At 41.7% G+C, this 57,671-nt stretch carries 52 protein-coding genes and 1 tRNA gene (1 of these 53 only partly in view); 48 read left to right on the top strand and 5 right to left on the bottom strand.

Translation table 11 applies throughout. The features are described 5' to 3' along the window. The 3 genes from PE36_RS04715 to PE36_RS04705 all read left to right on the top strand — a co-directional run. Nucleotides 1–124, top strand: partial view of an HDOD domain-containing protein gene (locus PE36_RS04715; protein ID WP_006030826.1) — the final stretch only. The gene continues 1,100 nt to the left of window position 1, outside the view; only the last 124 of its 1,224 coding nucleotides appear in the window; the start codon falls outside the window, past its left edge; its stop codon occupies nucleotides 122–124. Nucleotides 125–367: 243 nt separating this feature from the next. Beyond that, nucleotides 368–1,738: a DUF3943 domain-containing protein gene (locus PE36_RS04710; RefSeq protein ID WP_006030825.1), complete on the top strand. Its 1,371-nt coding sequence runs from the start codon at nucleotides 368–370 to the stop codon at nucleotides 1,736–1,738. Between the two features lie 556 nt (nucleotides 1,739–2,294). Beyond that, nucleotides 2,295–5,120, top strand: coding sequence for a hypothetical protein (locus PE36_RS04705; protein WP_157517756.1), 2,826 nt, complete (start codon nucleotides 2,295–2,297; stop codon nucleotides 5,118–5,120). A gap of 80 nt (nucleotides 5,121–5,200) precedes the next feature. Here the strand turns inward: PE36_RS04705 and PE36_RS04700 are convergent, their stop codons facing one another. The 3 genes from PE36_RS04700 to PE36_RS04690 all read right to left on the bottom strand — a co-directional run bounded on the left by PE36_RS04700 (nucleotide 5,201) and on the right by PE36_RS04690 (nucleotide 10,922). Next, nucleotides 5,201–7,825, bottom strand: coding sequence for an Ig-like domain-containing protein (locus PE36_RS04700; RefSeq protein WP_232286527.1), 2,625 nt, complete (start codon nucleotides 7,823–7,825; stop codon nucleotides 5,201–5,203). 891 nt (nucleotides 7,826–8,716) lie between these two features. Next, nucleotides 8,717–9,496: a thioredoxin domain-containing protein gene (locus PE36_RS04695; RefSeq protein WP_043993933.1), complete on the bottom strand. Its 780-nt coding sequence runs from the start codon at nucleotides 9,494–9,496 to the stop codon at nucleotides 8,717–8,719. Nucleotides 9,497–9,560: 64 nt separating this feature from the next. Beyond that, nucleotides 9,561–10,922 (bottom strand): sigma-54 dependent transcriptional regulator, encoded by a 1,362-nt coding sequence (locus tag PE36_RS04690; RefSeq protein ID WP_006030820.1) that lies wholly within the window; start codon nucleotides 10,920–10,922, stop codon nucleotides 9,561–9,563. Between the two features lie 339 nt (nucleotides 10,923–11,261). Here PE36_RS04690 and PE36_RS04685 point away from each other — a divergent pair. The 45 genes from PE36_RS04685 to PE36_RS04465 all read left to right on the top strand — a co-directional run bounded on the left by PE36_RS04685 (nucleotide 11,262) and on the right by PE36_RS04465 (nucleotide 54,476). Beyond that, nucleotides 11,262–11,347: transfer RNA gene (locus PE36_RS04685), tRNA-Leu, on the top strand. 123 nt (nucleotides 11,348–11,470) lie between these two features. Further along, the gene (locus tag PE36_RS04680; RefSeq protein WP_232286526.1) at nucleotides 11,471–11,947 is read left to right on the top strand and encodes a hypothetical protein; all 477 of its coding nucleotides are present in this window, start codon (nucleotides 11,471–11,473) and stop codon (nucleotides 11,945–11,947) included. A 249-nt stretch (nucleotides 11,948–12,196) separates the two neighbouring features. Then, nucleotides 12,197–14,035, top strand: coding sequence for a protein translocase subunit SecD (secD, locus tag PE36_RS04675; protein ID WP_006030818.1), 1,839 nt, complete (start codon nucleotides 12,197–12,199; stop codon nucleotides 14,033–14,035). Further along, complete coding sequence (secF, locus tag PE36_RS04670) at nucleotides 14,035–14,976, top strand: protein translocase subunit SecF (RefSeq protein ID WP_006030817.1); 942 nt, start codon at nucleotides 14,035–14,037, stop codon at nucleotides 14,974–14,976. The genes secD and secF overlap by 1 nt, the downstream gene beginning before the upstream one ends. Nucleotides 14,977–15,249: 273 nt before the next feature. Then, a complete protein-coding gene (locus PE36_RS04665; RefSeq protein WP_006030816.1) occupies nucleotides 15,250–16,719 on the top strand; it encodes a sigma-54 dependent transcriptional regulator in 1,470 nt (489 codons plus the stop codon). 166 nt (nucleotides 16,720–16,885) lie between these two features. Next, complete coding sequence (locus PE36_RS04660) at nucleotides 16,886–17,941, top strand: PAS domain-containing sensor histidine kinase (protein WP_006030815.1); 1,056 nt, start codon at nucleotides 16,886–16,888, stop codon at nucleotides 17,939–17,941. A gap of 4 nt (nucleotides 17,942–17,945) precedes the next feature. Beyond that, nucleotides 17,946–19,337, top strand: a complete 1,392-nt coding sequence (locus PE36_RS04655; protein WP_006030814.1) for a sigma-54 dependent transcriptional regulator — start codon at nucleotides 17,946–17,948, stop codon at nucleotides 19,335–19,337. A gap of 111 nt (nucleotides 19,338–19,448) precedes the next feature. Beyond that, nucleotides 19,449–19,778 (top strand): flagellar hook-basal body complex protein FliE, encoded by a 330-nt coding sequence (gene fliE / locus PE36_RS04650; RefSeq protein WP_006030813.1) that lies wholly within the window; start codon nucleotides 19,449–19,451, stop codon nucleotides 19,776–19,778. 22 nt (nucleotides 19,779–19,800) lie between these two features. Then, nucleotides 19,801–21,510, top strand: coding sequence for a flagellar basal-body MS-ring/collar protein FliF (gene fliF / locus PE36_RS04645; RefSeq protein WP_006030812.1), 1,710 nt, complete (start codon nucleotides 19,801–19,803; stop codon nucleotides 21,508–21,510). After that, a complete protein-coding gene (gene fliG / locus PE36_RS04640; protein WP_006030811.1) occupies nucleotides 21,503–22,546 on the top strand; it encodes a flagellar motor switch protein FliG in 1,044 nt (347 codons plus the stop codon). Before fliF ends, fliG begins: the two co-directional genes overlap by 8 nt. A 26-nt stretch (nucleotides 22,547–22,572) precedes the next feature. Continuing rightward, complete coding sequence (locus PE36_RS04635; RefSeq protein ID WP_043993931.1) at nucleotides 22,573–23,373, top strand: flagellar assembly protein FliH; 801 nt, start codon at nucleotides 22,573–22,575, stop codon at nucleotides 23,371–23,373. Further along, nucleotides 23,373–24,710 (top strand): flagellar protein export ATPase FliI, encoded by a 1,338-nt coding sequence (gene fliI, locus PE36_RS04630; RefSeq protein ID WP_006030809.1) that lies wholly within the window; start codon nucleotides 23,373–23,375, stop codon nucleotides 24,708–24,710. The genes PE36_RS04635 and fliI overlap by 1 nt, the downstream gene beginning before the upstream one ends. An 18-nt stretch (nucleotides 24,711–24,728) precedes the next feature. Continuing rightward, nucleotides 24,729–25,175 (top strand): flagellar export protein FliJ, encoded by a 447-nt coding sequence (fliJ, locus tag PE36_RS04625; RefSeq protein WP_006030808.1) that lies wholly within the window; start codon nucleotides 24,729–24,731, stop codon nucleotides 25,173–25,175. Nucleotides 25,176–25,256: 81 nt separating this feature from the next. Continuing rightward, nucleotides 25,257–26,840, top strand: coding sequence for a flagellar hook-length control protein FliK (locus PE36_RS04620; RefSeq protein ID WP_043993929.1), 1,584 nt, complete (start codon nucleotides 25,257–25,259; stop codon nucleotides 26,838–26,840). Between the two features lie 54 nt (nucleotides 26,841–26,894). Continuing rightward, the gene (gene fliL / locus PE36_RS04615) at nucleotides 26,895–27,401 is read left to right on the top strand and encodes a flagellar basal body-associated protein FliL (RefSeq protein WP_006030806.1); all 507 of its coding nucleotides are present in this window, start codon (nucleotides 26,895–26,897) and stop codon (nucleotides 27,399–27,401) included. Nucleotides 27,402–27,408: 7 nt separating this feature from the next. Continuing rightward, the gene (gene fliM, locus PE36_RS04610; RefSeq protein WP_006030805.1) at nucleotides 27,409–28,461 is read left to right on the top strand and encodes a flagellar motor switch protein FliM; all 1,053 of its coding nucleotides are present in this window, start codon (nucleotides 27,409–27,411) and stop codon (nucleotides 28,459–28,461) included. A 2-nt stretch (nucleotides 28,462–28,463) separates the two neighbouring features. Then, entirely contained in the window at nucleotides 28,464–28,847 is a 384-nt protein-coding gene (gene fliN / locus PE36_RS04605; RefSeq protein WP_006030804.1) for a flagellar motor switch protein FliN, read from the top strand. 1 nt (nucleotide 28,848) lies between these two features. Then, entirely contained in the window at nucleotides 28,849–29,172 is a 324-nt protein-coding gene (fliO, locus tag PE36_RS04600; protein ID WP_006030803.1) for a flagellar biosynthetic protein FliO, read from the top strand. Continuing rightward, entirely contained in the window at nucleotides 29,162–29,908 is a 747-nt protein-coding gene (fliP, locus tag PE36_RS04595) for a flagellar type III secretion system pore protein FliP (protein WP_006030802.1), read from the top strand. The genes fliO and fliP overlap by 11 nt, the downstream gene beginning before the upstream one ends. A gap of 90 nt (nucleotides 29,909–29,998) precedes the next feature. Next, entirely contained in the window at nucleotides 29,999–30,268 is a 270-nt protein-coding gene (fliQ, locus tag PE36_RS04590; protein WP_006030801.1) for a flagellar biosynthesis protein FliQ, read from the top strand. Nucleotides 30,269–30,271: 3 nt separating this feature from the next. Beyond that, entirely contained in the window at nucleotides 30,272–31,057 is a 786-nt protein-coding gene (gene fliR / locus PE36_RS04585; protein ID WP_006030800.1) for a flagellar biosynthetic protein FliR, read from the top strand. Nucleotides 31,058–31,092: 35 nt separating this feature from the next. Beyond that, complete coding sequence (flhB, locus tag PE36_RS04580; RefSeq protein ID WP_006030799.1) at nucleotides 31,093–32,223, top strand: flagellar biosynthesis protein FlhB; 1,131 nt, start codon at nucleotides 31,093–31,095, stop codon at nucleotides 32,221–32,223. Between the two features lie 89 nt (nucleotides 32,224–32,312). After that, the gene (gene flhA / locus PE36_RS04575; protein ID WP_006030798.1) at nucleotides 32,313–34,412 is read left to right on the top strand and encodes a flagellar biosynthesis protein FlhA; all 2,100 of its coding nucleotides are present in this window, start codon (nucleotides 32,313–32,315) and stop codon (nucleotides 34,410–34,412) included. A 44-nt stretch (nucleotides 34,413–34,456) separates the two neighbouring features. Continuing rightward, nucleotides 34,457–35,953 carry a flagellar biosynthesis protein FlhF gene (gene flhF, locus PE36_RS04570; RefSeq protein WP_043993926.1) on the top strand — a complete coding sequence of 499 codons (1,497 nt, stop codon included), beginning with the start codon at nucleotides 34,457–34,459 and terminating at the stop codon, nucleotides 35,951–35,953. A 2-nt stretch (nucleotides 35,954–35,955) separates the two neighbouring features. After that, a complete protein-coding gene (locus PE36_RS04565; RefSeq protein ID WP_006030796.1) occupies nucleotides 35,956–36,831 on the top strand; it encodes a MinD/ParA family protein in 876 nt (291 codons plus the stop codon). Between the two features lies 1 nt (nucleotide 36,832). Next, nucleotides 36,833–37,558 carry an RNA polymerase sigma factor FliA gene (locus PE36_RS04560; protein WP_006030795.1) on the top strand — a complete coding sequence of 242 codons (726 nt, stop codon included), beginning with the start codon at nucleotides 36,833–36,835 and terminating at the stop codon, nucleotides 37,556–37,558. Nucleotides 37,559–37,659: 101 nt separating this feature from the next. Continuing rightward, nucleotides 37,660–38,043 carry a chemotaxis response regulator CheY gene (cheY, locus tag PE36_RS04555; protein ID WP_006030794.1) on the top strand — a complete coding sequence of 128 codons (384 nt, stop codon included), beginning with the start codon at nucleotides 37,660–37,662 and terminating at the stop codon, nucleotides 38,041–38,043. A 12-nt stretch (nucleotides 38,044–38,055) separates the two neighbouring features. Next, on the top strand, nucleotides 38,056–38,805 hold the full coding sequence (locus PE36_RS04550; RefSeq protein WP_043993923.1) for a protein phosphatase CheZ: 750 nt from the start codon (nucleotides 38,056–38,058) through the stop codon (nucleotides 38,803–38,805). A gap of 11 nt (nucleotides 38,806–38,816) precedes the next feature. Beyond that, nucleotides 38,817–40,946, top strand: coding sequence for a chemotaxis protein CheA (locus PE36_RS04545; protein WP_006030792.1), 2,130 nt, complete (start codon nucleotides 38,817–38,819; stop codon nucleotides 40,944–40,946). Between the two features lie 70 nt (nucleotides 40,947–41,016). Beyond that, the gene (locus tag PE36_RS04540) at nucleotides 41,017–42,219 is read left to right on the top strand and encodes a chemotaxis response regulator protein-glutamate methylesterase (RefSeq protein ID WP_006030791.1); all 1,203 of its coding nucleotides are present in this window, start codon (nucleotides 41,017–41,019) and stop codon (nucleotides 42,217–42,219) included. Between the two features lie 26 nt (nucleotides 42,220–42,245). Beyond that, nucleotides 42,246–43,037, top strand: coding sequence for a ParA family protein (locus PE36_RS04535; protein ID WP_006030790.1), 792 nt, complete (start codon nucleotides 42,246–42,248; stop codon nucleotides 43,035–43,037). Then, entirely contained in the window at nucleotides 43,030–43,989 is a 960-nt protein-coding gene (locus tag PE36_RS04530) for a chemotaxis protein CheW (protein WP_006030789.1), read from the top strand. Before PE36_RS04535 ends, PE36_RS04530 begins: the two co-directional genes overlap by 8 nt. 16 nt (nucleotides 43,990–44,005) lie before the next feature. Continuing rightward, on the top strand, nucleotides 44,006–44,494 hold the full coding sequence (locus PE36_RS04525; RefSeq protein ID WP_006030788.1) for a chemotaxis protein CheW: 489 nt from the start codon (nucleotides 44,006–44,008) through the stop codon (nucleotides 44,492–44,494). Between the two features lie 86 nt (nucleotides 44,495–44,580). Then, the gene (locus PE36_RS04520) at nucleotides 44,581–44,994 is read left to right on the top strand and encodes a DUF2802 domain-containing protein (protein WP_043993954.1); all 414 of its coding nucleotides are present in this window, start codon (nucleotides 44,581–44,583) and stop codon (nucleotides 44,992–44,994) included. Between the two features lie 61 nt (nucleotides 44,995–45,055). Then, a complete protein-coding gene (gene ccmA / locus PE36_RS04515; protein WP_006030786.1) occupies nucleotides 45,056–45,730 on the top strand; it encodes a cytochrome c biogenesis heme-transporting ATPase CcmA in 675 nt (224 codons plus the stop codon). A 1-nt stretch (nucleotide 45,731) separates the two neighbouring features. Continuing rightward, a complete protein-coding gene (gene ccmB / locus PE36_RS04510; RefSeq protein ID WP_006030785.1) occupies nucleotides 45,732–46,400 on the top strand; it encodes a heme exporter protein CcmB in 669 nt (222 codons plus the stop codon). Nucleotides 46,401–46,485: 85 nt separating this feature from the next. Next, nucleotides 46,486–47,226 carry a heme ABC transporter permease gene (locus PE36_RS04505; protein ID WP_006030784.1) on the top strand — a complete coding sequence of 247 codons (741 nt, stop codon included), beginning with the start codon at nucleotides 46,486–46,488 and terminating at the stop codon, nucleotides 47,224–47,226. A 1-nt stretch (nucleotide 47,227) separates the two neighbouring features. Then, a complete protein-coding gene (ccmD, locus tag PE36_RS04500) occupies nucleotides 47,228–47,434 on the top strand; it encodes a heme exporter protein CcmD (protein ID WP_006030783.1) in 207 nt (68 codons plus the stop codon). Beyond that, a complete protein-coding gene (ccmE, locus tag PE36_RS04495; protein WP_006030782.1) occupies nucleotides 47,431–47,910 on the top strand; it encodes a cytochrome c maturation protein CcmE in 480 nt (159 codons plus the stop codon). The genes ccmD and ccmE overlap by 4 nt, the downstream gene beginning before the upstream one ends. 11 nt (nucleotides 47,911–47,921) lie before the next feature. After that, complete coding sequence (locus PE36_RS04490; protein WP_006030781.1) at nucleotides 47,922–49,886, top strand: heme lyase CcmF/NrfE family subunit; 1,965 nt, start codon at nucleotides 47,922–47,924, stop codon at nucleotides 49,884–49,886. Between the two features lie 14 nt (nucleotides 49,887–49,900). Further along, nucleotides 49,901–50,449 (top strand): DsbE family thiol:disulfide interchange protein, encoded by a 549-nt coding sequence (locus tag PE36_RS04485; RefSeq protein WP_006030780.1) that lies wholly within the window; start codon nucleotides 49,901–49,903, stop codon nucleotides 50,447–50,449. 9 nt (nucleotides 50,450–50,458) lie between these two features. Then, the gene (locus tag PE36_RS04480; protein ID WP_006030779.1) at nucleotides 50,459–50,926 is read left to right on the top strand and encodes a cytochrome c-type biogenesis protein; all 468 of its coding nucleotides are present in this window, start codon (nucleotides 50,459–50,461) and stop codon (nucleotides 50,924–50,926) included. Between the two features lies 1 nt (nucleotide 50,927). Further along, nucleotides 50,928–52,208 (top strand): c-type cytochrome biogenesis protein CcmI, encoded by a 1,281-nt coding sequence (gene ccmI / locus PE36_RS04475; protein WP_006030778.1) that lies wholly within the window; start codon nucleotides 50,928–50,930, stop codon nucleotides 52,206–52,208. A gap of 212 nt (nucleotides 52,209–52,420) precedes the next feature. Continuing rightward, on the top strand, nucleotides 52,421–53,197 hold the full coding sequence (locus PE36_RS04470) for a hypothetical protein (protein ID WP_157517755.1): 777 nt from the start codon (nucleotides 52,421–52,423) through the stop codon (nucleotides 53,195–53,197). A 139-nt stretch (nucleotides 53,198–53,336) separates the two neighbouring features. Further along, entirely contained in the window at nucleotides 53,337–54,476 is a 1,140-nt protein-coding gene (locus PE36_RS04465; RefSeq protein ID WP_006030776.1) for a cupin domain-containing protein, read from the top strand. A gap of 237 nt (nucleotides 54,477–54,713) precedes the next feature. On the opposite strand, the gene fusA is transcribed toward PE36_RS04465, so the two are convergent. Both fusA and PE36_RS04455 read right to left on the bottom strand, forming a co-directional pair. Beyond that, nucleotides 54,714–56,801, bottom strand: coding sequence for an elongation factor G (gene fusA, locus PE36_RS04460; RefSeq protein WP_006030775.1), 2,088 nt, complete (start codon nucleotides 56,799–56,801; stop codon nucleotides 54,714–54,716). A 240-nt stretch (nucleotides 56,802–57,041) separates the two neighbouring features. Next, on the bottom strand, nucleotides 57,042–57,557 hold the full coding sequence (locus tag PE36_RS04455; RefSeq protein ID WP_006030774.1) for a DUF3087 family protein: 516 nt from the start codon (nucleotides 57,555–57,557) through the stop codon (nucleotides 57,042–57,044). Nucleotides 57,558–57,671: the final 114 nt, after the last annotated feature.

Here is a 57,671-nt window from a genome sequence, read left to right as displayed (position 1 = left end):
GGCCCGCAGTAATGCATTTTTAAATGATGATACGGGCTATTGGTTTGCGAATATGCGCATGGATAGCGATATGATAAAAATGGCAAAAATGTCTCAGCCAGGAAAATTTACACTGGCGACTTAAGTACGTCGATAAATCACAAACATCATTATTTAGTTATGTTTACCCAACCAAATCTCATCGTCTATTCACCTCATTTAAGCTCTGCTTATTAGCCCTTCATTATGTCCTCAGTTTGTACCGCCGAGTATTGATGATTAGGTTACCGCCGACTATGCTTAGTTATTACATTTTCATTTAGCTAATAGCTGCGGTTTAACCCCTGCTATGGTCTATCTGGGGTTAATATCTGGGAGATATTAAGACATGAAACCTTGTCATTACCTGCATTTGTTACTGTTATGTACCTTGCTTAGTCCTTTCTCTAGCGCAGAGCCGCATGAAGAAAATACCAGTAAAAACCCGCTTGTTATTGCCAATACATTTTCCAACACCTTTTCCAACACCAGTTGGGAAGATAAAGCCCTTTCCGATGATGTTTATGCTGATCCCTACCAAATATCTTTGTTTTCGACACCCCATGGTGAGGATGGTGAACGGCTGTGGTCGCAAACAAAATCGGTTGCTTGGTATGGTATTGGTGTTGCCGGTTTTCTGGCTTTGCTGCCAACTGATATCACTAACTGGGAGACGAGCGATGAGCGCCTAATTGAAAAATGGTGGGATAATGTGAGGCAAGGGCCTGTTTGGGATCGGGATGCATGGTACATCAATTACATTGGTCACCCTTATTTTGGTGGCGTATATTACCAGTCGGCACGTAAATCTGGCTACCGACAGTGGGATGCCTTTATTTACTCTGCTTTGATGTCGACCTTTTATTGGGAATATGGGATAGAGGCTTTCGCCGAAGTACCTGCACTGCAAGATTTGGTTGTTACACCTGTTCTCGGCTGGGTCTACGGTGAGTGGGCATTTAACCAGGAACGTGAAATTATCCTAGAGGGGGGAACAGTGTGGGGTTCCGCTGCACTCGGTGATACCGCGTTGTTTTTTCTCGATCCCGTGGACAGTATAGGCCGTGGCATTAACCAGTTGGTTGGTAAGCAGGTGGTTATCGCTGGTACTGGCTATGTGGGCATTAAGGAAGTGAGCTTACCGAATGGCAGTTCGGAAACCCAGGTTAAAATTAATCTGAGGTATGCGATGGGCAACGGTAAAGGTAATTCGACCAAGGCGCGTAGCGATATGTATAATTCTGCAGACATTGAAGACCCAGTTGATTTTGGTATTGTTGGTTTTTCTGTGGGTAGCGCTTATCTTAATTTGGATGAGTTTTGGGGTCTTGAAAATGGCTGGGCACCGACGTTCAGTCTCGGCTTATACTTTACTCCCCAGTTTTCGTCACGGCTTAGTTATAGTCGTGGTGAGATGAAAGAACAAACCAGCACCGAACGAGTTGTCTATGAGAGTTACAGTGTTGATATGCAGTATTATTTCAATGCGGATAATGATTTCCGTCCTTACATCAGCGCAGGATTGGGAGAAGCGTTGAAAGATCAGGATAGAGATATCAAAACCGCGCAGGTTAACGCCGGTTTTGGTCTGTACTACAAAGTGGATCGAAATTGGGCTCTCCAGCTCGCTTGGCACCATTATTACGGTACTAAGTTCTCTGCAAATGATGACATAGCCAGTGGGCAACTTATTTACCGTTTTGGTGCTGGTGAACGTTAATACCAACCTCTTTGTTATATAGCCTCAGCTGTAATTCGATTCATCTATAAACTGCCACAGACCTAATCTAGTAATGGCTGGTATTAGGCTGGTTATTGCTTGATTTATCCTTAGTTGGCTATGGTCCTTAATGGCAGTGAATTTATTTTTGTAGATGGCGACCTTAAGATACACGATATTATATTTCCATAAGTAACCTGATGATATTCTGTGGTTTCAAGCCCAAGGTGTTAAGGTTACTCCAACTTCCTGCCTGGCCAATAGTCCATCTAAACAACCCAGTAGTAGTGCTCATTGACAAGGTGTAACGGGTGTTACACTTTTAACTGTTACATTGCCCAACATTAAAAATTGCAATATTTACAATAGATTAATCACTATTTCAAAGAATACTGTTTCATTGACCTGTCCATCCAGCTACATACCACACTAAATAAAACTACCTTTACATTATATTTCAAAGAGTTAAATCTATGGCTTGTTACTTGCTTAGTCAGGCCTAGAGACGTATTTATTGTGCGTTATAAAACTCTCTCTATGACAAAAAACAAAATTAATGAATAAATCAGGTAGTAAAAATTTAATAATTAGCACTGATAGGAAGGAAATTGACATGAAGAATTCTTATTTCGGATTTAAACTCAATGGTTTATTAGCCATATTGCTTGGGACCATATTGATAATAACCATACCCAAGTCAGCAGTAGCCAGTAATGATCCCATCTGGGAGTTTCCAGCGATGCCGGACTTAGGTGGTGGTTTAGGCTATGAATGTATGGCTGATGCCTACCTGACGGACGGAGGGAAGGGGTTGAAGGACATTGTCGATGTCAGTGCCCTAAATTGTACGGCTAATGATATTGAAATTACTGACGTCGATGTAAAAGGTGTCATTGTAAACGGTATTTTGGATAACGATGGGAGTGATGGGTTTACCTGTAATAGGAACGAACCATTCACTCTAATTGCCGATGTTACAGTAAAAACCAATGCAGATACTCGCTACGATACAACCTTCTATTTACCTCTCAATGAAAAATCTCCTCAGACGGTACAAGGAGACACAAGCTCGTGTAGTTTGATAGTTCCTAACCCTGATGCATCGCGAGATGGAGAAGGGGATGGACCACTTGTAAGCGGCGACCCTGATAATAATAATGATGGAGATACATGTGGCGATATTGATAAGTCAGAACTGACGAATGATGACTATGTTTTGGAGAACGCAGAATTTACCATGCTATGTGCAACTGCATCTCCTGACACTAAGCAAGTTATATTCGACTACTGTGCTGCTTGGAGTGTTAAAGACGAAAATGATTGCTCTGTAAATTTTGATGATGCAATTTTAGGTCAACGGCCATCACAAACTTCAAAATGTAATTGTGGTGAACTTCCGATTAATGTATTTGTAAGCCCTGAGCCGCCTACAATTACCAAAACTCTAATCCCACCTACAACAGCGCTAGAACTCGATGGTACCTTTGAATACCAATTTTTAATAACCAAAAGCCAATTGGAAGATATTGTTTATATCACCAGTCTTTTTGATATCATTTATACTGACCCTGATGCGACGCCAGCGCCTGACGGTCAGGTAGAAGAGTTAATAAATGTATTGGCTCCGACAACTGTAGCAGGTAGTGTATTTGGCAATGTTGAAATCGTGAGCAACACTTGTAACCCAACGTTAACTGATGGGAAATACAAGATTGACGAGAATACACCGTCCTTCACTTGTAACCTGAAAGTAAAAATAACTGATGGTAACCTACCTGATGATTTACAGTTAGGTGCGCCTACAGTAAGAAACCAAGGCCCGAACCCTTTAGAAACATATTGGGATTATATGTACGGAACGTTTGAAGACAAGAATACAACCTCTATCCATGATGAACAGGCTAGTTGTAACCTCTTAAGTTTACACGGAGATTTAAACACAGTCATTCCTACGACGGCAGTGTGTTCTGATAAAGAACCTGTCACGATAACGAATGTTGACCCCGAAGTCTCAATTAGTAAAGTAGTGGTAGTCCCTGATGACAATACGCTTGGTCTTCGCCAAATTGGTGATATTTGGTATATCAACAAATCAGGCAACGTAACCTTTGAGGTAACCGTTAATAATCCTTCTAACAACAACGTTGACGCAATTTGGGCGAGTGATTTGGATATAGCTAGCTCATCTAGCTTTAGAGATGATTGGGTGATTAAAAATCCAAACAATAGCACTGATACATTCGGAACTACGAATCTTTATACTGATGCTACTGGCGATGTTGACTGTAGAGATATACCAAAGGTAAGTGTAGATCCTGGATTAGCTGTTGGGGCTGAATTTGGACCTTGTGAATACACTGTAAATCTAGGGTTAACTGAAGGTCAAACTTACCAAAACACCGTGAAAATAGAAGCCGTAGATAATGAAAATCGTCTGGCATATGCAGCTAAAACAGTTCAGATCAAACTTGCTGCACCGATGGTTTCATTGAAAAAGTTTGTGGCTGCAGCGTCTATAGATGATTCTAATGCAACGCCAGGAACCTATAAAGATGCTAATACTGTAGGCGATAGTGTACATATAGATGAACCTGGTGGCTATGTGATTTATCGGTTCACAATAACTAATGACAATGATACAACAATGGAGCCATTAAAAGTAACCGGAATTGATGACACATTATATGATCTTGCTAATTGGCCTGCAGGAATAAACGATACTCCAGATAGGTGTACATTCCCACAGATTATAGAATATAGCAGCGATGATTCAACTGCTTATGTATGTACTTTTGTTACCAAAATAGAGAATAAAAATGCATTAGATAAAGTTGAAAATGTTGCTTTTGCAACAGCTTTTCTATGGGACCCTACTGGTGTTGGCAGCACTATTGGCGAGCAAGTTAACTCACCAACAGATAACGCCATCGTCATCCTAGATGATGTACCAGCTATAGTATCTTTAGACATTAAAATTGCAGCAACATTATTTGTTACTATTACAAATGGTTCTAGCTTTGAATCTGTTGATTTGACTGAGTTAAAATTACGTGTTGGTAACAATCCTGCTGATATTATTAATATCGAGGATACAATAGATGCTCGCTTTATCATCCTGAATGATGGCGGTACTTTTAACGATGACAGTTCATTTAATCCTTGCCCTCAACCGAGTGAATCTGCACCTACAGCGATTGCTGCGTTAGGAGTATTAAAATGTGCATTTACTGTTGAGTTGATTGCAGATGATGATAGTACTGATAACATATTCAGTATTCTGAGTTCAGGAGCAATCTTGTCGATTAAAGTAAATGATGACGATCTTGGCGCTGCAGTTGAAAAATCTGTTACTGCGACGGTTCATCTAATCCCAAACCCTTAGGATAGGGTCTGTAATAAAGGATAGATACACAGTCGGCTTGATGCCGGCTGTGTATCATTGTTTTAAGTACCTTAGATAAATTACTTACCTTTACCTTTGTTATTCTGTCCTTTTCCTCCACCAGTTGAATTTAAGCTGATGCTAACTATTGCAGTTGCGGAGTTTAGGCCATCACTTATGGTATAAGTGAAACTGTCACTCGTTTTAAAGTTCTTCGCCGGTGTGTACAGTAGGTGACCATCTGTGGTGATCAGTACACTACCCTTGGAGCCTTGAGTTGTACTAATGATAGTTAGGCTATCACCCTCTGGATCCCAGTCATTAGAAAGCACATCAATTGATATTACTTCTTTAGTTAGCAATGCTACGCTATCAGAAACCGCAATCGGTGCAGTATTGATTTGATCTGGTATCGAAATAGCATAGCTCACCACACCACTATTGCTTAAACTGTTATTCGCTGTATTTTGCCCAATAATTACAATCATATATACGCCATCTGTCGCTGTACTGTTTGACGTTATAGTTAAAATAACAGTACTGCTAGCGCCTGGCGCCAAATTAACACTGGCGTTATTTGCGCTCCAGCCAGTCGGAATATTGGCAAACACGTCAAAGTTTGCTTCAGCACATTCGACGCTATCTAAGTTAGCCACAGTCGCGATATAATTAACAGTTGTACCTGCAGTTACATTTCCACTTGGTCCAGACAATGAAATCATCGGGTTTGCAACGACGCAGGCAGGAACTGGTGTATCCACAATGTAATTAATTATACTACTTGTGTTATAGCTGCTATCGCTGTTGTTTGTCGCGTTAATGGCTATATCGTAAAATCCATCGCTGGCTAAACTAGCCGAGGTGATGTTAATGGTAACTGAGCCGCTAGCACCGGGGGCGAGACTAATAGAGTGACTATTTGCGGACCAATCAGCTGGCACATTTGCTACAACGCTGAAATCTGAACTAGCACACCCACTACTATTCTGGTTAGTTACTGTCGCACTGTATGTGACAGTAGTGCCTGAAGTAACCCAAGCACTTTCATCTGATGACAACAGTAGTGACGGATTTTTCTTAACACAGCTCGGTCCTGTAAAGCTGATGCTAACGTTAGCACCATTACTATTTGCCCAGTTAGTATTGATAACAATACCAGCCTCTTCATAGCTAGCACCAACAGGTAAAACTGCATCATTCCAATCTGTATAACTACTAGCTGGGGTCATATCAATTAATTGACTGCTATTAGTGTCTTTTTCAGTACCTAAATGGAAGTTGATTCCTTGGTGTAGCGCTGGATAACTAGCAATATATGCATCAAATCCTAACGGCTGACGGTATTCAAGATAATACCAAAGCTTTTGTCCCGTAACGGAGTCAATACCACGTTGTATCTTAAGTGCTTTAGCTGAACCGTTTGGCGAAGACGCATAAGGCTCTATCTCAAAGCTACCTGCAGTTTCTACTGTTTGTATTTTAGCCTCAGTGGTCGAGGGGTCTTCGCTAAGCCATCCAAGCAACTCTTTATTAAAGGAGTTAAAATGACCAGTGAAACCTGGGTTTCCCATTATTTCGAGACTGTCACCATATTCAATGGTGTAGCAGTCACCATCAAGTACATTAGTACCACATTCCAGCTTTTTAGCATGACGAAGCCCTAGATTATGGCCTAATTCATGACCCACAACACTTAATGTTAAATCGCCATTAATCCATGCTCTAGATGGACTTCCTCCTACAGTACCTTTGCCTGCCCAGCCACAATTATCGATTTTTGGAAAAACATAAAGTAACCGATCGTAATTATTGGTGTTGATGTTATTATTGGCTGCAACTTGTTGAGCAGCATTATAAATTAAATTATGATCACACACTGAATCAATAGGTAGAGTATAATAGCCTAGGACATCACCGTTTATTGAAGTCTGACCGTAGGACGCTTCCTGATAATAGTCATTCACCGTACCAAAGATCATGTTCTGAACCTGTTCCTTTGTCCAAGGTTGTTCAGTTGGATTATCCTGAAAGTTAACCAGTAGCACTAAGGTGTGCTGCTCGCCAATAGTGTTTGGTAATACCGCCGAGGTTGCACTACTACTCGTTGTTGTAGCGCTGTTATCCAAAGCCAATACTGTCAGGCTATCTGGATCGTCATATAAGGCAAGCGAGTCAATGGCTTCATCCCCCTGTTTAAACAACCAGCCGCTAGCACGTACGTTAACGCCACTTTGCAGCGATTTTCCTTTGGAATTCTCAGGTAAATACAGCTCAACGCGGCTGTTATCAGTCACTAAAAAATGACGCAAGCGACTTAGGCTTGGATCTTTATAGTCTTCATAAATTACTTCTAACTCACCGTTAAGCTCTTGCTTTTGCTCTAGCAGTGCTAGCACTTCAGCTGGGATACCAGCACGAACATGCTTTGGCAATGAGGCTCGAATAGCTGCACTAGGATCGTTTTTAACTAACTCTGCCAATAGCGATTGGCGTGCTTTAGCCTGTTCAATTAGCTCATTAAGCAATTGCTCGTTATTTGATTTGTCAGCATGGCGATAATTGGCCATCAGCTTGGCGAGTGCAATCGTTTTGTTTTGTGCTAGCTTCCGATGCTCCGTAATTTCAATGCTTTTGGTTTCTTCTAATGGGTTACCCTTGGGTTGTGCTGTGACTGGAAATACAGTCAAAAGGGTACTGATGGACACAAAAAGGCCCAACACAAGATAATTCATAAAAACCTCATCGTTAGAATTTACTGGTTAAATTTCGGAGCCTGAACTCACAAATGATTATTTATTAATAGAATGGCGAGACTAGAGATAATAAAGAGGCAGTTATGGTTGTCCTTAACTTATGTCCTTAAAATTAACCCTGCTATTTTATTGTTATTATTTTAAGTAGGTATGGTTCATATGATCTTCCACTCCATTGGTTAACGTTATCGCTAAAAGATTGCTAGTGTTGGTTCCGGCAGAAAAATGCACAACCATAGGCAAGTACAATTACATTCTGAGGTCAACACTAAGTAACCCATTATCAAATTATAAATTATTTTATGGTTTCATTTGAGAGGGCATCATAGCAGTACTTTTACATTTCGGATAGGTCGCTTTTTGATCAATTTTATTATCTTTTTTAATCAGTAACTTCGAGGTGTTCTTAGCAAAATGGCAATTCTCCATGAATCTAGATTAACAAAAAATCCAGTTAAAATGGTGCTTGTAGTCGAGTTGCCGTCTTGAGTTTAGATTGATAAGTCTCTTTCCCTTTTAAAATTCAATGTACGTTTTTTGACCGCCTCAAGTGAGGTTACTCCAGTAATAATAGGCGATTTTCAACCGAGGTTTTAAGTTTGTTTTATCAATTAATTCGGAGGGTTGAAGGTATGTAATAATGCTAAATATTTAAAATTGATATTAACAACGAATGAAAGTAAAGACCTTAGATTCAAGTCTAAGTTAATGTCAGTGAAGTCTGGTAATCGGTAATGAGCAGGGTTTTGATTGGCGTTGTTTATTAAACAAAACGGGGCGGCCGAATGCAATCGGTCACCCCTTACTTTTCGTATATAGTCTAGTCACTATTTGTATTTAGTTTTAATTCTCTTTCATTAACCCATCTAACAGCGCTACAAAAGTCTCGTAACTTTGTGCACCGACAATAAGTTGCGGGTTTACCAGCTGATTATCTTCAATTCGCCCGACAACAAAACTTGGTGTACCGCGGATCCCTAAGGAAGTACCCAGCGCCATATCTGCTTCGACTTTGCTGAGTGTTTGCGGATCGCTGAGGCAGTCTGAAAATTTAGTCATATCCAGCGATAAGTCGGTGGCCGTCTGTTGATATAACTCATCACCAAGTTGTTTCATATTGTTAAATAACGCAGTGCGCATCGGCCAGTAAGCATCTTGCTGCAAACTGCAATTGGCTGCAACTGCGGCACCTTTGGCTTTAGGATGAAAGCTTAACGGGAAATCACGTGTCAGATATTGTACTTTACCGACATCAATGTAGTTGGCTTTTAGCTTATCAAAGGTCTGATCAATGAAGCGTTTACAGTAGGGGCATTGATAATCAGAAAACTCAATGATCGCCAGTTGTGCACCTGCATCACCAAGTAACGGCACCTCACCATCTGCGGTGTAATTGACCTGAGTCGGCAGGGTTTTGGTTTTCGGTCTTTGAGAGCGGGTAGCTACAGCATGAATATCATTGACTTGCGTGCCTATGTTGGTGAGATCCTGCTGCAGCTGCTGAATATCTTGTTGCAGTGCGCTGATATCCTGCTCCAATTTATCATTGCTCTGTGGCTCACAAGCGCTGATAAAAGGGATTGCGAGTACTGCAAGCAGCAGTGGCATTCTGTATTTCTGCATTATGACTACCTCATTTTTACTGAAACAGTTATTGACTTGACTTGACTTGAATTTAGATTTTAATTTAGAGTTTAATTTTGCATTTTTTCACTAGACGATAAAATGTAGTGCGAGAGATATTTAATTCTCTCGCTGCGGCGGAAATGTTGTGATTATGACGGTTGATGGCATCAAGCAATACTTCAGTATCTATCTCCATTCGCTGTTGTGCTAACTTGATCTTGGATTGTTGGTATTTAACCACTTTCATGCCCATATCTGCTTCGTGAATAGCACTGCTATCCGCCATTACCACGGCGCGCTGAATACGATTTTTAAGCTCACGGACATTGCCTGGCCATTCATATCTGAGCATGCTTTCCAATGTGCGGGGCGCAAATGTGAACGCTCTGCTTGCAGGCTTGTATAGCTGCAGATAAGCATTGGCCAGTAGTTCTATATCTTCACGGCGCTCTCTTAAGCTGGGTATATGAATACGGAGAATATTAAGGCGGTGATACAGATCTTCTCTAAATCGCCCTTCTTCTACTGCAGCTTCGAGATTGACGTGAGAAGCGAAAATAATGCGACAGTCGATAGTAATCGAATGATTAGCCCCTAAGCGTTCAATCACATGATCTTCGAGAAATTGCAGCAGATGAACTTGGGAATCTAAGGATAGATCGCCGATTTCATCAAGAAATAAGGTGCCTTTATTCGCCCGTTCAATATGACCTATATACAATTTGTCTGCGCCTGTAAATGCGCCTTTTTCGTGACCAAACAGTTCAGAATGGAGCAGAGTGCTTGGTAATGCTCCACAGTTAATCTTAATAAAAGGGCCATTTTTGCGGTAGGAGTCGCGGTGAATGGTACGAGCACAGAGCCCTTTACCTGTACCAGTCTCGCCGCTAATCAGTACCGCACCATCGGCACGGGCTATTTTAACCAGATCTGATTTTAAGCGTTTAATGGCGGTCGATTTACCCAGTATTTCATCATTTTCATGTTGCTTGCTTTGTTGGCCGCTACTTTCAACCCTTAGTGGCAACATGCCATAAGCATGACCCAGCGTATGACCTAATTTATCCCAATTAATTGGCAGATGGTGATAATCAAAGAAATAGTCTGGAAACTGGTGTGATAATGGATATTGAGCAAACTGATTGTCACAGGAGATCGCAATCCAGACTATATTTTTTTTAACTTCAAAAAGTTTAGATAATGTTTTAAATACACACTGTTGGTAAGCTGAGGAGATCATCGCAATTGCGATCTTGATATCGTATTCCTCAATAAATTTAATTGTTTCAGTAATATTACTCGAATGAATGCAATGCCAATTTAATGCATTAAACTCAGCTTCCCAATGACATTTTTCGTTATTTAAGTTAAGTAACAGGAGTGGTTTTTGTTTGGTATGGTTAAACTTTGCTAGCTCTACCATCTTAGCTTCCTAATATTAGGCGTACGTTATCCTTTGTTCGCACTGAGTGATAGGTACTAAAATTGTAGATCTGATAGTGGATTTTACAAGTTTTAAGTCGATTCTCGGGTATTCAAACGTGGGAGGGGATTAGTACACTCCTAGGATAAGAAATATTTATCAACAGCGTTTTTGCTATCGGCTAAACCAATATAAGGAAAATTCGTTGATATATAGATAGAGTGGAGTGATTTTTAATCAGTTAACAACCAAGGTGTTATTTTTAATTGACTGATTTTTATAATCAGGTAAAGTAAGCGCATATCCGGTTAGGCAGCTAGCTTAACAGTTTATCACTCAGCCCGAGTGGTGAAATCGGTAGACACAAGGGATTTAAAATCCCTCGCTTAATAGGCGTGCCGGTTCAATTCCGGCCTCGGGCACCAAATTTAGAAAAAGGCTTACCTAACGGTAAGCCTTTTTTGCTTTCTGACGTTTAAAATAATTCTTGTTTCTCGAATCAGTAGTGTTTATGATACCTAATTACTCTTTATGGTTAGTTATCCTCTATGCTACTTCGATTGATGCGCTACTTTATTCTGCTATTTGTGATGGTTTTGGGCTTTAATGCTCAGGCTAATACATATTCAGAATTAGCATCTACATCGTTATTAGCACCTGCATCCTTACTTATCGATGCGAATGAAGCGAATGAAGCGAATAGCTTCTGCCAAGATGCTGGTGAATCAGAGCAACCGCCACTTTCATCATCACGCCATACCTATGAATTTGCATTAACCGAAACCTCGCGTTATACCAGTACCGGTCGTTTATTGTTAGATAACCCTAAACCGGATTATCAGGTAGAGATTGAATTATCGATTCCACCATCAGCGTCGTTGGTGATCGGCTATGCGGTAAATATTAATTTCGAGCAATACTGGTTAACCAGCACATCTTTTTCTAAGTCGCGAATATCGGGCTGGAAAGACAGTAATTTATTATATTCACACCGCCAATACCCCGCTGTTATTACCTCTGTTTAGACAAAAATGTAAGTATTAACCAACCTACTTTTTTGTTGCCTTTATCTGCTTATCTATCCTAGTTAGCACTAGAACGAGTACTGTAAATGTACGAAAAAGTGCAATAAACATAGCGCGTTCATAACGCTATTGTCTGGATCTATAAGCACGTTAATCACCAATATGCCTGTATTTTATGTAATTACTTTATATATCTACCTTCTATATATATTTGTTATACATACTTTTTATATATAGAAAAAGGCATTGATGGACAGCGATCAAATGACAAAAAAATTAAATTCAACAGCCCCACGTAAACGATTAAACCATTATGCTGGTTGGAAATATATCGTCTTAACCTGCACAATCTTAATCATGCTGCTAAGCGCGATCCCAACCTTGTATGGTGAAGATCCAGCACTGCAAATTAATCACCAAAAAAATCAACAGCCCGCTATTTACGTGCTTAAGCAGACCCTAGAAGCAAGCAATATTGCGGTAACACGTATCGATCAAGAAATGGATAAAACCACCATAGTGTTAGCAGACTCTGGCACTCAAACACGTGCGAAGGCGATACTCGAAGCCGTACTGCCAGCAGATGATGACATTACTTTAGCACTGGTATCTGCGGCGCCGTCTTGGTTGCAGAGTATGGGATTGAAGCCAATAAAATTAGGCTTAGACCTACGTGGTGGTGTGCAGTTCTTGTTAGATGTTGATATGGAACCGGTATTCAATATCAAAGCGCTGCAATTGGTCGATAATTTACGGGCTGATTTTCGTGACAAAGGGGTTCGTGGTGTTCGAATTAGCATTAATCACAATAATAGTGTGCAACTGAACTTGCCAACCGATGAAGCAAAAGTCGCATTATTGAAATTAATGCCAACCAGCTATTCACAATGGAAAGTAACTCAGAGTTCAGGGTTATTGGTTGAGGTGAGTATTCCCCAAGCTGCAAAGACCGACATCATTAACCTCACTGTGCAGCAGAACTTACAAACAATGCGCAGTCGTATCACAGAGTTAGGTATTACAGAGGCGATGGTACAGCGCCAAGGTGAACATCGTATTCGTATTGAATTGCCCGGTGTACAAGATCCAGCCACGGCTAAAAATGTAATTGGGGCCACAGCCAGTCTCGCGTTTCATGAGCTTAAAACCACAAGTAATGGCAGCATGGTCGTCAGTAATAATGACGGTGCGCCAATACGTATTGCCCGTGACGCCATACTCGGTGGCGAGCATATTATTGATGCGCGTGCCAGTGTTGGCGAAATGGGCGCTGCGCAGGTCAATATCACCTTAGATAATGCTGGTGGTAAAAAAATGTCTAATTTTACCAAACATAATATTGGTAAACCGATGGCAACGCTCTACAGCGAGTACAGTCGTAATACCGATGGCTCCACCAAAAAGACCAACAACATTATTAGTGTAGCGACCATTCAAGCACAATTAGGCAGTCAATTTCGGATCACAGGTGCAGGTAGCATGGCTGACGCACAAGAGCTTGCATTGTTGCTACGAGCGGGGTCGTTAACAGCGCCGGTGACGATTGTTGAAGAAAGAACCATTGGTCCTTCTCTGGGGGCGGAGAATATCCAGAATGGTTTCTCGGCATTAGCGCTAGGGCTTGGTTTAACCTTGGTATTTATGGCGCTGTGGTATCGCCGTTTAGGCTGGGTGGCTAATGTCGCATTAATTGCTAATATCATTATGTTATTTGGCTTATTAGCGTTAATACCGGGTGCGGTATTAACCTTACCCGGTATTGCAGGGTTAGTGCTTACTGTCGGTATGGCTGTCGATACCAATGTACTAGTGTTCGAGCGAATTCGTGACAAGTTACGTGAAGGCCGCAGCTTTGCCCATGCCATTCATGGTGGCTTTGATAGCGCATTCAATACCATTATTGATGCCAATATCACCACCTTAATTATCGCTGTGGTCTTGTATTCAATCGGGCAGGGGCCAGTGCAAGGTTTTGCGCTGACGTTAGGCTTAGGTATCTTAACCAGTATGTTCACTGGCATCTTGGTATCGCGTGCATTAATTAATAAATTATGGGGTCGTGATACTCGTCATGACTTGAAGGTATAATGATGATGACTATCAACATAAACAATAGCAACAAAAACAACAGTAATAATCACAGTAAATTACGTTATATCAGCAGTGCAATCTCAGTCATTTTCATGCTTGTTGCCATTGTATTTATTAGTGTTAATGGACTGAACTGGGGATTGGATTTTACCGGTGGGGTGATCACCGAAGTACAGCTTGACCCAAGTATTACCATGAGTGAGATATCACCTTTATTACAGGCGGCGTTAAATCAACATGTCAGCGTCATTGAAGGCGGAGACGTTGGTCGCTGGATCTTACGTTATGCAGAACCTGCAGCAGGCATGAATATTCCAGATATTACCCAGGTATTAGCGCCGTTAGCGACTAATATCCAAGTATTAAATACCAGCATTGTCGGTTCTCAAATCGGTCAAGAGTTGGCGGAACAAGGTGGTCTGGCACTGTTAGTATCGATGTTATGTATTATGGCTTATTTAAGCTATCGCTTTGAGTGGCGTTTGGCATCAGGTGCGTTATTTGCCTTGGTTCATGATGTGTTATTTGTACTCGGGGTGTTTGCTGCATTGCAACTGGAGTTTAACTTGACGGTCTTTGCGGCGATATTGGCGATTATTGGCTATTCATTAAATGATTCGATAATTATCGGTGATCGTATCCGCGAGTTGCTTATTTTAAAACCGACATTAGCGATTGCAGATGTGAATAACCAAGCTATTTCGGCAACCATATCTCGCACTCTGGTGACATCGGGCACGACATTAATGACGGTTTCAGCGTTATGGTTGCTGGGCGGAGGGCCGCTAGCTGGTTTTTCTATTGCGATGTTTGTTGGTCTCATTGTCGGCACTTGGTCATCTATTGCAGTGGCCACGACATTACCAGAACTTTGGGGATTAAACGCCAGTCACTATCAGGTCGTTGAATTGGAAGAGGATCTTACTGTCGGCAAATGACCTTTAATTGTCGTTAAGGTAAGCGTGTGGGGTTACTCCGATCCAACACGCTTATTTATAATAAACTGATCTATTTGTATATACTGTGATATAGGATGGACTATTTTTATCTGAATTCTAAATTAACTCCTATGATTGTTTCATCTTGATTTAGGAATGTGTATTATAGCGATGTCAATTAATTGGCGGAGGTTAGTTTTTGACACACTTTAGCACTAGTTTAAGGTGGTTTAATTATTTTAAGTTTAAGTAAGGTTTAGCGCAGGCTGTAATATGGATACTACTAAGTCAGTTTTTGTAATTGATGAGAATATTGAACGCAGACAAAATTTAGAAACGATCTTGTCCTTTCTTGGCGAAGGTTGGCAGAGTTACGATTCTCATATCGATATTAGCGCTAAGATCGATCTTGCCGCAAACAGTGTGATTGTCTCTTCAGACAGTTACTCAGAAACGGATTTATCGGCATTATTTGATGCGAACCCGATGAATCCATTTTTAACCTTTGGTACGCAAGCAAAAGTACCAGAGAAAGGTAATTTAATCGGCCATATCGAACTGCCTTTATCTTATCAACAACTGACCTTGTTGCTTGGACGTTGCCAATCTTATCGTCAATGTGTGACGAGTAAGTTAGGTCAATCAGCGTCAGCGTCAAAAGCATTAATCAAGCAGCTAGTTGGTCGTGGTGATGCCATCCAAAGTGTCCGTCACTTGATCATGCAAGTGGCGACAAAAGGCGCTAATGTATTAGTGCTGGGTGAGTCGGGCACGGGTAAAGAAGTCATTGCCCGTTCAATTCATGATGCGTCATCACGCAGTGATGGTCCGTTTGTACCGATTAACTGTGGTGCGATCCCCGCTGAATTATTAGAAAGTGAATTATTTGGTCATGAAAAAGGCGCATTCACTGGCGCATTCTCGGCGCGCAAAGGCCGTTTTGAGCTTGCCAGTGGTGGGACATTATTTCTTGATGAAATTGGTGATATGCCGCAGCCAATGCAAGTGAAATTATTACGGGTTTTACAAGAGCGTACTTTTGAGCGCGTGGGTGGCAGTAAAACAATTAAAGCCGATGTGCGTGTTATCGCCGCCACACACCGTAATTTAGAAAAAATGATCCTTGATGGCGAATTCCGTGAAGATCTCTATTACCGTTTAAATGTGTTTCCAATTGAAAGCCCGGCCCTGCGTGAGCGTCCAGATGATATTCCGTTATTGATCCAGGAATTATTACGTCGTCACGAAGCTGAACATGATGCAAAGATCTTATTTACGCAACGGGCCATGGAGTCGTTAATGCAACATTCATGGCCAGGAAATGTCCGTGAGTTATCAAATCTGATTGAACGTCTACTGATCATGACGGCAGGTAATATTGTTGATCTCGGTGAATTACCGGCTAAGTACCGTTATAACGATGATGGCGAAAGCCAAGTGATATACTCTGAGGTTCCCACTGAGTTAGCCGAGCATGATGCTATCTCTGCTATGTTTAGTGATGAAATTTTTGCTGATGCAGAAAAAGAGCCACAAGAAGATGGTTTCTTCTCAATGCCAAGTAGCCTGCCAGAAACGGGGGTTAATCTTAAAGAAATGTTGGCTGAATTTGAAATTGATATGATCAAGCAAGCGTTAGATCAACAAGCACATGTTGTGGCACGAGCGGCAGATCAATTAGGCATGCGCCGAACAACCTTGGTTGAGAAAATGCGTAAATACGGACTGCAAAAAGAAGCCTAAATAGCGGTAGTTCAATGAAAATAAAATAATCATTTATGATGAAAAACCAAAAGCTCAACATTATGTTGGGCTTTTTTCGTTTAAAAACATGTCATTACAAAGTTATTTTAATTGGCACACTAAATGCATTATCTGGTGTGAGTCAATTTTTTAGCGGAGTGCTACCATGGTACCAGAATCTTATCCCGGCGAATTAGCAGAACTACGAGCGCACAAAGATCGTAGTGAAAAGTTAGTCGAAGCATTGCCGTCAGGATTGGTGATTCTTGATGGTAACGGTATTGTTATTGAAGTCAATAAAGTGGCTGTGCAATTATTGGGTGAGCCGTTGATGGGGTCGCGTTGGATGGATGTTATTCAGCGTGCGTTTACCCCCAAAGAAGATGACGGCCATGAGGTCTCATTAAAAAATGGCTGTAAAGTACAGTTGTCGATCACCACGCTTGGCTCACAGCCGGGTCAATTAATTATGTTGACGGATTTAACCTATACACGGCATTTACAAGAGCGTGTTAGCCATATGAAACAGTTGTCGTCATTAGGCCGAATGGTGGCGTCATTAGCACATCAAATCCGCACACCATTATCAGCGGCATTATTATACGGCTCTAATCTGGCTAACCCGAATCTCCCTCCTGCCACTCGGCAGCGCTTTCAAAGCAAGTTAATTCAGCGTCTTAATGATCTGGAAAATCAAGTCAACGACATGCTGCTTTTTGCCCGTACCGGTAAAGATTTAGTGGTAGAAGAGATCTCACTACAGAATTTATTAGTCCAAGTACAAGCGGGCAGTGAAGCCATGATGTTACAGACAAACAGCAAGATGCAAGTCACCTTGCCAGAGCCCGACTTATTAATCTTAGCTAATCGCAATGCACTCTCTAGCGCGATTGGCAATTTGATACAAAATGCCTTACACGCTTGTGGACAGGGCGCTAACCTCGCCATTTCTGCCATTCGATCTGGCGATGATAAAGTGGCCATTGTGGTCTCTGATGATGGGCCGGGGATCGCGAAACATATGCAAGCAAAAATTTTAGAACCTTTCTTTACCACCAAGTCACAAGGCACGGGTCTCGGTCTGGCTGTAGTACAAAGTGTGGTCAAAGCGCACCAAGGCAGTTTGGAGTTAGACTCAACTGAAGGTGAAGGCAGTCATTTTAGTATAATCGTACCGCTACATCGCGTAGCAGCACCTCAATCAATGGTAATAGGCGGATAACAGTATGTCCCATTCTCAAATTCTTGTTGTTGAAGATGATCTTGGTCTTCGTGAAGCCTTGGTTGATACCTTATTAATGGCAGGTTATGAATGCGATGAAGTTGATAGCGGCGAAAGCGCACTCATTGCATTAGGCAAAAAAACCTATGATATGGTCGTCAGTGATGTCCAAATGGGTGGCATGACGGGATTAACCTTACTGCATAATATTAAACAAAAATACCCAGATTTACCGGTATTGTTAATGACGGCGTATGCCAGAGTGGATGATGCGGTAACGGCAATGCGTAATGGTGCTGTGGATTACATAGGTAAGCCTTTCTCGCCAGAAGTATTGATTAACCAGGTTGGTCGTTATGTACCACCACAAAAAGTGGTTAAACGCACCCCTTGTTATGGTGACATAAAAACCGAGCAACTATTAAGTTTGGCGCGTAAAGTGGCTAAATCAGATGCAACTGTGATGGTGACAGGCCCAAGTGGTACGGGTAAAGAAGTGCTATCACGTTATATTCATGACAATTCGCTGCGTTATGATGGTCCATTTGTGGCAATTAACTGCGCTGCGATCCCGGAAAACATGCTAGAAGCAACCCTGTTTGGTTATGAGAAAGGGGCATTTACGGGCGCGATACAAGCCTGTCCAGGTAAATTCGAACAGGCACAAAATGGCACTATCTTGCTGGATGAAATCTCGGAAATGGCGTTGTCGCTACAAGTTAAATTATTACGGGTATTGCAAGAGCGTGAAGTCGAGCGCTTAGGCAGCCGTAAAACCATTAAGCTTAATATACGCGTTATTGCGACCAGTAACCGTAATATGAAACAAGCTGTAGCCAATGGTGACTTCAGAGAAGATTTATATTATCGCCTCAATGTATTCCCATTAGCTTGGTTACCATTAACCGAGCGCAAAGGTGATATTTTACCGATAGCAGAGCATTTATTAAAATTACACTGCAAGCAAAGTAATATTCCAATACTCGAGTTACTTAACTGCGCGAAGACGAAGTTACAGATTTATCATTGGCCGGGTAATGTGCGTGAATTAGACAACGTGATCCAACGCGCGATGATTTTAGCGGTTGATGGAAAAATAAAAGATGCAGATCTTATTTTAGAAGATTTTACAACCGCAGATTTGCAAGTAATAGCACCGATTGGCCAAGCGCCACAACTGCATATTAAAGCAGAAGTCCCTGTGCGCAGCATTAATTTACCCAATGAGCCTTTAGGTAACGAATTACGTCAACAAGAGTATCAAATTATTTTGGAAACCTTGATTGGCTGTCATGGTGTTCGTAAGGACGTATCAGAGAAGTTAGGTATTAGTCCACGCACGTTACGTTATAAATTAGCCAAAATGCGTGAGCAAGGAATTGAAATCCCCGCGTAATGACGAGTAAGTATCTTTAAAGGCTGCAATTGATTGAAATTGCGGCCTTTTTTGTTGGCATAAAAATTGCTTTATTGAAGTAGGTCAAAAATATGACAACGAGGATAACCAATGAACATCGCAGCCAATAATCTTTACTCTGAAATGCAAAGTATGTCGTTACAAGCGACTAAATTTGAAGCAGATCCTACCGCGCTAAAAGCGCCAACCACGACATCCGCTAGTTTTGGTGATATGTTGCAGCAAGCAATTGATAATGTGAACGGATTACAGCAGAATACTGGCGATTTACGCACCCGTTTTGATCAAGGTGATCGCAGTGTATCCCTAAGTGATGTTATGATAGCATCGCAAAAATCTGGGATAGCATTCGATGCAACGGTACAGGTTCGTAATAAATTGATCGAATCTTATAAAGAAATAATGAGTATGCCTGTTTAATCTCGGGTAAAGGAGTAACTCTGTGGCTGATACGGCTTCAAATACCGGTATCGTAAGTAATAACGATATGGATAATGATTTAGCGCAATTAGATGAGAATGAGCAAAAAAGCTCAGCATTTGGGTTTTTCACCAATGCCGATATCTTACGTCAAATCATTTTAATTCTAGCATTAGCGATCTCGCTAACCTTAGTGGTATTTATTTTACTCTGGGGTAAAGAACCTGAAATGCGTCCTTTAGGCACGTATCCAACAGCTGAACTCATTGAAACCCTCGATTTTTTAGATCAAGAGAAAATAGATTATACAATTAATGGTGACACGGTTTCTGTATCCGCAGAACAATACCAAAACATTAAACTCCGCTTACGCCGCTCTGGATTAACAACGACAGAACTACAAGGTGACGATATCTTAATGCAAGATATGGGCTTTGGTGTTAGTCAACGGGTCGAACGAGAACGTTTGAAGCTGGGTCGTGAACGTCAAATAGCACGCGCATTAGAAGAATTTAAGCAGGTATCGAAAGCACAGGTATTACTCGCGATCCCGAAAGAAAATGTATTTGCGAAGCGCAATAAGAAACCCAGTGCAACCGTGGTGTTGACGGTGCGTAATAGTGCTGCTCTTTCACAAGAAAATATCGACTCTATGGTGCAATTAGTTGCTTCTGCCGTTCAAGGTTTAGAACCAACACGGGTGACATTAACCGATCAAAATGGCCGTTTACTTAACTCTGGCAGCCAAGACATGCTGGCTGCAAAAGGCCGACGTGAATTTGAAATGGTAAAAAATCACGAACGTGAGTACCGTACAAAAATTGATTCTATTCTTATGCCTATCTTAGGTGTGAGTAATTATACCGCTGAAGTTGATGTATCAATGGACTTTAGTGTGACAGAGCAGACGCAAAAACGTTTTAACCCCGATTTACCGGCAGTACGCAGTGAGATGTTACTTGAACGTCAATCGTTCGGTAATGGCAATCAAGGCATTCCTGGTGCATTAACCAATCAACCGCCGCTCGATGCTGATATACCAGAAGAAGCTGATGCTGGTAATGCCGCGGCGGGTCCTATTGGCCAATCTCAAAAAGAATCCACCAGAAACTATGAACTTGATACCACGATCAGTCACACTAAATCACAAACGGGTGTTATTCAGCGTTTAAGTGTATCGGTTGCGATCGATTACATTAACAGTGTTGGCGCCGATGGTGCGTTGGTGAGAGAGCCGCGCAGCCAAGCTGAAATTGCAAATATACGCCGTGTATTACAAGGTGGTATTGGTTTTAATGTTAATCGTGGTGATAACTTAGAAGTGGTTGCGATCCCATTTAATCGCCCAGAATTAACCGCGATGACAGACCTGCCTATTTGGGAAGAAGAATGGTTCTGGCGTGCAATCCGTATCGCCGCGAGCTTACTGGTCATTGTGGTATTAATCATAGCAATTATTCGCCCTATGATTAAACGCTTAATTAACAACGAGCCGGAAGAAAACCTAGAAGATCTAGATTTAGGTATCAGTGCGATTGAAAATGATGAAGATATGCAATTGCTTACCGCCGATACCGAAGGTGATACCGATTTTGCAATGCGCAGTGGTCATTTACAGTTACCTAATTTACACAAAGATGAAGACTTGCTAGAAGCGGTCCGAGCACTGGTTGCTAACGAACCAGACTTAACTGCGTTAGTGATTAAAGAATGGATGATAGAAGATGCCTGATTCAGATAAACAAGTAGCAGCGACGACCAAGTTTGATGCAACTACCTTAAATGGTATTGAACGTTCTGCGATATTAATGTTGAGTTTAAATGAAGAAGATGCCGCAACGATCTTCCGTCAGTTAGAGCCGAAGCAAGTACAGCGTCTGGGTATGGCAATGGCATCAATGAAAGATTTTTCTCAGGTGAAAGTAGCGGGTGTGCATCGTGCGTTTATTGATGATATCCAAAAATTCACTAATATTGGTGTCGGTAGCGAAGATTTCGTTCGTAACGCTTTAACAGCAGCGCTCGGTGCAGATAAAGCCGGTAACTTAGTGGATCAAATCATCATGGGCAGTGGCGCCAAAGGTCTTGATTCATTGAAATGGATGGATGCACGTCAGGTGGCTAACATCATTCATAATGAGCATCCACAGATCCAAACTATTGTATTGTCTTATTTAGAACCTGAGCAGTCAGCTGAAATTTTATCGCAGTTCCAAGATAAAGTACGTATCGATTTAATGTTGCGAATTGCTAATCTAGAAGAAGTTCAACCCGCCGCGTTACATGAATTAAACGAGATCATGGAGAAACAGTTCGCAGGTCAATCTGGCGCACAAGCCGCGAAGATGGGTGGCCTGAAAGCGGCTGCCAATATTATGAACTATCTCGATACCAATATCGAAGGGCAGTTAATGGATGCTATTCGTGAATCAGACGAAGAGATCAGTCAGCAGATCCAAGATCTTATGTTTGTATTCGAAAATCTTATTGATGTTGATGACCGTGGTATTCAAGCGCTGCTGCGTGAAGTGGCGCAAGATCAATTACAAAAAGCACTGAAAGGTGCGGATGATCAGCTTAAAGATAAAATCTTTAAAAACATGTCGAAACGTCAAGTCGAAATGCTGGAAGACGATCTGGAAGCAATGGGACCTATTCGGGTGAGTGAAGTGGAATCGGCGCAGAAAGAGATCTTATCTATTGCGCGTCGTTTAGCTGACAGCGGTGAAATAATGCTCGGCGGAGGCGGTGGTGATGACTTCTTATAAGTACATGACCCTGATGGAATATGGCTATGAATGACAGTTTAAAGTCTAATATCCCGCCTATTAAAGCGAGTGATGAGCATCAAATAGAAGATTGGTATTTACCCGAGTTTGAGAATACCCAAGCTGCAGTGCTTAATACCAATGCACTCGGGATGAAGCATGACTGGTATGAAGGTAAGCGTACTGATGAGCCGGTCGAAGAAGCTGAGCCGCAGCCAATGACTGCTGAAGAGCTGGACGCAATACGCCAGGCGGCTTATGACGACGGTTACAATGAAGGTAAAGAACAAGGCTATCAGGATGGCTTAGCGAGCGGCACGGCTGAAGGTCTTAGCCAAGGTGAAGCGCAAGGCCAAGAGCAAGGACTCGCCCAAGGGTTAGCTGATGGCCAACAGCAGATAGCGGATAAAGCCACAGTATGGGAGCAGCTACAAACGCAAATGCACGCGCCTTTAGCGGCCGTAAATAGCGAAGTTGAAAACGAATTAATTCGTGTTGCGACCGGCTTAGCAGAAGAGTTAATTAAGACCGAAGTGACATTTAATCACGATATATTGCTGCAAACATTAAAATTAGCCCTGGATGCGTTACCGGTTCTTGAGCAAAAAATTACCATTACATTACATCCTGATGATTTAACCGTAATCAATGAATACTACGCCACTGAAGAATGTGTAAAACGGGGTTGGGTATTAATCTCAGAGCCAATGATGAAACAAGGTGATTTAGTGATTAATAACGAAGTCTCTTCGGTAGAACTGTTAATGGAACAACGTATTAAACAAATGATGCGTCAATTTCTTATTGCTAATAAACCGGGCGCATAATGACCGAGCTACTCAGTCGATTACAACAATTAAAAACTGACGCACTGGCCAGCAAGCCAACTGTTGCTGGTAAGCTGACTCGGGTCGTTGGTTTAACCCTCGAAGCTGTTGGTTGCCGCGCTGCAATTGGCAGTTTGTGTTCTGTCGAAACGGATAACGGCTTGATGGATGCAGAGGTTGTTGGTTTTGATGGTGATAAGTTATTCTTAATGCCCAGTGAACAGGTCATTGGTATTATTCCCGGAGCAAAAGTAACACCACTCAATGAAACTCAAGGTATTCCGGTTGGTATGGAACTACTTGGTCGGGTATTAGATGGTGTTGGTAAGCCGATTGACGGTAAAGGTGAAATTATTACCGGACAAACCACGTCTTTTACGGCCAAGCGTATTAATCCGCTGGCGCGTAAAAAAATCTCAAAACCACTTGATGTCGGTGTTAAAGCCATTAATGCCATGCTCACCGTAGGTCAAGGTCAGCGTATGGGGCTTTTCGCTGGTTCTGGTGTCGGTAAGAGTGTGTTGTTAGGTATGATGACGCGGGGTTCGACCGCGGACGTTGTCGTCGTTGGTTTAATTGGTGAGCGTGGCCGAGAAGTAAAAGAATTCATTGAAGAGATCCTTGGTGAAGAAGGGCTTGCGCGCTCTGTTGTTGTTGCTGCGCCTGCGGATTCATCTCCACTGATGCGCCTAAAAGGTTGCGAAACATCATTAGCGATAGCAGAATACTTCCGTGACCAAGGCTTGAATGTATTATTACTGATGGATTCATTGACCCGTTTTGCACAAGCGCAACGTGAAATTGCCTTGGCGGTGGGAGAGCCACCGGCAACGAAAGGTTATCCGCCATCGGTATTTGCAAAATTACCTCAGCTGGTGGAACGTGCGGGTAATGGGAGTGACGAACAAGGCTCGATTACGGCGTTCTTCACTGTATTAACCGAAGGTGATGACTTACAAGACCCCATTGCGGATGCGGCGCGGGCGATCCTCGATGGTCATATCGTATTGTCTCGCGAGTTAACCGATGCGGGACACTATCCGGCGATTGATATTGAAAAGTCGATTAGTCGTGTCATGCCAATGGTGACGACTGATTTCCATCAAGCCGCGGCTCGCGGATTCAAACAAGCTTACTCACTCTATCAGCAGAACAAAGACTTGGTTGCCATTGGCGCTTATAGCAAAGGTTCGGATGCCAAAATTGATCGCGCAATTCGCTTAAAACCAGCGATGGATCAATTCTTACAACAAGGCATGAAAGAAGTTATTCCGTTCTCGCAATGTGAAGAAATGCTAGCTGCCATCGCACCGCATCTTGGCGTGGAAACCTCATAATGAAACAGTGTCAATATAATGTCTAATACCGCATTACAACGGGTTTATCAGCAACTTGAAGAGCAAGAAAAAAACGCCGCGAGAGCCTATGCACTGATCCAACAAGATGCTGAGCGTTATCATAGCCAAATGCAGCAATTAAGTGATTACCGTAAACAGTATTTACAGCAATTCACGGAACGTGGGGAAGCCGGTATCTCAGGTAGTAGTTATGCGCATTATCATAACTTTATGAAAAAACTAGAATTAGCTGAATTTGAGCAGAAACAAGCACTCGATAATATCCAACAAACAGTCAATAATAAGCATGCGGATTGGATGGAAATTCGTAAGAAACGTGATGCGCTGGGTTTATTATTAGATAAACGCAAAGTCGCTGCACAGCTTGTCGAACAACGACGCGAGCAAAAAGATCTTGATGAGTTTTCTAACTTCCAATATTTCAAGCGTAAGAATAACCGATAAACGCACGCTAATTCATAATCTGGCGTGAATTTTGCTACTATTTCGCTATAACTTCTTATTGATGACATTTAGGCTTGAACTATGACTTTCTCTCTACATAAATCAACAGCGATGACTGATACACCGGCGGCGAATAATAAATCGCAAACGCTTAATGTCAAAGGCGATAACGCTGCAGATATGGCGAGTGATGGCGAGTTGAGTACGCCTGAAAGTAGCTTTTCTAAATTATTTTCGCTGTTTAATAGCGATAATAAAACAGCTGCTATCGCTGGTCCAAAAACCATTGATAGTACTGAAGGCATTGCTGCGGAGAGTGCAGTAAAGAGTGCTGTGAAGAGTGCGGCGGAGAGTTTGGTCGAAAGTACAGTACCAAGTGCTGAGCCTAGTTTTGACGCGAGTATCGATGATGGCATTGTAGCAGGGCGGATAGAGCACGCTGATGAAGTTGACGCGATAGCTGGCGATGACTTAAGTGTAATGAGTCAAGGTGACAGCTTACTGAAAAATGAAAGCAGTGATGATTTTTTGGCTCGTCTTGATCAATCATCGATGCTGTTGCAAGGTAAAGCTAACGGTAATGAATTGCCTTTACCAGCCAAGGGGGCGAATATTGCCTCATCGGCATCTGTTAACATGACAGGCTTATCCATGCTCGATAGTAGCGTTGCAGAAGCGACGAATGAGAGTGATGTGAGTAATAATGAGCAGACTCAAGTATTGCAAGCGAGCGAGCTATCTACAAATCCAACAGGTCTAACAGGTCTAACAGATTCAACAGGTCTAACAGAACCAACAGATACTATCACTGCGTCAACGTTAGCTGGTATGTCGACAGTCGCTGGCCTTATTGACAATAACCCTCGATTTAGGCAAGACGATTTATTAGCTACCGGTGATTCAATTAAGGGTGATGGCACACTTGATAGTGAACGATTAGATGGCGCTGGAAAAGCAAATCTAGCCACTGGTTTTGGCGAAGCAGGCTGGGCGAAAAACACCCCTTTTGGTCAATCCAATGGCATGACTACGGGGGCCAGCAGTGCAGTAACAGAGAGTAATAATTCAGCACTAGAACAGCTGGATATGGCATCGGCTGAACCCATTGAGCAATTAGATTTCGCGCAAATTATGGAGTCTGCACGTAAACAAGAGCCGTTAGACCAAACTACACGTACTTTGACCAAGGCGCCGGTATTAACAGACGTAGAACAGCAAGTATTAGAGAAGCGGGTTAGTCTTAATAACAATCTCGCTAGCTCGGAATTAAATGAAAAAATCGCCATAATGGTCGGCAAAGAAATACAAACAGCGACAATCCGTTTAGACCCAGCAGAATTAGGCAGTATGAATATCAAATTGGTTGTGCAAAACGATCAGATAAATGTGACAATCCAAGCGCAGAATAATCAAAGTCGAGATTTACTTGAACAACAAATGCCGCGACTACGAGAAATGCTACAGCAACAAGGTATGACGCTGGGGGATACTAAGGTACAAGCCGACAGTGGCCAGCAGCAATCTGGATTTCAGCAATCAAGACAAGAAAACGGACAAAAAAATAGCAATAATGATGCGAATTATGCAATAGATTCACAGACTGAAGTCCCTACTACGACGCCGTATTGGCAAGACACTGCGAAAGGGGTAGACTTTTACGCCTAAGCTCTTAGTCAGTGACTGTATAAGCGTAATTGATAATTCGATTTAAGGACGATAATGGCCGACGATAAAGATTTGAAAATAGACGATAAAGGTAAGGGTAATAAGAAAATTATTATCATTGCGGTGATTTTAGTATTAGCGCTTGTTGGTGGTGGTGCTGCCTTTTTCTTTTTAAGTGATAATAGTGCTGCCGCTGATAGTTCAGGGGTGGTAACAGAAACCGTCGATAAAACAATTAACGAGACCGCTTATTATGTGGCGCTGCCACGTCCTTTTGTTTTTAATATTATAGGATTAAAGCGCGAGCGTTTGGTTCAGATAAAAGTGCAGTTAATGGTACGTGGCAGTGATAATAAAGATTTAGCGAAAGCCAATTTACCGCTGATTGAAAGTACATTACTGCAAGTCTTTAGTGCCACCACAGAGCAACAATTAGCAACCTATCAAGGTAAAGAATTATTGCGCGCGGATTCGTTAACGAATGTGAATGAAATTTTGACTAAATATACTGGAAAAGGGGTTGTTGAAAAAATCCTATTTTCTGGTTTTGTAATGCAGTAGGTTAAGTGTGAGTGATTTATTAAGCCAAGACGAGATTGATGCGCTATTACATGGTGTTGATGATGTTGAAGAAGATGAATTTGACACCGTCGAAGACAGTGGCAGTATTGTTGATTTTGACTTTTCATCGCAAGACCGTATTGTGCGTGGTCGTATGCCAACGCTGGAGTTGGTTAATGAACGTTTCGCTCGTCACATGCGGATCAGTCTATTTAATATGATGCGCCGTACTGCGGAAGTATCAATTAATGGCGTACAAATGCTTAAGTTTGGCGAATACGTGCATACGTTATTTGTACCGACTAGTTTGAATATGGTGCGTTTCCGCCCCTTAAAAGGCACCGCATTAGTGACGATGGAAGCACGTCTCGTCTTTATTTTAGTCGAAAACTTCTTTGGTGGTGATGGCCGTTATCATGCCAAAATTGAAGGGCGAGAATTTACGCCTACAGAGCGCCGTATTATTCAAATGTTGTTAAAGATAGTCTTTGAAGATTATCACGAAGCATGGGCGCCTGTTATGGACGCAGAGTTTGAATACCTTGATTCGGAAGTAAACCCGGCGATGGCTAATATTGTTAGCCCGACTGAGGTTGTTGTTGTGAGCTCATTCCATATCGAGCTTGATGGTGGCGGAGGTGATTTTCATATTACCATGCCGTACTCGATGCTTGAGCCGATCCGTGAATTACTCGATGCGGGTGTGCAAAGTGACAAAGAAGATACCGATGAGCGCTGGAGTTCGGCGTTACAAGAAGAGATCTTAGATGTACCAGTAGAACTGAGTACTAAGTTACTTGAAACTGAGCTGACAATAGGGCAAATTATGGAATTAAGAGTAGGGGATATTATCCCGATTGAGATGCCTGAAGAGCTCACCGTATTTATTGAAGATTTACCAAGTTATAAAGCCAAACTGGGTCGAAATAAAGATAATGTAGCGGTTAAGATTAGCAGAAAACTGAAAGTAAGTAATTTAACTAAATCTGATATTGACCATGTGGTATTACGTGGTGGATTAATTAATTTAGACGATAAAAATGATGAAAATAAGGTATAGAGATGAGTGAAGATCAAGATCAGATGGCCAATGATTGGGCCGCTGCAATGGCCGAGCAAAGTACTGTTGAAGCGGCGGAGTTAGAAGATTTTAGCAATGATGACAATGCATTCTCGCCTGAACAACAGCATAAATTAGATAGTATTCTTGATATTCCGGTTGTGATTTCAATGGAAGTTGGTCGTAGTAAAATTAGTATTCGTAATTTATTACAATTAAATCAAGGCTCTGTTGTTGAGCTTGATCGTATAGCCGGTGAGCCACTCGACGTAATGGTTAATGGTACACTTATCGCACACGGTGAAGTTGTGGTAGTCAATGACAAATTTGGTATTCGTTTAACCGACGTCATCAGCCAAACCGAACGTATTAAGAAGCTTAAATAGTATGAACGATATCGATATGCTGCAATGGATATTATCGTTGCTGGCGGTTATTTCGGTTATCGTGATGTTAGCTTTTTTAGCTAAAAAAGCGCGTGTATTTGGCAGTGATAATCAACAGTTACACGTTGTCGCGACGTTACCGTTAGGGCCGAAAGAGCGGATCATGGTGGTACAAGTTGGTTCAGAGCAAGTATTGCTCGGCATAACTGGACAGCAAATTAATTTGCTTAAAGAGTTAGAACGGCCCTTGGAAAATAGTCAGCCAGAGCTCAATCCATTTGCTACTAAATTAGCCCAGATGATGAAACAGCATAATGAAAAATAAGTTTACGGTATTACTGTCGCTGGTACTGCTTTTCTTCACCTCCGCTGCATGGGCTGATAATTCTGTGATGTCGGCGGTGAAAGTGATCACTAACAATGATGGCTCGCAGGAATATTCGGTGTCATTGCAAATTTTAGCCATGATGACGGCGTTGAGTTTTCTGCCAGCTGCGCTGATCATGATGACCTCGTTTACTCGCATCATCATTGTACTGTCTATTTTACGCCAAGCATTAGGTTTACAGCAGAGTCCGTCTAACCAAGTATTAGTTGGTATCACCTTATTTTTGTCTTTTTTCATTATGTCGCCAGTATTTGATCGTATTAATGATAATGCCCTGCAGCCTTATTTGAGTGAAGAACTTACATCGATGCAAGCCTTTGAGCAGGCTAAACTGCCAATGCAGCAGTTTATGTTAGCGCAAACGCGTGTGACCGATCTTGATACCTTCATGCGAATTGCAAAAGTGGAAGCCGATTCACCCGAAGAGGTGCCTTTTAGAGTGTTGATCCCTGCCTTTGTGACCAGCGAACTGAAAACCGCCTTTCAAATTGGTTTTATGGTGTTCATTCCCTTTTTGATTATTGACTTGGTGGTGGCGAGTATCTTGATGGCCATGGGTATGATGATGTTATCACCAATGATTGTATCCTTGCCCTTTAAACTCATGCTGTTTGTTCTCGTTGATGGTTGGAGCCTTATTTTGGGCACGCTTGCCAACAGTTTTGGATTATGACGACGTTCTTTATATACACGTTTTCACATAAGGTAATCGTTCAGTTCATAAATCGGTTTATAAGCCGATTCATAAGTAAAAGGCAGCATCATGGCACCTGAAGTCTTTGTAGATATATTTCGACAAGCATTATGGACGGTATTACTACTGGTCTGTGCGGTTGTTGTTCCAGGGTTAATAGTCGGTTTAGTGGTGTCAGTGTTTCAGGCTGCGACCTCAATTAATGAACAAACATTAAGTTTCTTACCGCGTTTAATTGCCACTTTACTGGCACTGATCTATGGTGCGCATTGGGGCTTTGGGCGTTTGATGGAATTCTTTACCAACATGATACTTCAGATCCCACAAGTTGTAGGTTAATTAGTGGAAATTTTATCAGCTGATATTATGACGTTTATGGCCAGTTATATTTGGCCATTTGCCCGTCTATCTGGCATGGTCATGGTCATGATAGTCAGTGGTGCGAAAACCACACCAACCATAATCCGGTTATTTTATTGTTTTGCGCTTACCGTGATGGTCGCGCCTGTATTGCCGCCTATGCCCAATGTTGATTTGTTTTCGTTAAGTAGCTTCATGATTATTTTACAACAAAGTTTGATTGGTATTGCAATCGGCTTTGTGACTGTCATGTTGATTCAAACGTTTGTGCTCGCGGGACAGATTATCGCGATGCAAACCAGTTTAGGTTTTGCCTCTATGGCAGATCCAGCATCGGGGCAAATGTCTCCCGTGATCGGTCAAATCTATATTTTATTAGGCACACTGGTTTATTTATCCGTGAACGGTCATTTATTTATGATCGAGACCGTCGTTAAATCGTTTGAGACATTGCCAGTTTCAGCGTCTGGTTTAGTTGCCATACAGTATTATGAAATAGCTGGGTGGATGTCAGTCATGTTCGCTGCTGCACTGAGTATGTCATTGTCTGCGGTTGTTGCTATGCTCGTGATTAACTTTTCGTTTGGTGTGATGACCAAGGCTGCACCGCAACTAAACGTATTTAGTTTAGGGTTTGCGGTGGGTATGGTCGCGGGCTTATTTATTATTTACTTATCATTAAAAAGCTTTGTATTTCATTTTGATGCCCAGTGGCAACGTGCCGGCGAACTGATTTGTTCATTGCTCAATAATGCTTGCGCGTATTAGCTTTACTTATCACATTAGGATAAAGGTATTTCCTCATGGCTGAAAAAGACGGTCAAGAACAAACCGAAGACGCCACCGAGAAAAAGCTCACCCAAGCCAGGGAGAAAGGTCAGGTAGTTCGTTCGAAAGAACTTGCGACGACCTTTGTACTGACGGCGACAGGTGCAGCTTTCCTTGCTTTTGGTGATGCGTTGGCACGTGCGCTTGTTATTAATATGACTAGTTTATTTCAGCTTGAACGTGAAGATATTTTCAGTCCTGATGCCTTGCTTGAAATTGTTAGCGTGAGTATTAAACCGTTATTTTGGCCCATGTTTGGTATTATGATTGTGGGTTTTTTTGCCGGTATTATCGGTAATATTTTGATGGGCGGTATGGTGTTTAGTGGTGAATCCATTCGTCCGAAAGCATCAAAAATGTCGCCTAAAGCAGGTCTAAAAAGAATGATGGGCCCACAAGCCATGGTTGAATTGATTAAATCAATTGCCAAGGTCGCAGTCGTTGTGACGATAGCCTTGCTGGTATTAAAAGTTCAATTCTTACAGATCATGGAGTTTAGTCTCCAGCCATTGAATATTTCGATTATCCAATCGTTAAATTTTTTGACTGATGTTTTTATTTGGTTGTGTGCATCCTTGATTATCATTGTGGCTATTGATGTACCTTATCAATATTGGAAACACGCCAAAGAATTGCGGATGACCAAGCAAGAAGTTAAAGATGAAATGAAAGATGTGAATGGTAACCCACAGTTAAAAGGCAAGATTAGGCAGATGCAGATGGAGATATCGCAACGTCGTATGATGGGTGATGTTCCTGACGCAGATGTGATTATTACCAACCCAACCCATTATTCTGTGGCGTTAAAATATGAAAAGTCAGGTAATGCGGCACCCAAAGTCGTGGCCAAAGGTGTAGACCAAGTCGCTTTCCGTATTCGTGAAATGGCGAAAGAACACAAAGTACCTATCTTAGAATCCGCGGCGTTAACCCGTGCTATTTATCATAGCACTGAGATTGATGACCCCATCCCTGAAGGGTTATTTATTGCGGTTGCACAGATCCTCGCTTATGTTTATCAACTTGAACAATTTAAGCAACGTAAAGGTAATCGGCCTAAACCGCTGCCAAAAGCCATGGATATTCCAGACGATTTGAAATATTAATGCCATTTTTGTATTTAGACACTTAATGCTTTTGCCTTAGGTATGATTATTGCTTTATACTAGCGAGCATAAAATTTTGAGGTCTCGTAATGCAAGTAGCAGCAAATCTATCAAAAATCTGGGGTAAAAGGGCCGTCGCGCTAGAAAATATCGGTACCCCGATAGTAGTGTTAGCTACACTCGGCATGGTTGTACTACCCATACCCGCATTCCTGTTAGATGTATTCTTTTCTTTTAATATCGCGTTGTCGTTATTAATCTTACTTGTCTCCGTATACGTAAATAAACCGCTTGATTTTGCTGCATTTCCTACCGTTTTGTTAATTGCAACGTTATTACGCTTAGCGCTTAATGTGGCATCGACCCGAGTGGTATTGTTAGAAGGGCATAATGGGAGTGGTGCCGCCGGAGAGGTTATTGACGCTTTTGGTTCGGTGGTGATCGGCGGAAATTTGGCGGTCGGTCTTATCGTTTTTATGATTTTAATGATTATTAATTTTGCCGTGGTGACCAAAGGTGCGGGACGTATTTCGGAAGTAAGTGCGCGTTTTACCCTTGATGCAATGCCGGGTAAACAGATGGCCATTGATGCCGATTTGAACGCTGGTATTATTGACCAAGAGCAAGCCAAATCACGCCGAGAAGAAGTCACGGAAGAAGCTGATTTTTATGGTTCGATGGACGGTGCCAGTAAATTTGTAAAAGGTGATGCGGTCGCCGGTTTATTGATTTTATTTATCAATATTATCGGCGGCCTTATCATTGGTATTTCGCAGCATGATCTCAGTTTTGCGGAAGCCGGTGAGATTTACACATTATTGACCATTGGTGATGGTCTGGTTGCGCAGATACCGTCATTACTCTTATCTATCGCTGCCGCAATCATTGTTACCCGTCAAAATAAAGATGAAAAATTGGGCACCCAAGTCACGAGCCAAATGGTGGCCAATCCAAAAGCATTAGCGGTTGTTGCTGTTATTATGACGGTGATGGGGTTAGTACCGGGTATGCCACACCTTGCTTTCATCGGTTTTGGTGTGCTTACTGGTACTTGGGCGTGGTGGTTAATGAAAGCTGCAGATAAACGTGAAGAAGAGAAAAACAAAATTCCAGAAAATGCTGCCATTGACGCGACGTTGAATGATCAAAAAGATCTCGACTGGGATGATGTTAAACCAGTCGATACGATTGGTTTGGAAGTGGGTTACCGCTTAATTCCGATGGTCGATAAAAGCCAAGGTGGTGAGTTATTAAACCGTATTAAAGGTGTACGTAAGAAGCTTTCTCAAGAATTAGGTTTCTTGATCCCCGCGGTGCATATTCGCGACAACCTAGATTTACCACCAAATTGTTACAGTATTAACATTATGGGCGTTTCCAATGGCGAAATTGAAATCTTCCACGATAAAGAGTTAGCCATTAACCCTGGTCAGGTTTACGGCAAGATCGAAGGGATTGCCACCATAGATCCAGCTTTTGGTTTACCTGCATTGTGGATCAACCCGCAACAGCGTGATCAAGCGCAAACCTTGGGTTATACAGCAGTTGACTCCGCCACGGTTGTTGCGACACACTTGAGCCAGTTATTACTGAATAATGCGGCACAACTGCTCGGTTATGAAGAAGTACAAAATTTATTAGATGTGTTAGCGAAAACACATCCGAAGTTAGTCGAAAGTTTAGTTCCTGAGATCCTACCGTTAGGGACTGTTGTAAAAGTTCTAAAAGGACTATTACATGATAACGTGCCAATTCGAGATATTCGTACTATTGTGGAAACGATGGCTGAATATGGCTCGAAAACGCAAGATCCAGAAGTATTAATTTCTGCTTGTCGTGTCAGTTTACGCCGCATGATTGTTCAGGATATTAATGGTCTCGATAGTGAATTACCTGTGGTGACACTGGCACCCGAATTAGAACAAATATTACATCAGTCTTTACAGGCTGCTGGTAGTGAAGGTGCGGGTATTGAACCTGGATTAGCAGAGCGCATGCAAACTTCGTTAACAGAAGTTGCGCAGAATCAAGAATTAGCTGGACAACCAGCGATCTTATTAACGTCTGGCGTATTAAGATCTACATTGGCGAAATTTGTGAAATATTCAATACCATCATTAAGAGTATTGTCTTACCAAGAAGTCCCCGATGATAAACAGATCCGAATTGTCAGTGTTGTAGGTCAATAACACGTTAATAAATTAAAGTAGCGAACAGTACTAAGGATGATAAGTTGAAAATAAAGCGCTTTTTTGCCAAAGATATGCGTTCGGCATTGGCTGAAGTCAAAGAGGTTCTTGGCCCCGACGCTGTTATTATGTCTAACAAAAAGGTCACCGGTGGCATCGAGATCGTTGCTGCTGTGGATTTCTCTGAAAGTAAACCTGCGGCACCGGAACCTGCGGCAGAACGAACACCTGTAATGAATAAGCCAAAGCGTCAACTTTCTGAAGACTCCGTCAATTTGTCGGCATCTAAATTCAATTTCAAAAAGTTAATGACTAGCGAAATGTCGCAACAAGCTAAACCCGAGCAAGCAGCGGTAAAAAATGATTCATTAGCGAGCTTATTGGCACGTCAGCAAGAACATAAACAACAGATGTCTCAAGCAATAAGCAACGAAGATAATGCCAGTGAAGGAAATAACTGGGATACCAGCTTTTTAAAGAAACCTGTGGCTCGACGATTTGCGGAACCACCAAAGTCTGCGCCAGCGACACTTGCTGAGCAAAATGAAATGCGTGATGGTATGGTTCGTCAATCACCACACAGTGGTTATAAGCCATTTGAGCCAACTGCATCAAAAGGTGATAATCAACAAGATATTAGCGCGATGAAAGCGGAACTTGCTTCAATCCGAAAACTGCTCGAACATCAAGTATCAGGCTTACAGTGGCAGGAAGTTGAACGTAATGAACCTATTCGTGCTATGTTGATTAAACACCTCGTTAAGATTGGTTTTACCGAAGAGGTTGCAGACCAGTTAGCGAGTAATGTGGCAGAAAACTGTTCGATTGAATCAGCTTGGGACCAAATTCAAGCGCTATTGACGGATAATGTCCTGATTGCACCAGATGATATTTTGAGTAAAGGGGGTGCTGTTGCATTAGTTGGTCCAACGGGTGTCGGCAAAACGACAACAATCGCCAAGTTAGCGGCAAAATTTGCCATGCTGCATGGTTCAGATAATGTTGCACTGATCACAACTGATACATATCGTATCGGTGCTCACGAACAATTAGCGACTTATGGTCGTATAATGGGTTGTACAGTCAAGGTTGCACGTGACGATGCAGAGTTGGCACAATACTTGTATCAATTACGGAGTAAGCGTTTAGTTTTAATTGACACTGCCGGTATGGGCCAGCGCGATACGCGTTTGTCTGAACAGTTAGATTCTTTAGTCAATAATGACAAAGTCGTGATTCGTAACTATTTAGTTGTCCCTGCAACCGCACAGCGTAGGGTCGTACAAGAAACACTAGAGCATTTTCATCACATTCCGTTAGCGGGCTGTATTTTAAGTAAAGTGGATGAAAGCTTAAGTCTCGGTGAAGTTTTAAGTGTATTAATACAACATCAACTGCCAATTGCTTATATAACAAATGGGCAGCGAGTACCTGAAGATATAGATTCAGCCAATGCTCAGCAATTAGTGAGTACGGTACTGAATAGAGATACACTAGAAGAACAAAACGATACGCATTTTTGGTTAGGCGATGATAAATAGTAATGAATAAAAATAATTTTTTCGATCAAGCAAGTGGTCTAAGACAAATGAGTAATAACAAAAAAGTTAAAGTTATTGCCGTTTCAGGTGGCAAAGGTGGCGTAGGTAAAACTAACGTAACACTGAACATGGCAGTAGCACTGGCGGCTCAGGGCAAGCGAGTGATGGTTTTAGATGCCGATCTTGGATTGGCAAACGTCGATGTTTTGCTCGGCTTACGCGTACACAAAAATATTTCTCACGTGATTTCGGGAGAATGTACATTAGACGATATTTTAATTGAAGGCCCAAATGGCATTTTAATCGCACCAGCAACATCTGGTACACGTTCGATGGTGGAATTATCGACGCAAGAGCATGCTGGTTTAATCCGGGCTTTTGGAGAGCTAAAAACACCGATTGATGTGTTATTAGTTGATACTGCTGCGGGTATTTCGGAGATGGTATTAAGCTTCTGCCGTGCTTCACAAGATATCTTGATGGTGGTGTGTGATGAACCAACATCGATTACCGATGCTTACGCGTTAATTAAATTATTATCCAAAGAGCACGGCGTTCATAAGTTTAAAATTGTTGCCAACATGGTGCGCAGTTTACGGGAAGGCCAAGAGTTATTTACTAAGTTGACACGTGTCACCGACCGATTTTTAGATGCAACATTAGAACTTGTTGCTTGTATTCCGTTTGATAACTGCGTTCGCCAAGCCGTTCGTAAACAGAAAGTGGTTGTTGAAGCATTTCCAAAAGCACCCGCTTCATTGGCGTTTAGAGCGTTAGCAAGTCGAGCTGCAACTTGGCCGGTGCCGAATACAGGCGGCGGTCATCTGGAGTTCTTCATTGAGAACTTGTTTGAAAACAAAGCTAGGGTAGAAGATTGAAGTGAATAAAGCATCCGCTTACAGTAGCATCCAGTCGCAACAGAATCACGCTGTTGAGCAATTCGGTTATTTAGTAAAACGAATTGCTCATCACTTGCTCCTACGTTTGCCTCCGAGTGTTCAGTTAGATGATTTAATCCAGTCGGGAATGATTGGATTACTGGATGCTGCACGCAACTTTGATGGTTCTAAAGGCGCTAGTTTTGAGACCTATGCTGGCATTCGTATTCGCGGTTCAATGATAGATGAAATGAGACGCGGGGATTGGGTACCAAGATCGGTGCATAAAAATGGTCGCAATATTGCTGCGGCAATTGACCGGATCGAAAAACAAACTGGGACGGATGCAAAAGATACGGATATTGCTGGGGAATTAGGCGTAAGCCTGGCTGACTACCATAGTATGTTGATGGATGTGAACAGTGGGCATATATTAGCGGTCGAGGATTTGACCGTAAGTAATGAAGACGCTTATTCAGCTTATGAAGGTAAATCAAGTACCCCTTGTGCGGAATTTTCTGAGCAACGTTTTCAGCAAGCATTAGCGGATTGCATTAAAACATTACCGGAAAGAGAAAGCTTAGTGTTATCGCTTTATTACGACGAAGAGTTAAATCTAAGAGAGATTGGGGAAGTGCTTAGTGTCAGTGAATCTCGAGTAAGTCAAATACACAGTCAAGCAATGCATCGTGTCAAAGCGCGAATGCATGCATGGTTGGATGATTAAGTTTAATGGGTACTATATTATTTAGTGCCTGCGTATTGAAGTAATATATTTATGGGAATCAGGACCTGTAAATATTGTGATTACTTATTTTGGAGAACAACTTGAAAAAGCAAATTAAAATTCTTATTGTCGATGATTTTTCTACGATGAGACGTATCATTAAAAATTTACTTCGCGATCTTGGCTTTAGTAATACATTCGAAGCCGATGACGGCAATACCGCGCTACCTATGCTTAAAAATGGCGATTATGATTTTGTGGTCACTGACTGGAATATGCCTGGAATGCAAGGTATTGATCTTCTTAAAGAAATAAGAAAAGATCAAGCGCTTTGCCATATCCCAGTATTGATGGTTACTGCGGAAGCGAAACGTGAGCAAATTATTGAAGCTGCACAATCAGGTGTAAATGGTTATATTATTAAGCCATTTACGGCAGCGACGTTAAAAGAAAAGTTAGAGAAAATTTTCGAACGAATTCAATAAGCAAGGATGCGCATGACTGATCAACAAGAAGCATTGATTTCATTAGAAAAAGCTAAAGAACTGGTGACACTGCTAGAGTGCGGCCAGGTAGAAATGGCAAATGAAATTATTATTGATATTCAAAATGAAAGTTCAGCTGCTCTATATGAAAAAGTGGGAGTGTTAACTCGCCAATTACATGATTCATTAGAAGATTTTCAATTAGATACGCGTATTGAAAGTCTGGCTAATGATGAGTTTCCGGATGCTAGAGAACGTTTAAACTACGTTATTGAGATGACGGATAAAGCCGCCAACCGCACCATGGATGCAGTGGAAGCGTGTTTACCCATCGCTGATAGTTTTACTGATCGTATCCAACAAGTGATGCCAAATTGGAAGAACTTGATGAGTCGTGATTTGAAACTCGGTCAATTTAAAGAGCTTTGTAAATTATTAGATGAATTTCTTCAAGTTTCAGTTTCTGATGCCGATAGTTTAAGGCAGTACTTAACTGAAATACTAATGGCACAAGATTTCCAAGATTTGACTGGTCAAATGATCCGCCGAGTGATTAATCTAGTGCAAGAAGTAGAAGTTAAATTAGTTGAAATGCTGACTATGTTTGGTGAGGCGTCAAACCCACTAAATAACACAGCAAACGAAATTAAAAAAATCAGTGGCATTGAAGCGGAAGGTCCAATCATGAATGCGAAAGAACGTGTTGATGTAGTAGACGGCCAAGATGATGTTGATGATTTATTATCAAGTTTAGGATTTTAAGGGAGATATTGATGAGCTTTGATGTTGATGAAGAAATTCTACAGGACTTCCTGATTGAAGCGTCTGAGATTCTAGAGCTACTCTCTGAGCAACTCGTTGATTTAGAAAAAAGCCCAGAAGACTCAGAATTACTGAATGCAATCTTTAGGGGTTTCCATACAGTTAAAGGTGGCGCTGGCTTTTTAGCATTATCAGAACTAGTTGATATATGTCACGGTGCAGAAAACGTATTTGATAGCCTACGTAATGGGCATCGAGCGGTAACACCGGAATTAATGGATGTGATCCTTCAAGCATTGGATTGTGTAAATGTGATGTTTGTCGCGATTCAAGAGCGTGAACCATTAATTGCTGCAGATGCGGAATTAATCCATCAACTTCATTTGCTGACTCAACCTGAATCTGCACCAGTAGTGATAGAAAAGGTTGTAGAGGTGACTTCTCAACCGGTAACCGTGTCTGGTAATGACTCTGGCATTGACGGAATGTCAGAGCTTGATTTTGAAAAATTACTTGATGAACTTCATGGTAAAGGTAGAACGCCGACAGCTGCTAACGTGGCCGTCCCGGTGCCTACACCTGCTGCAAGTTCAAATGTTGATTTTACGGATGATGAGTTCGAAAAGTTACTTGATGATCTGCATGGTGTTGGTCAGCATGCTAGCGCGGCGAATACAAACACAACGTCAGCGCCTGTTGTTGCTACGCCAGCCGTTAGCAGCAGTGAACTCAATGACGATGACTTTGAAAACTTACTGGATGAATTATACGGTAAGGGTAATGCGCCAAGTGCTGCTGCGACGATCAAAAATGTGGTTAATGCTGGAGGTTCTGCAGCTATCCAGCCCGCGCCTGTTGCACAAGCTGCAACTGCGGTTGCTACACCAGTAGCAAAAATGGCACCGGCAGCCAAAAAGTCGACTGAAACTGTAGCGGTAAAAGCAGAGAAAAAAGCGAAACCTCAAGTTGATTCAACAGTACGTGTTGATACTCGTACCCTTGATGAAATTATGAATATGGTTGGCGAATTAGTACTCGTCCGTAACCGTTTAGTGAGCTTAGGCGCCGCAAGTAATGATGAAGACATGACTAAAGCTGTGTCCAATCTTGATGTGGTTACTGCCGATTTACAAGGCGCAGTCATGAAAACGCGGATGCAACCAATCAAAAAAGTGTTTGGTCGTTTCCCACGTGTTGTACGTGATTTAGCACGTAGTTTATCAAAAGACATTAACCTTGAAATGATTGGTGAAGAAACCGATTTAGATAAGAACTTAGTGGAAGCACTTGCTGATCCACTGGTTCACTTAGTGAGAAACTCGGTAGACCACGGTATTGAAATGCCAGACGAACGCGTCAAAAATGGCAAACCACGACAAGGGACGATTACCTTATCAGCATCTCAAGAAGGCGATCATATTCGTCTGAAAATTGTAGATGATGGTGCGGGTATGGATCCAGAACGCTTAAAGGAAATTGCGATTAAGCGTGGGGTGCTTGATGCTGATGCAGCAGCAAGGATCTCAGATAACGAAGCATACAACCTTATTTTTGCTCCAGGTTTCTCAACCAAAGATCAGATATCAGACATTTCTGGGCGTGGTGTCGGCATGGATGTGGTTAAGACGGGTATCAGCAAACTTAATGGTACAATTTCGATCGACTCCAAACTGGGGACAGGTACAACGATTGAAATTAAAGTACCGTTGACACTGGCGATTTTACCCACCTTGATGGTCGAAGTCGGTAAGCAAATATTTGCTTTACCATTAACGAGTGTTAATGAGATCTTCCACTTGGACTTAAATAAAACCCATGTTGTCGATAACCAACTCAGCATTGTAGTCAGAGACAAAGCGATTCCACTATTTTATCTGCATGATTGGTTAACTAAAATGGACCCACAAGCAGCGACACGAAATGATCGTGGTCTTGGCCATGTTGTGATAGTCCAGTTAGGGATCAAACAAGTTGGTTTTGTGGTTGATAGTCTGATTGGTCAAGAAGAAGTTGTTATTAAAGCGTTAGACAACTTACTACAAGGTACGCCAGGCATGGCAGGCGCAACTATTACCAGCGATGGTGGTATTGCTTTGATTTTAGATATTCCAAGTCTCTTAAATCATTACGCAAAACGCTAATTTGTTGATACAGGGGGCAACCCCTGTGTGCTTTTACATTGAAGTAAACACATTTAAGTAGATAGATTAGATGAAAATAAAGGTTTTAGTCGTTGATGACTCTAGTTTTTTCAGACGTAGAGTAAGTGAAATCATTAATGCAGATCCAGAAATGGAAGTTATTGATACTGCTAAGAATGGCGAAGAAGCGATCATTAAAGCGAAATCGTTACGTCCAGATGTGATCACCATGGATATTGAAATGCCGGTACTCGACGGTATTTCTGCGGTTAAAGCGATAATGAAAGATACGCCGACCCCAATTTTAATGTTTTCGTCACTGACGCACCAAGGTGCGAAGTCGACACTGGAGGCTTTAGAGGCAGGTGCGGCTAACTTTTTACCGAAAAAATTTGAAGATATTGCCAAAGATAAAGCGGAAGCGGTTAAATTACTGCAGCAAAATATTAAAGAAATCAGTAAACGTAGAAGTGGATTGAGAGCTCCGCGTATCACTCCCGCTCCAGTTCGTAGTGCGCCAGTAGCGCCTGATAGACGTCTTAATAGCGCAACGTTACTGCGTAAAAATACCGCGACAAGCCGATTGCATACGGCGAATTCTGTAAACGTGAGGCATGTTGCTGATGTCGATAGCGCGACACTTGAAACGCGAACGCCGGCAACGGTCAGCCATGTAAGAAAACGTGCATCAGGTAAAAAATATAATTTAATGGTAATTGGTGCGTCGACCGGTGGTCCAGTCGCATTACAAAACGTATTAACACCTTTACGTCATGACTTCCCTTTACCTATTTTACTCATTCAACATATGCCGGCTACGTTTACGTCAGCATTTGCAGCGCGATTGAATACCTTATGCCAAATCACGGTAAAGGAAGCGCAACATGGTGACCGCTTACGGCCTGGGGTTGCTTATCTAGCACCTGGTGGTAAACAGGTTCTGATTGAGAGTAAAGCCGGTGGTTTAAGTTTAAAAGTCATTGAAAGCCCAGAAGGGATTAATTATAAACCGAGTGTCGATATTACATTCGGCTCTGCTGCCCAGTCATATCGCGATAAAGTATTAGCGATTGTATTAACTGGTATGGGTGCTGATGGCCGAGATGGCGCTAAATTACTCAAACAAAAAGGCAGTACTGTGTGGGCTCAAGATGCACAATCTTGCGTTGTATACGGTATGCCACAAGCAATTGTGAATGCTGGATTAGCCGATGAACAAATTAATCTGCCACAAATCGCAGAGCGCATTAATATTGAAGTTGGTTGTCGGTAACGACATGCAGATAAGGTAGGGTAAAGTTGAACGTTTGGACTGTTGCTAATCAAAAAGGCGGGGTTGGAAAAACAACCACTGCAATTACTCTGGCAGGTTTACTTTCAGAGCAAGGGCAGCGCGTATTATTAATCGATACGGACCCTCACGCATCATTAACGAGTTATCTCAATTATGATTGTGATGATTTAACGGTTGGATTGTTTGATCTTTTTGTCGCGCCTATGCTTGATGCTGAATTGGTTCATAATGCGACGATTGAAACACCCTATAACGGTATTAATTTATTACCTGCGACGATGGCACTGGCGACTTTAGATAGAACACTCGGTCATCGTGATGGTATGGGACTTATTCTCAAAAATATTATCACTTTAGTGTCGGGTGATTATGACTTTGTTATTATCGATTGTCCGCCTGTACTTGGGGTGATGATGGTGAATGCGCTGGCAAGCAGTGACCGAATTTTAGTGCCTGTGCAAACGGAATTTTTAGCATTGAAAGGTTTAGACCGTATGGTTAAAACCTTTGAAATTATGCAACGCAGTTGTACAAATAAATTTCATTATACAGTGATCCCAACTATGTTTGACCGCCGAACTAAAGCTTCGATTGTGTCATTACAGACATTGCAACAAAACTATAGCCAGAATGTATGGCGTGCTGTTATCCCTGTAGATACGCAATTTCGAAATGCCAGTTTAAAGCATATGCCACCTTCTATGTATTCTCGTAGTAGCCGTGGTGTTGCTGCATATGGGGCATTATTACAAGACTTGTTGGCAGGCATTAAGCAGCAGGACCGTATGTATGGATAAGCATAACAAACACACAGCTTTAGATGATTATTTTGCATCGATGTTATCTGTTCCAGTGGTTGAAAACTTGAAACAGTCTGAGCTAACAGTGGCGCTTACAGAGCCCGCTCAGGCTGAATTAAAACCGTTATTGTCGGTTGTTTCGCCTCAAGGACTGAGTGATTTTAAGATGCCTGAGCCAGACAGTTCGGGTTCTTTAACCGAGCTCGACCTGTTATTGGGCTCTGTTATTGACATTGACCTTGCAGAAATGGACTTGTCTGTTTTAGATAATGCCCAGTCAGTAGATTTGCAAGCAGAACAAGTACTTGCAGAACCAGTTATTGATACTATGGTTGGTACTGTGTCTGCAGGAGAGCAAGAGATACAACGGGTTATAGCGGATGTAACTGTTGCTGAAGAGTCTGATAGTACGGTGTTGCCAGATATTGAGCTATCGTCATCATCGATACCAGAATCAGACACCGAATTAGAAAGTACCGTCGAAGCGGCACCTACGTGGCAAAATGTTGAATTAGAAGAACACTTTCAAGCGCTGTTTTTTGAGGTCGCAGGTGTTATGTTTGCAGTGCCTCTGACCGAGCTTGGTGGTATTCACCAAACTGAAATAGTAAGCAGTTTATTTGGTAAACCTGATTGGTATTTAGGTATCATGCAACACCGTGAACAAAAATTAAGTGTTGTTGATACTGCACAATGGGTTATGCCTGAGCAGAATATGGGCGAGATAGATTATAAATATCAGATCCAACTAAGTGAGTCGAATTGGGTACTAGGCTGTGAAAGTCTGCATGGTACTGAAACTTTAAACAGTAATGATATTAAATGGCGAAGTACACCTGGTAGTCGACCTTGGTTAGCTGGCATGGTTAAATCACGCATGTGCGTATTATTACACGTAACCGAAATGATTAAATTGCTGGATAATGGCATCAATATTCATGGGCAATAGTAGAAGGAAATAAAACATGAGTCAGTCTCGAAACCTAGTAGAAAATGTAGCAGAAGATGAAGTGCTACAATGGGTTACATTCAAGTTAGAGAATGAAATCTACGGTATTAATGTAATGCAAGTACAAGAAGTATTACGTTATACAGAAATTGCCCCAGTGCCGGGTGCACCAAACTACGTAATTGGTATCATTAACTTACGTGGTAATGTCGTGACTGTGATCGATACCCGTGTTCGTTTTGGTTTGATGCCATCAGAAGTGAGCGAGAATTCACGTATCGTTATCATCGAAGCCGAAAAACAAGTGATTGGTATTCTTGTTGATGGTGTTGCTGAAGTCGTCTATCTACGTTCTTCAGAAATCGACATGGCTCCGAGTGTAGGAACTGATGAAAGCGCTCAATTTATCCAAGGTGTATCAAACCGTGACGGTGAATTGCTTATCCTTGTTGATTTGAATAAGTTTTTAAGTGATGACGAATGGGATGAATTAAGCGGTTTATAAGTTAAATCCTAATTTCTATCTAGAAAAGCACTGTAATGATTGTTACAGTGCTTTTTTTAATTGCTTTTTTTATTGAAGGACTCAATATGCTTGCTTTGATTTTGTCTGGTGCTGCGCTGACTGTCGCGATTGCCGCGGTTATTGGTTGCGTTGTATTATTCCGTAAGTTAACTAAATTGCAGGCAACACATAGTTTACTGCTTAAAGACTTATCTAAATCAAGAGAGTCACTGCAAAAACGCATCATTGAGCTAAGCACATCAAATATTAATCTTGGCGGTGCAATTCAGGGTGTGGCATCGGAATTACAGCAAACTAAGTTTCAACAAGATGAAATGAAAGAAGAGATGACCACGCACGAGCAGCAAGATCCTGATAGCCGTTTTTATACGCGGGCTGTGAAGCTAGTTGAATTAGGCGCAAGCCTTGATGAAATCATGCGTGAGTGCGAACTACCACGTGCAGAAGCGGAATTATTACTAAACTTCCATAAAAAATAACATTTATTCCCTATAATCGACCAGTTATTTGATGTTGCTTAATTATGCTTAAAGCTGGAATATGTTAACATTCTTGCAGGTTGATGCTGGAAGAATACAAAATATGTTAGAAGTTGTTAAATTAAGCTGTATACGCGAAGATACCGTGTTATTTTCTGAACTCAGTTTCACCGTATCTGCAGGTGAAATGATCCAAGTTGAAGGCCCAAATGGGGTAGGCAAAACAAGCTTACTGCGTCTATTGGCCGGACTCTCATCACCAGCCGATGGTCATATTCTTTGGCAGCAAACGGATACATTAGATGATCGTGAAAGCTATCATCAAGACCTTCTCTATCTCGGTCATTTACCGGGTGTAAAAGCAGAACTGACCGCTTTTGAAAATCTATTTTTTTACCATGCAATGCATAAAGCTGTCGCCAAAGAGAAAGTTTGGGACGCGCTTGCACAAGTCGGCCTTGCTGGTTATGAAGATCAATTAGCTTGTCACCTTTCAGCCGGACAGCAACGTCGTATTGCTTTAGCGCGTTTATGGCTGACGGATAAAAAGTTGTGGATCCTTGATGAGCCTTTTACTGCGATTGATAAAAATGGCGTGAAAGTATTAGAGCGTTTATTTTTAGCGCATGCCGATAATGGTGGTAGCGTTATTTTGACTACGCATCAAGATCTACAGTTCTCAGCAGGACGTTTACGTAAGATCACCTTAACCCGTCAACACTTAACTGAGTATTAATATGTTTGCTGTTTTTATACAGGTGATAAAGCGTGAATTAATCACGGCTTTTCGTCGTAAATCAGATATTTTAAATCCACTGTGGTTTTTTATTATCGTGATAATGCTGTTTCCATTAGGCATTGGTCCAGAGCCAAACTTATTATTGCGTATTGCGCCAGGCGTTATCTGGGTTGCAGCTTTATTATCGGCACTGTTGTCGATGGAACGGTTATTCCGTGATGACTTTCTGGATGGTTCGTTAGAACAGTTAATGTTAACAAACACACCATTAGGGGTGATTGTTACTGCTAAGGTTGTTGCGCATTGGCTGCTGACTGGTTTACCCATTTTATTTGTATCACCTTTGTTAGCGGTATTTTTATCATTAGATGCGAATACCTTCATGGCGACTTTCATTACCTTGTTACTCGGCACGCCAGTACTGAGTTTTGTTGGTGCGATTGGTGTGGCCTTGACGGTTGGCTTACGTAAAGGTGGCGTATTACTGAGCCTGCTGATCTTACCGTTATTTATTCCAGTATTGATTTTTGCAACCAGTGCCATTGATGCGGCAAGCTTTGGTGTATCGTATGCTGGCCCAGTGGCTATTTTAGGCGCGATGCTCGCAGCATCGGTTACTTTATCACCGTTTGCCATCGCGGCCTCATTACGGGTTAGCCTGAGTTAAATCGTTAGTTAAAGATAAGTAAAGTTAGTTTCAATCATTGTTAAGGTTCATATAATTGAGCCGTTATTTATGTAGAGAGTTTAATATGTGGAAATGGCTCCATCCTTATGCAAAACCAGAAAAAAGTTATAACTTAGCTGGTAAAATGCTGCCTTGGTTTGCACTATTTAGTGCGGTATCACTGAGCATCGGAATGATTTGGGGTTTTGCATTTGCGCCCGCTGATTATCAACAAGGAGATAGTTTCCGTATTATCTATCTGCATGTACCTGCTGCCTCCTTGTCTATGGGCGCTTATTTTAGCATGGCTATTGCTGCGTTTATTGGTCTGGTTTGGCAATTGAAAATGGCAGATATGGCGGTTGCTGCGATTGCGCCAATTGGTGCTGTCTTTACCGCAATCGCCTTGTTCACTGGTGCTGTATGGGGTAAACCTATGTGGGGTGCTTGGTGGGTATGGGATGCGCGTTTAACATCTGAACTTATTCTATTATTTTTATACCTTGGCGTTATTGCCATTTATGGTGCGTTTAGCGACAAGCTGTTAGCGGGTCGTGCTGCTGGTATCCTTGCCTTAGTGGGTGTTATTAACCTACCAATTATTCATTACTCAGTTGAATGGTGGAATACACTACACCAAAAAGCCACAATTAGTAAATTCGGTAAACCGTCAATGGATACCGATATGCTATGGCCTTTACTGATTAATTTATTAGGCTTTGGTTTACTGTTTGGTACCTTGACCTTGATGCGCTTTAGAAATGAATTAATTACCCGTGAGTCGCACAGACCTTGGGTGAAAGAATTATTTATCGAGGACAAGTAACATGCAATTTGATAGCTTTTCAGCTTTTTTAGCAATGGGTGGTTACGGTTTTTATGTCTGGCTCGCGGTAGCTTTTAGCGTGTTGGCATTAGGCTCATTAACCGTTGCTACGATTGTCAAACGTAGCCAAATTATTCAAGAAATTAAAAATAAGCATCAGCGTATCGAGCGTATGCGTGCTGCTGAAAAAATGGAGAATACGCTATGAACCCAAGACGTAAAAAACGCTTATCTATCGCACTGGTGATTATCATTGGTTTAGGTAGTGTTACTGGCCTTGTTCTTTACGCGTTAAAGCAGAACATTGATTTATTCTATACCCCAACACAGCTCATTGAAGGTTTAGGTGAAGATAAAGTCAAACCTGAAATTGGTCAGCGTTTACGTATTGGTGGCTTAGTGATGCCGGGTACGGTCAAACGTAATCTGGAAGATCTTAAAGTTCGCTTTGTACTCAGTGATGATGGCGGTGGTCTGGTAACACTGGAATATGAAGGTATTTTACCGGATTTATTCCGTGAGGGGCAGGGTATTGTTGCTCAAGGTGTATTGAAATCAGCAAACGTTATAACGGCGACTGAAGTACTCGCTAAACATGACGAAGAATATATGCCATCTGAAGTTGCAGAAGCAATCAAAGGTATTAAGCATATGAAACCAGAATACGGTAACGAAACTAAATAAGGTAGTTTGTAATGATCCCTGAGATTGGACATTTTAGTTTAATTGTCGCAACGGCGTTGTCGTTCTTGCTGGCAATTTATCCACTTATAGGCGCAAAGATTAATCATCCTGGCATGATTAATAGTGCTAAACCATTAGCCATTATGCAATTATTGCTAATGAGTCTTTCATTTGTAATTTTAGCTTACGCATTTGCGACTGATGATTTTTCAGTTGGTTATGTAGCAACTAACTCCAATTCATTATTACCGATACAGTATAAAATCTCTGCGGTATGGGGTGGTCATGAAGGATCATTATTACTTTGGTCTTTAACCTTAGCTATTTGGACTGCCGCGGTTGCAATATTTAGCCGTGGTATTCCTAAGATTGCACTGGCTCGCGTACTTGCTGTGATGGGTATGATTGCGATTGGTTTTAACTTGTTTATCTTGTTAACGTCAAATCCATTTGATCGTACTTTGCCTTACTTACCGCTTGACGGTAACGACTTAAATCCATTGCTACAAGATGTTGGCTTGATTTTCCATCCCCCGATGTTATACATGGGTTATGTTGGTTTCTCTGTTGCTTTCTCTTTTGCTATTGCGGCATTAATGGCTGGTCGCCTTGATTCTGCATGGGCGCGTTGGTCACGTCCTTGGACGCTGGTTGCTTGGGTATTCCTAACTGCAGGTATCGCACTGGGTAGTTGGTGGGCTTATTATGAACTCGGCTGGGGCGGTTGGTGGTTCTGGGATCCAGTAGAAAATTCATCATTTATGCCTTGGCTTGCTGGCACAGCATTGATTCATTCGCTGGCGGTAAGTGAAAAACGTGGTGTATTTAAATCATGGACCGTTCTATTATCGATTTCGGCATTTAGTTTAAGTCTATTGGGTACTTTCTTAGTTCGTTCGGGTGTACTGGTCTCTGTGCATGCGTTCGCCTCTGATCCTGCACGTGGTTTGTTTATTCTAGCCTTCTTAATTGCGGTTGTTGGTGGTTCATTACTGCTTTATGCAGTGAAAGGTTCAGAAATTAAGAGCCGTGGTAAATACAGCTTGTTCTCTCGAGAAACCTTCTTGTTAATGAACAATGTATTATTAATTGCAGCGTTATTAGTTGTACTGATTGGTACCTTGTTACCACTGGTACATAAAGAACTGGGTATGGGCTCGATTTCAATCGGTGTACCATTCTTTAATAATATTTTCTTCTATATCATGATCCCGTTTGCAATCGCACTGGGTATCGCACCGTTATTACGCTGGAAGAAACAAGAGGCAGACTTACGCCCATTGTTTATCCAGTTAGCGGTAAGTGCTGTAGCAAGTATTGTGTTAGCGGTTGCACTACCTGCAATCTTTGCGGATAAGATAAAAATTGTTGCTGTTGTTGGTTTTGCACTCGCATTCTGGGTGATTATCACCAGTTCGATCGAAGTCTATATACGTGCGACTCATCGTCATAGCTTTGCTTCTGGTGTAACGAAACTTGGACGTAGTCATTGGGCTATGGTACTGGGTCACGTTGGCCTAGCGATGATGTTGATTGGTATTTCTGCAACACAGAATTACAAAATTGAAAAAGACATACGTATGGTACCGGGCGATGAAGTCGTCTTTGCTGATTACTTATTCGAATTCGAGCGTATTGGTGAAGCCAATGGCTCGAACTACGATGGTTATAAAGCGGTATTTAATATCAGTAAAAACGGTAAGTTTGAAACTGTTATGCACGCAGAAAAACGTAGCTATTTCGCACAGCGCAGTATGCCAATGACTGAAGCCGCGATTGATTGGGGTGTAACACGTGACCTTTACATCGCACTTGGTGAGCAGTTAGAAGATGACTCATGGGCAATTCGTATTTATTACGAACCATTTATTCGTTTCATCTGGTGGGGCGGTTTGGTTATGTCTATCGGTGGTTTGTTAGCTGTATCTGATCGTCGTTATCGTTTTGTGAACAAACGTGTAGCGAAAGCACAATAATTAGGACCAGAATAATGACTAATGATGTGAAAAAAAAGAAACAGTTAATGACACGACTCATACCCTTGATCATATTTTTGTGTGTGTCTATTTTCCTTTACATTGGCTTATTTCGTGACGCTACCGTTTTAGAGTCGACCTTTATTGGTCGACCTGTTCCTGAGTTTGCATTGAACGATTTAGTTGAACCTGAGCTACAGCACGATAAAAGTGTATTGTCAGGTAAACCTATGCTGTTAAATGTATGGGCAACGTGGTGCCCAACCTGTTATGCCGAGCATAAGTACTTAAATGAACTTGCTGAAGACGGTGTTTACATTGTCGGTATGAATTACAAAGACGATCGCAAAAAAGCGCTAAGATGGTTAGAAGAACTAGATAACCCATACAAGATCAGTCTTTTTGATCCTGATGGCATGTTAGGTCTTGATCTGGGTGTTTACGGCGCGCCTGAAACCTTTTTTATCGACAGCAAAGGCATTATTCAATTCAAGCACGTAGGGGATATCAACCCGCGTAATTGGAATGGTGAGCTGAAAGCTGTTTATGAGCAGTTGAAATAAGGATTTAAAATGAAAAAATTATTCGTATTAATGACTTTAATGTTCAGTTTCAGTGCTGCTGCGGTCATTGATGTCTATGACTTTGAGACTGAAGAACAAGAAGCCCTGTTTAGAACCTTAACGGCAGAGTTACGCTGCCCTAAATGTCAAAACAATAATCTTGCTGATTCAAATGCCTCAATTGCCAAAGACATGCGTCAAAAAACCTATAATATGGTGACCGAAGGTCAGAATGAAGATCAGATTGTTACTTACTGGATTGATCGATTTGGCAACTTTGTTTTATACAAACCGCCAGTAACCTTAGGCACTGCCATTTTATGGGTTGGTCCTGGTTTATTTGTATTATTTGGTGGTCTGATTATTGTTCGTAACAGTCGTCGTAAAGTCAGTGTTGAAACTGATGAACGCGATGATGAGTTAACGGGTGCGGAGAAAGACCGTTTGGCCAGAATTTTAAAGGATAGCGAGAAATAGCATGTTGTTATTTTGGATAGTAAGTATTGTATTGGTGATCGTTGCCGCGCTGGCATTTGTTATCCCTGTTACGGGTGAGAACAAGTTAACAGGCGCGACAAGAGACCAACTAAACAAAGACCTGTATAAAAGTCGTATTAGCGAATTGGTTGACGATGAAGATCAGGGGTTGTTAGACAAAAGCGAAGAGTTTATTGATGAAATGCAACGTGGTCTATTAGATGACGTTGTTGATGAGAAAGTGAGGGCAGTAAGTACCGCTAATTCACCATTTATCTGGCTTGCTGGTGTTATATTCTTAGTGGTCTTCTCTGTGTCTGTGTATATGACATTAGGCGCACGTGAAAAGGTAGTGAACTGGCAAGACGTATATTCACGTTTACCTGAGCTAACAAACCGCGTGATGAATGAAGGTGATAAAGTCACAGATCAAGAGATCAAAGACTTTAAACTGGCATTGAGTACCAAGATGAGGGAAGAACCGGATAATGAATTTGGTTGGTTATTGCTGGGTCGCTTAAACGTTGCATTAGGTGATTCAAACGCCGCATTTATTGCTATGGACCGTGCTTACAAACTAGCACCGCTGAACACATCAATCGTGACCGGTTATGCACAAGCATTAATGCTCAGTGATGATCCAGAACAGAATAACTTAGCCCGTAAAATATTGATGGAGCTTAAACAAGAGAAACCTAACGATATCGAAGTATTATCGACTTCTGCGTTCATGGCGTTAGAAAACCAAGATTACCTTGGCGCAATCGAGCAATGGCAACGTATGTTACCGTTACTTACTGGTCAGCCAGATCGTATCAAAATGATCCAAGGTAGTATTGAATACGCCAGAAAACAGATTGCAGCGAAAGGTGGTACTGCACCTGTAGTAGCTGATACTGCAACCGCTCCTGCTACAACAACGGGTCCTGCTGCAGCTAGCAATCAAGTGTCTGCGGGTAATGAGCAAGTAACGATCACTATTACTGCTGACCAAGCGCAGCTTAAAGGTTACTTGTATGTCTACGTGCAAGCCGCTGCGGGTCCTAAAGCACCACTGGCTGTTAAACGTATCACGGACCCAACATTCCCATTAACTATCTCATTATCAGATAGCGATGCGATGATGGCACAAATGAAAATGTCACAATTCCCATCGATTAAAGTGAGCGCTAAGCTTTCTCAAGATGAGAATGTGATGACGAAAGATGATGACATCAATTCTAATATTGTGACGGTCAATGAAGGCGATGCACGTTCAGTGACGCTTAATTTGAGTCGTTAATTTAATTAGCGTGTTAGCTATTTTGTAACACGATGTTAGCGCTTGTTAATCAGCCCTGTGGAAATTATGTTATGTAATATCCACGGGGCTTTTTAGTATCTGTTATCTGGTTTTTAAATTAAACACTGACAAAAAGTTTATGATGAAATGCCAAAAAATACTAAGCTGCACGCCAGTTGATAAGGCGTTAAACAGCATTGAAGGAGTTGTTAGTGCTAAACGTAAGAATGAAAATTTCAGAGAAACAAGCGAAAAAGCTAATTTTTGATCTGGTGAAGTATAGTGACCACTCAAATCGAAGTTTGACTGATGGACTGAAAAATAAAACAATTGAGCAGTGGTTCGAGCAGAATAAATACCCTTTTAAGCGTTTAGTCTCTGATACTCGAGATTGGGAATATACGGTGCCATTTGTCGAAAATACGATGGATAGCAAGGTCTATATCCGCGGTGCTGGCATTATCAATGTGAGTGATTATCAAGGTGAGTTTGACTCTGCGCTGGCATATCGTGATTTAACGATTAACAATGCCGACATCACAGCGTGTTATGTAGCGTACTATGCGTGCATTACAACGCTATTTGCATCTTTAACGTCATATCTATCGGCTAAAGCTGAAGCTTATAATATTGATAATGCAGACATGATTGATAATGAAGATAAGAGCGTATCTCTAGAAGACAGAGTCAGCCAATGGGTGCCTATATTAACTGCTGGTAAAGCACTAGATATGAATAACAAATCTTGGGCGCTGTTTACAGCACAATTGGCCGAATGCAATACACTGGTTGGTAAGGCTCACGCGAGCAATCCGACACTTGCAACGGATGGTTTATCATCGGCGCAACTTGCTGCCAAAGTGAATGACTTGCGTGGTGGCATTATTAGCATTATGTATGAATTGCATGTATTACTGAACGATGAAATTAAATCTCAGTTAATTCGGGCTGTTTACTTCCCCGATGTCTACGTATCCGAGGCTGCTTAGTTCAACAGGCTAATCAAGCAGGACTAAATGGAGCCTCTCTTATATTCCCTAATATAAGCGGGGCTTTTTTTGTTGCTATTATCGCGAAAATACCTATGATACGCGCTCTATTACTTCGATTACTTAATGCGGGTTGACTATGTATAAATTAAATCTTGATATTGCTGACTTCATGCAAAATTATTGGCAGAAAAAACCACTGTTAATTAAAGCTGGATTCAAGGACTTTATCGATCCAATCAGCCCGGATGAAATTGCTGGTTTAGCGATGGAAGAAGACGTGACGTCGCGTATGGTGTCACTTGAAGATGGTAAGTGGGAAGCTAAATGTGGTCCTTTCACTGAATTTGATCGTCTGGAAAAACCGGGCGCAGCTATTCTAGTGCAAGCGATTAACCATTGGCATGATCCTTCCGCGGAACTGGCGAATGTGTTTAACTTTATTCCAAGCTGGCGTTTTGATGACTTAATGGTTTCTTACAGCTCTGATACCGGTGGTGTGGGTCCGCATGTCGATCGCTATTGCGTATTTATAATACAAGGCCAAGGTAAGCGTCACTGGCGTGTTGGTTCTCAGGATATGAATCCTCAAGAGTTTGCTGCTAACGGCGCGTTGAAGCATTGTGAAGCGTTTGATGCCGTTATTGATACGGTATTAGAACCCGGTGATATTTTATATATCCCACCTTATGCACCGCATGAAGGTTATGCTGTTGGCGAAGCGATTAACTACTCAGTAGGTTTCCGCGCGCAAGATCAAAAAGAACTGTTAAACGACTTTGGTGATTACTTATTACAACAAGATAAAGAGTTTGTTCGTTATAGCGATCCTAAGTTACAACCACGTGCAGAGCATGGTTCTATTGAATCAGGCGAAGTGCAAGGTTTAACAGACATCATGACATCATTAATGGCTGATAAAAGTGTTATGCATGACTTCCTTGGTCGTCATTACAGTGAATCAGCACACGAATTAGATTTGTTGGTACCTGAAGGTGGTTACATTGCCGATTACGCGATTGTAGTAGATGAAATTGGTATGGAGTCTTATTTGCGTAAAGTAAATGGACTGAAAACATTATATTTCCCAGAAATGCCGACGAGCTGTTTCATTGATGGCGAGCGTTATGACTTTGACGCAAGCATTGCGGCAAGTGTACAGACGTTATGTAATACCACTGAGCAGACAGCCAAAGAACTTGAAGTATTAATGGAAGATAAAGTATTTGGTGAATTGTTGATTGAGTGGGTTAACTTAGGTTACTGGCATTTCGAGTAACGGTTAATACGCTGTTAGGTTAAGTTAATAAGCACAATTAATAGCACTAAGGCTGATGGTCTTGGTGCTTTTTTTTGTCTGTTTTTTATAACAGATTAGATACTAGAGGATGAGATAAAAGAGGGCTAGAGTTGTTGTTGTTGTTGTTGTTGTTGTTGTTGTTGTTGTTTTTCAGGCAAAAAATAACCCCAGTTATTTACATAACTGGGGTTAGGAAGATTAACTAAAAATAATTACTTATTTTTTAGCGTTCTCTTCTTTAACTTTAGCAATTACGCCTTCAGCTACGTTCATTGGACAAGGGTTGTAGTGTGAGAACTCCATAGAGAACTGACCACGACCAGATGTCATAGTACGTAGTGAACCGATGTAACCAAACATTTCTGAAAGAGGTACGTCAGCTTTAATACGAACACCAGTAACACCAGCCAGTTGATCTTTGATCATGCCACGACGACGGTTAAGGTCACCAATAACATCACCCACGTGATCGTCTGGAGTGAATACGTCAACAGCCATGATAGGTTCAATCAGTTGTGCACCCGCTTTAGGGATAGACTGACGGAACGCGCCACGTGCTGCAAGTTCGAATGCTACTGCTGATGAATCCACTGCGTGGAAGCCACCGTCAAGTAGTTCAATTTCAACATCGATCATAGGGAAACCAGCTAGAACACCAGTATCCATCATGCCTTTGAAGCCTTTCTCAACTGCAGGCCAGAATTCTTTAGGTACGTTACCACCAACAACTGAAGATTTGAACGTGAAACCAGCACCCAGTTCGCCTGGCTTGATGATGTAATCGATTTTACCGAATTGACCACTACCACCAGATTGTTTCTTGTGCGTGTAGCTATCTTCAATTTCTTGCGTAATAGTTTCACGGTAAGCAACTTGCGGAGCACCAACAACTAGTTCAACGCCGTAGGTACGCTTAAGGATATCAACTTTGATATCTAAGTGAAGTTCACCCATACCAGAAAGGATTGTTTCACCTGAATCTTGGTCAGTTTCAACTTTAAATGTTGGATCTTCAGCAACCATTTTACCGATCGCAATACCCATTTTCTCAGTTGAACCTTTATCTTTAGGTGTTACAGAGATAGAGATTACTGGTTCAGGGAATACCATTGCTTCTAGAATGATAGGATTTTTAGGATCACATAATGTGTGACCTGTTTGAACGTTAGTTTTCATACCAACAATCGCGATAATATCACCCGCTTGTGCGTATGCTAATTCTTTACGTTCATCCGCTTGCATTTCACACATACGGCCTACACGCTCAGTTTTACCTGTTGCAGCATTAAGGATCGTATCACCTTTTTTCAACGTACCTGAGTAGATACGAACGAAAGTAAGGGCACCAAAACGGTCATCTGAAATTTTAAATGCTAACGCTTTGAATGTTTCTTCAGTTGATACAAGTGCAAATTTACCGTTTGGCTCGCCTTCTTCATCTGTAAGCGGCTGAGGATCAACATCTGTTGGGCTTGGTAGGTAATCAACAACAGCGTCAAGAATGTTTTGAACACCCTTGTTCTTAAATGCTGAACCACAGTAAGTTGGGAAGAAGTCCATTGTACGAGTACCTGCACGGATACAACGTTTGATGTCTTCCATAGCTGGCTCGTTGCCTTCCATGTAAGCTTCTAATAGCTCATCATCTTGCTCAAGAGCAGTATCAAGTAACTTTTCACGGTATTCTTCTACTAGTTCAACCATGTCTGCTGGAACATCAGTGATTTCGAAGTTTTCTGCTTCGCCTGTATCATCCCAAACGTATGCTTTACGAGTAAGAAGGTCAACAATACCAACAAAATCGTCTTCGATACCGATTGGTAAAACCATCACTAGTGGGTTAGCACCAAGTACGTCTTCAGTTTGCTTAACAACGCGTAAGAAATCAGCACCCATACGGTCTAATTTGTTTACGAAGATGATACGTGCAACTCGTGATTCATTCGCATAACGCCAGTTAGTTTCTGATTGTGGTTCAACACCACCAGAACCACAGAATACACCGATACCGCCGTCAAGTACTTTAAGTGAACGGTAAACTTCTACTGTGAAGTCAACGTGTCCAGGAGTATCAATAACGTTTAAACGGTGCTCATTCCAGAAACAAGTTACAGCTGCTGATTGGATAGTAATACCGCGCTCAGCTTCCTGTTCCATGAAATCCGTAGTTGATTCGCCGTCATGTACTTCACCAGTTCTGTGGATCTGACCAGTAAGTTTCAAAATTCGTTCAGTCGTTGTTGTTTTACCAGCATCAACGTGAGCGAAGATACCGATATTTCTGTATTTGGATAAATCTGCCATTATGTTCTCTATAATTTATTTATGTAAAGATTCGCGCGGAGTATATCACGTTTTTTTAGCAACAAAAAAGAGATAGCGGCTTATAAGGCGGCATTTGCTGGGTTTTTTTCAATATCTATATCATTAATTCGTATTAAGGCTATAAAAATTGAATATTTGGCTAATATCTTGGGTTTTTATTCTAAAAAACAGGCGCAATGATAGCCGAGCCTGTTTTTTATACGCTTGTCAAAATGTGCTTTAAAACTGTTTTAATAAGCTTGGCTGGTAGTCATCAAGGGAAATGGTTAAATTCTTTTCGGCGATGAGGTTATCTAATTTAGCGATGTCAGCCATTAAACCTTCCATCGTTAATGTATTGTTGTCTAAATTGTATTGTTGCTTCGATGCCGCGTAGTAGTAATTGAGGATGATGATGGCATCGATATTGGCATTGTCACTGTCGCTTAACGCTAATTTTATATGATGAAGCTTGCGGTAAATTTTGTTGTTTGCTTGCTTTAAATCCCAGACATACATGACTTCAATTAAATAGGGATGACGGCGGATAAGCCTGAATGCTACCAACAAGCTAATCACTCCCAGAATTACGCCTGCTAAATTTAGTTTAAAATTATTCTCGTCAGCGCCGCCAAAAAAATGGACTAACACTTGGCCATAAAATAATGCAAACGCGATTAACACCGCTGTCGCGACAATACTCGCCATATTTAAGTGTTTACGGTAACGAACTTTGTCTATTTGTTGTAATTTCATTTACTTTTCGCTCTTGAATGAAGAGTGAATATTCTAGCAAATAAAGGCGTGAATAATCATATTAAGCAGGGATTATTTGATTAAATAAATGTAAAGTAATTGATCGCTGATTGA

It is taken from the genome of Moritella sp. PE36, from assembly GCF_000170855.1.
In the GTDB taxonomy this organism is placed as follows: domain Bacteria; phylum Pseudomonadota; class Gammaproteobacteria; order Enterobacterales; family Moritellaceae; genus Moritella.
Note: the sequence above shows the minus strand (reverse complement) of the source record. Positions and strands in the feature narration are given on the sequence as shown.

Bases quoted from the DNA above. Each gene is read 5' to 3' on its own strand.
- fliE (WP_006030813.1), top strand. From the start codon at position 19,449: ATGAACATCGCAGCCAATAATCTTTACTCTGAAATGCAAAGTATGTCG.
- PE36_RS04705 (WP_157517756.1), top strand. From the start codon at position 2,295: ATGAATAAATCAGGTAGTAAAAATTTAATAATTAGCACTGATAGGAAG.
- PE36_RS04695 (WP_043993933.1), bottom strand. From the start codon at position 9,496: ATGCAGAAATACAGAATGCCACTGCTGCTTGCAGTACTCGCAATCCCT.
- fliP (WP_006030802.1), top strand. From the start codon at position 29,162: ATGAAAAATAAGTTTACGGTATTACTGTCGCTGGTACTGCTTTTCTTC.
- PE36_RS04665 (WP_006030816.1), top strand. From the start codon at position 15,250: ATGGATACTACTAAGTCAGTTTTTGTAATTGATGAGAATATTGAACGC.
- fliN (WP_006030804.1), top strand. From the start codon at position 28,464: ATGAGTGAAGATCAAGATCAGATGGCCAATGATTGGGCCGCTGCAATG.
- ccmE (WP_006030782.1), top strand. From the start codon at position 47,431: ATGAACCCAAGACGTAAAAAACGCTTATCTATCGCACTGGTGATTATC.
- ccmB (WP_006030785.1), top strand. From the start codon at position 45,732: ATGTTTGCTGTTTTTATACAGGTGATAAAGCGTGAATTAATCACGGCT.
- PE36_RS04680 (WP_232286526.1), top strand. From the start codon at position 11,471: ATGCTACTTCGATTGATGCGCTACTTTATTCTGCTATTTGTGATGGTT.
- fliO (WP_006030803.1), top strand. From the start codon at position 28,849: ATGAACGATATCGATATGCTGCAATGGATATTATCGTTGCTGGCGGTT.
- PE36_RS04620 (WP_043993929.1), top strand. From the start codon at position 25,257: ATGACTTTCTCTCTACATAAATCAACAGCGATGACTGATACACCGGCG.
- PE36_RS04690 (WP_006030820.1), bottom strand. From the start codon at position 10,922: ATGGTAGAGCTAGCAAAGTTTAACCATACCAAACAAAAACCACTCCTG.
- ccmD (WP_006030783.1), top strand. From the start codon at position 47,228: ATGCAATTTGATAGCTTTTCAGCTTTTTTAGCAATGGGTGGTTACGGT.
- PE36_RS04540 (WP_006030791.1), top strand. From the start codon at position 41,017: ATGAAAATAAAGGTTTTAGTCGTTGATGACTCTAGTTTTTTCAGACGT.
- PE36_RS04710 (WP_006030825.1), top strand. From the start codon at position 368: ATGAAACCTTGTCATTACCTGCATTTGTTACTGTTATGTACCTTGCTT.
- PE36_RS04525 (WP_006030788.1), top strand. From the start codon at position 44,006: ATGAGTCAGTCTCGAAACCTAGTAGAAAATGTAGCAGAAGATGAAGTG.
- PE36_RS04660 (WP_006030815.1), top strand. From the start codon at position 16,886: ATGGTACCAGAATCTTATCCCGGCGAATTAGCAGAACTACGAGCGCAC.
- PE36_RS04465 (WP_006030776.1), top strand. From the start codon at position 53,337: ATGTATAAATTAAATCTTGATATTGCTGACTTCATGCAAAATTATTGG.
- fusA (WP_006030775.1), bottom strand. From the start codon at position 56,801: ATGGCAGATTTATCCAAATACAGAAATATCGGTATCTTCGCTCACGTT.
- secD (WP_006030818.1), top strand. From the start codon at position 12,197: ATGGACAGCGATCAAATGACAAAAAAATTAAATTCAACAGCCCCACGT.
- PE36_RS04550 (WP_043993923.1), top strand. From the start codon at position 38,056: ATGACTGATCAACAAGAAGCATTGATTTCATTAGAAAAAGCTAAAGAA.
- PE36_RS04505 (WP_006030784.1), top strand. From the start codon at position 46,486: ATGTGGAAATGGCTCCATCCTTATGCAAAACCAGAAAAAAGTTATAAC.
- secF (WP_006030817.1), top strand. From the start codon at position 14,035: ATGATGATGACTATCAACATAAACAATAGCAACAAAAACAACAGTAAT.
- PE36_RS04530 (WP_006030789.1), top strand. From the start codon at position 43,030: ATGGATAAGCATAACAAACACACAGCTTTAGATGATTATTTTGCATCG.
- ccmI (WP_006030778.1), top strand. From the start codon at position 50,928: ATGTTGTTATTTTGGATAGTAAGTATTGTATTGGTGATCGTTGCCGCG.
- fliG (WP_006030811.1), top strand. From the start codon at position 21,503: ATGCCTGATTCAGATAAACAAGTAGCAGCGACGACCAAGTTTGATGCA.
- PE36_RS04565 (WP_006030796.1), top strand. From the start codon at position 35,956: ATGAATAAAAATAATTTTTTCGATCAAGCAAGTGGTCTAAGACAAATG.
- PE36_RS04655 (WP_006030814.1), top strand. From the start codon at position 17,946: ATGTCCCATTCTCAAATTCTTGTTGTTGAAGATGATCTTGGTCTTCGT.
- ccmA (WP_006030786.1), top strand. From the start codon at position 45,056: ATGTTAACATTCTTGCAGGTTGATGCTGGAAGAATACAAAATATGTTA.
- PE36_RS04485 (WP_006030780.1), top strand. From the start codon at position 49,901: ATGACTAATGATGTGAAAAAAAAGAAACAGTTAATGACACGACTCATA.
- fliL (WP_006030806.1), top strand. From the start codon at position 26,895: ATGGCCGACGATAAAGATTTGAAAATAGACGATAAAGGTAAGGGTAAT.
- PE36_RS04490 (WP_006030781.1), top strand. From the start codon at position 47,922: ATGATCCCTGAGATTGGACATTTTAGTTTAATTGTCGCAACGGCGTTG.
- PE36_RS04520 (WP_043993954.1), top strand. From the start codon at position 44,581: ATGCTTGCTTTGATTTTGTCTGGTGCTGCGCTGACTGTCGCGATTGCC.
- PE36_RS04635 (WP_043993931.1), top strand. From the start codon at position 22,573: ATGAATGACAGTTTAAAGTCTAATATCCCGCCTATTAAAGCGAGTGAT.
- fliJ (WP_006030808.1), top strand. From the start codon at position 24,729: ATGTCTAATACCGCATTACAACGGGTTTATCAGCAACTTGAAGAGCAA.
- PE36_RS04455 (WP_006030774.1), bottom strand. From the start codon at position 57,557: ATGAAATTACAACAAATAGACAAAGTTCGTTACCGTAAACACTTAAAT.
- PE36_RS04545 (WP_006030792.1), top strand. From the start codon at position 38,817: ATGAGCTTTGATGTTGATGAAGAAATTCTACAGGACTTCCTGATTGAA.
- flhB (WP_006030799.1), top strand. From the start codon at position 31,093: ATGGCTGAAAAAGACGGTCAAGAACAAACCGAAGACGCCACCGAGAAA.
- fliQ (WP_006030801.1), top strand. From the start codon at position 29,999: ATGGCACCTGAAGTCTTTGTAGATATATTTCGACAAGCATTATGGACG.
- fliI (WP_006030809.1), top strand. From the start codon at position 23,373: ATGACCGAGCTACTCAGTCGATTACAACAATTAAAAACTGACGCACTG.
- PE36_RS04480 (WP_006030779.1), top strand. From the start codon at position 50,459: ATGAAAAAATTATTCGTATTAATGACTTTAATGTTCAGTTTCAGTGCT.
- flhA (WP_006030798.1), top strand. From the start codon at position 32,313: ATGCAAGTAGCAGCAAATCTATCAAAAATCTGGGGTAAAAGGGCCGTC.